The organism is Bradyrhizobium sp. th-b2, assembly GCF_000426785.1.
Taxonomy (GTDB): Bacteria; Pseudomonadota; Alphaproteobacteria; order Rhizobiales; family Xanthobacteraceae; genus Bradyrhizobium; species Bradyrhizobium septentrionale.
Genome location: NZ_KE384569.1, coordinates 128136 through 181999, shown reverse-complemented (window position 1 = coordinate 181999; position 53864 = coordinate 128136). Strand labels below are relative to the sequence as shown.

At 65.0% G+C, this 53864-nt stretch carries 61 protein-coding genes (2 of these 61 cut by a window edge); 24 read left to right on the top strand and 37 right to left on the bottom strand.

Features of this window, described 5'->3' with window-relative positions; translation table 11 throughout:
* The 4 genes from K359_RS0149215 to K359_RS66085 form a co-directional block, all read right to left on the bottom strand.
* Positions 1-1889 carry the 5' portion of a type I secretion system permease/ATPase gene (locus K359_RS0149215; protein ID WP_051346872.1) on the bottom strand. Its footprint begins 289 nt before the window's first position, so 1889 of the gene's 2178 nt are visible here — the first part of the coding sequence; it begins with the start codon at positions 1887-1889; its stop codon lies off the left edge, out of view.
* Positions 1861-3192 (bottom strand): glycosyltransferase, encoded by a 1332-nt coding sequence (locus K359_RS56835; protein ID WP_063619012.1) that lies wholly within the window; start codon positions 3190-3192, stop codon positions 1861-1863. The genes K359_RS0149215 and K359_RS56835 overlap by 29 nt, the downstream gene beginning before the upstream one ends.
* 30 nt (positions 3193-3222) lie before the next feature.
* Entirely contained in the window at positions 3223-4065 is an 843-nt protein-coding gene (locus K359_RS0149205) for a hypothetical protein (RefSeq protein WP_245284977.1), read from the bottom strand.
* A gap of 155 nt (positions 4066-4220) precedes the next feature.
* Positions 4221-5345, bottom strand: coding sequence for a calcium-binding protein (locus tag K359_RS66085; protein WP_051346871.1), 1125 nt, complete (start codon positions 5343-5345; stop codon positions 4221-4223).
* A 1045-nt stretch (positions 5346-6390) separates the two neighbouring features.
* On the opposite strand from K359_RS66085, the gene K359_RS56825 reads away from it, so the two are divergent.
* The gene (locus tag K359_RS56825) at positions 6391-7698 is read left to right on the top strand and encodes a glycosyltransferase family 4 protein (protein ID WP_198031306.1); all 1308 of its coding nucleotides are present in this window, start codon (positions 6391-6393) and stop codon (positions 7696-7698) included.
* A gap of 262 nt (positions 7699-7960) precedes the next feature.
* Here the strand turns inward: K359_RS56825 and K359_RS0149190 are convergent, their stop codons facing one another.
* The 3 genes from K359_RS0149190 to K359_RS0149180 form a co-directional block, all read right to left on the bottom strand.
* Complete coding sequence (locus K359_RS0149190; RefSeq protein ID WP_029085446.1) at positions 7961-8599, bottom strand: NIPSNAP family protein; 639 nt, start codon at positions 8597-8599, stop codon at positions 7961-7963.
* 100 nt (positions 8600-8699) lie between these two features.
* On the bottom strand, positions 8700-9365 hold the full coding sequence (locus K359_RS0149185) for a DsbA family oxidoreductase (protein ID WP_029085445.1): 666 nt from the start codon (positions 9363-9365) through the stop codon (positions 8700-8702).
* A 62-nt stretch (positions 9366-9427) separates the two neighbouring features.
* Positions 9428-10252 (bottom strand): helix-turn-helix domain-containing protein, encoded by an 825-nt coding sequence (locus K359_RS0149180; protein ID WP_029085444.1) that lies wholly within the window; start codon positions 10250-10252, stop codon positions 9428-9430.
* Positions 10253-10346: 94 nt separating this feature from the next.
* On the opposite strand from K359_RS0149180, the gene K359_RS0149175 reads away from it, so the two are divergent.
* The gene (locus K359_RS0149175; protein ID WP_029085443.1) at positions 10347-10571 is read left to right on the top strand and encodes a hypothetical protein; all 225 of its coding nucleotides are present in this window, start codon (positions 10347-10349) and stop codon (positions 10569-10571) included.
* 34 nt (positions 10572-10605) lie between these two features.
* Positions 10606-11004: a hypothetical protein gene (locus tag K359_RS0149170; RefSeq protein ID WP_029085442.1), complete on the top strand. Its 399-nt coding sequence runs from the start codon at positions 10606-10608 to the stop codon at positions 11002-11004.
* A gap of 59 nt (positions 11005-11063) precedes the next feature.
* Here K359_RS0149170 and K359_RS63980 read toward each other — a convergent pair whose 3' ends face one another.
* Together K359_RS63980 and K359_RS0149160 are read right to left on the bottom strand one after the other, a co-directional pair.
* A complete protein-coding gene (locus K359_RS63980; RefSeq protein ID WP_165124514.1) occupies positions 11064-11222 on the bottom strand; it encodes a hypothetical protein in 159 nt (52 codons plus the stop codon).
* Positions 11219-11680, bottom strand: coding sequence for a group III truncated hemoglobin (locus K359_RS0149160; protein WP_029085441.1), 462 nt, complete (start codon positions 11678-11680; stop codon positions 11219-11221). Before K359_RS0149160 ends, K359_RS63980 begins: the two co-directional genes overlap by 4 nt.
* 84 nt (positions 11681-11764) lie before the next feature.
* On the opposite strand from K359_RS0149160, the gene K359_RS0149155 reads away from it, so the two are divergent.
* Positions 11765-12190 (top strand): Rrf2 family transcriptional regulator, encoded by a 426-nt coding sequence (locus K359_RS0149155; RefSeq protein WP_029085440.1) that lies wholly within the window; start codon positions 11765-11767, stop codon positions 12188-12190.
* Complete coding sequence (locus K359_RS0149150; RefSeq protein WP_029085439.1) at positions 12187-12477, top strand: DUF6522 family protein; 291 nt, start codon at positions 12187-12189, stop codon at positions 12475-12477. Before K359_RS0149155 ends, K359_RS0149150 begins: the two co-directional genes overlap by 4 nt.
* Positions 12478-12568: 91 nt before the next feature.
* Here K359_RS0149150 and K359_RS56820 read toward each other — a convergent pair whose 3' ends face one another.
* Entirely contained in the window at positions 12569-13240 is a 672-nt protein-coding gene (locus K359_RS56820) for an SET domain-containing protein (protein ID WP_035978651.1), read from the bottom strand.
* 164 nt (positions 13241-13404) lie between these two features.
* Between K359_RS56820 and K359_RS0149140 the strand changes: the two genes are divergently transcribed.
* Complete coding sequence (locus tag K359_RS0149140; RefSeq protein WP_029085438.1) at positions 13405-14007, top strand: hypothetical protein; 603 nt, start codon at positions 13405-13407, stop codon at positions 14005-14007.
* 22 nt (positions 14008-14029) lie between these two features.
* Here K359_RS0149140 and K359_RS0149135 read toward each other — a convergent pair whose 3' ends face one another.
* Positions 14030-14752: a TetR/AcrR family transcriptional regulator gene (locus tag K359_RS0149135; RefSeq protein WP_029085437.1), complete on the bottom strand. Its 723-nt coding sequence runs from the start codon at positions 14750-14752 to the stop codon at positions 14030-14032.
* 112 nt (positions 14753-14864) lie between these two features.
* On the opposite strand from K359_RS0149135, the gene K359_RS0149130 reads away from it, so the two are divergent.
* From K359_RS0149130 to K359_RS0149110, 4 genes are all read left to right on the top strand, one after another.
* A complete protein-coding gene (locus tag K359_RS0149130; protein ID WP_029085436.1) occupies positions 14865-16268 on the top strand; it encodes a carotenoid oxygenase family protein in 1404 nt (467 codons plus the stop codon).
* 323 nt (positions 16269-16591) lie between these two features.
* Positions 16592-17167 (top strand): hypothetical protein, encoded by a 576-nt coding sequence (locus tag K359_RS0149120; protein ID WP_029085434.1) that lies wholly within the window; start codon positions 16592-16594, stop codon positions 17165-17167.
* Positions 17168-17224: 57 nt separating this feature from the next.
* On the top strand, positions 17225-17779 hold the full coding sequence (locus tag K359_RS0149115) for an inner membrane-spanning protein YciB (protein WP_029085433.1): 555 nt from the start codon (positions 17225-17227) through the stop codon (positions 17777-17779).
* A 179-nt stretch (positions 17780-17958) separates the two neighbouring features.
* Positions 17959-18255, top strand: coding sequence for a hypothetical protein (locus tag K359_RS0149110; protein WP_029085432.1), 297 nt, complete (start codon positions 17959-17961; stop codon positions 18253-18255).
* 82 nt (positions 18256-18337) lie between these two features.
* Here K359_RS0149110 and K359_RS0149105 read toward each other — a convergent pair whose 3' ends face one another.
* The 4 genes from K359_RS0149105 to K359_RS0149090 form a co-directional block, all read right to left on the bottom strand.
* A complete protein-coding gene (locus K359_RS0149105) occupies positions 18338-18919 on the bottom strand; it encodes a hypothetical protein (protein ID WP_029085431.1) in 582 nt (193 codons plus the stop codon).
* Between the two features lie 25 nt (positions 18920-18944).
* A complete protein-coding gene (locus K359_RS0149100; RefSeq protein WP_156929166.1) occupies positions 18945-19487 on the bottom strand; it encodes a hypothetical protein in 543 nt (180 codons plus the stop codon).
* Between the two features lie 158 nt (positions 19488-19645).
* Positions 19646-20320 carry a DUF429 domain-containing protein gene (locus K359_RS56815; RefSeq protein WP_029085429.1) on the bottom strand — a complete coding sequence of 225 codons (675 nt, stop codon included), beginning with the start codon at positions 20318-20320 and terminating at the stop codon, positions 19646-19648.
* A gap of 9 nt (positions 20321-20329) precedes the next feature.
* The gene (locus K359_RS0149090; RefSeq protein WP_029085428.1) at positions 20330-21985 is read right to left on the bottom strand and encodes a fumarate hydratase; all 1656 of its coding nucleotides are present in this window, start codon (positions 21983-21985) and stop codon (positions 20330-20332) included.
* Between the two features lie 232 nt (positions 21986-22217).
* Between K359_RS0149090 and K359_RS0149085 the strand changes: the two genes are divergently transcribed.
* Positions 22218-22532 (top strand): Kazal-type serine protease inhibitor family protein, encoded by a 315-nt coding sequence (locus K359_RS0149085; protein ID WP_029085427.1) that lies wholly within the window; start codon positions 22218-22220, stop codon positions 22530-22532.
* A gap of 263 nt (positions 22533-22795) precedes the next feature.
* Positions 22796-23257, top strand: a complete 462-nt coding sequence (locus K359_RS0149080; RefSeq protein WP_029085426.1) for a hypothetical protein — start codon at positions 22796-22798, stop codon at positions 23255-23257.
* Positions 23258-23261: 4 nt separating this feature from the next.
* On the opposite strand, the gene K359_RS0149075 is transcribed toward K359_RS0149080, so the two are convergent.
* Together K359_RS0149075 and K359_RS0149070 are read right to left on the bottom strand one after the other, a co-directional pair.
* A complete protein-coding gene (locus K359_RS0149075; RefSeq protein WP_029085425.1) occupies positions 23262-23702 on the bottom strand; it encodes an SRPBCC domain-containing protein in 441 nt (146 codons plus the stop codon).
* A complete protein-coding gene (locus K359_RS0149070; RefSeq protein WP_029085424.1) occupies positions 23702-24028 on the bottom strand; it encodes a helix-turn-helix transcriptional regulator in 327 nt (108 codons plus the stop codon). The genes K359_RS0149075 and K359_RS0149070 overlap by 1 nt, the downstream gene beginning before the upstream one ends.
* A 169-nt stretch (positions 24029-24197) precedes the next feature.
* Here K359_RS0149070 and K359_RS0149065 point away from each other — a divergent pair, with 169 nt between their 5' ends.
* Together K359_RS0149065 and K359_RS0149060 are read left to right on the top strand one after the other, a co-directional pair.
* Positions 24198-24872, top strand: a complete 675-nt coding sequence (locus K359_RS0149065; protein WP_029085423.1) for an isoprenylcysteine carboxylmethyltransferase family protein — start codon at positions 24198-24200, stop codon at positions 24870-24872.
* A 9-nt stretch (positions 24873-24881) separates the two neighbouring features.
* Complete coding sequence (locus tag K359_RS0149060; RefSeq protein ID WP_029085422.1) at positions 24882-25241, top strand: GFA family protein; 360 nt, start codon at positions 24882-24884, stop codon at positions 25239-25241.
* 6 nt (positions 25242-25247) lie between these two features.
* On the opposite strand, the gene K359_RS0149055 is transcribed toward K359_RS0149060, so the two are convergent.
* A complete protein-coding gene (locus K359_RS0149055) occupies positions 25248-25955 on the bottom strand; it encodes a glutathione S-transferase (RefSeq protein WP_029085421.1) in 708 nt (235 codons plus the stop codon).
* 154 nt (positions 25956-26109) lie between these two features.
* Between K359_RS0149055 and K359_RS0149050 the strand changes: the two genes are divergently transcribed.
* Positions 26110-26505 carry a DUF3606 domain-containing protein gene (locus K359_RS0149050; protein WP_029085420.1) on the top strand — a complete coding sequence of 132 codons (396 nt, stop codon included), beginning with the start codon at positions 26110-26112 and terminating at the stop codon, positions 26503-26505.
* A gap of 65 nt (positions 26506-26570) precedes the next feature.
* Here K359_RS0149050 and K359_RS0149045 read toward each other — a convergent pair whose 3' ends face one another.
* The 9 genes from K359_RS0149045 to flgB form a co-directional block, all read right to left on the bottom strand.
* Positions 26571-27248: a lectin gene (locus K359_RS0149045; protein WP_029085419.1), complete on the bottom strand. Its 678-nt coding sequence runs from the start codon at positions 27246-27248 to the stop codon at positions 26571-26573.
* 151 nt (positions 27249-27399) lie between these two features.
* Positions 27400-28362 (bottom strand): Tim44-like domain-containing protein, encoded by a 963-nt coding sequence (locus tag K359_RS0149040; protein ID WP_029085418.1) that lies wholly within the window; start codon positions 28360-28362, stop codon positions 27400-27402.
* 310 nt (positions 28363-28672) lie between these two features.
* Positions 28673-31249, bottom strand: a complete 2577-nt coding sequence (cckA, locus tag K359_RS0149035; RefSeq protein ID WP_029085417.1) for a cell cycle histidine kinase CckA — start codon at positions 31247-31249, stop codon at positions 28673-28675.
* 141 nt (positions 31250-31390) lie between these two features.
* Positions 31391-32464: a flagellar biosynthesis protein FlhB gene (flhB, locus tag K359_RS0149030; RefSeq protein WP_029085416.1), complete on the bottom strand. Its 1074-nt coding sequence runs from the start codon at positions 32462-32464 to the stop codon at positions 31391-31393.
* Between the two features lie 9 nt (positions 32465-32473).
* Positions 32474-33244, bottom strand: coding sequence for a flagellar biosynthetic protein FliR (gene fliR / locus K359_RS0149025; RefSeq protein ID WP_029085415.1), 771 nt, complete (start codon positions 33242-33244; stop codon positions 32474-32476).
* Positions 33245-33262: 18 nt separating this feature from the next.
* Positions 33263-33526 (bottom strand): flagellar biosynthesis protein FliQ, encoded by a 264-nt coding sequence (gene fliQ, locus K359_RS0149020; protein WP_024580945.1) that lies wholly within the window; start codon positions 33524-33526, stop codon positions 33263-33265.
* A gap of 140 nt (positions 33527-33666) precedes the next feature.
* Entirely contained in the window at positions 33667-33987 is a 321-nt protein-coding gene (gene fliE / locus K359_RS0149015) for a flagellar hook-basal body complex protein FliE (RefSeq protein ID WP_029085414.1), read from the bottom strand.
* 26 nt (positions 33988-34013) lie between these two features.
* Positions 34014-34439 carry a flagellar basal body rod protein FlgC gene (gene flgC, locus K359_RS0149010; protein WP_029085413.1) on the bottom strand — a complete coding sequence of 142 codons (426 nt, stop codon included), beginning with the start codon at positions 34437-34439 and terminating at the stop codon, positions 34014-34016.
* Positions 34440-34548: 109 nt separating this feature from the next.
* Complete coding sequence (gene flgB / locus K359_RS0149005) at positions 34549-34959, bottom strand: flagellar basal body rod protein FlgB (protein ID WP_029085412.1); 411 nt, start codon at positions 34957-34959, stop codon at positions 34549-34551.
* Between the two features lie 351 nt (positions 34960-35310).
* Here flgB and K359_RS0149000 point away from each other — a divergent pair, with 351 nt between their 5' ends.
* The 4 genes from K359_RS0149000 to K359_RS0148985 all read left to right on the top strand — a co-directional run bounded on the left by K359_RS0149000 (position 35311) and on the right by K359_RS0148985 (position 39202).
* Positions 35311-36276, top strand: coding sequence for a flagellar biosynthetic protein FliO (locus K359_RS0149000; RefSeq protein ID WP_156929165.1), 966 nt, complete (start codon positions 35311-35313; stop codon positions 36274-36276).
* On the top strand, positions 36273-37025 hold the full coding sequence (gene fliP / locus K359_RS0148995; RefSeq protein WP_029085410.1) for a flagellar type III secretion system pore protein FliP: 753 nt from the start codon (positions 36273-36275) through the stop codon (positions 37023-37025). The genes K359_RS0149000 and fliP overlap by 4 nt, the downstream gene beginning before the upstream one ends.
* 86 nt (positions 37026-37111) lie before the next feature.
* On the top strand, positions 37112-37999 hold the full coding sequence (locus tag K359_RS0148990) for a hypothetical protein (RefSeq protein ID WP_029085409.1): 888 nt from the start codon (positions 37112-37114) through the stop codon (positions 37997-37999).
* 51 nt (positions 38000-38050) lie between these two features.
* The gene (locus K359_RS0148985) at positions 38051-39202 is read left to right on the top strand and encodes an aminotransferase class V-fold PLP-dependent enzyme (protein ID WP_029085408.1); all 1152 of its coding nucleotides are present in this window, start codon (positions 38051-38053) and stop codon (positions 39200-39202) included.
* Here the strand turns inward: K359_RS0148985 and K359_RS0148980 are convergent.
* From K359_RS0148980 to K359_RS0148960, 5 genes are all read right to left on the bottom strand, one after another.
* Positions 39199-40440 carry a YbfB/YjiJ family MFS transporter gene (locus K359_RS0148980; protein WP_245284975.1) on the bottom strand — a complete coding sequence of 414 codons (1242 nt, stop codon included), beginning with the start codon at positions 40438-40440 and terminating at the stop codon, positions 39199-39201. The two genes, K359_RS0148985 and K359_RS0148980, sit on opposite strands and share 4 nt — an antisense overlap.
* Before the next feature lie 120 nt (positions 40441-40560).
* Entirely contained in the window at positions 40561-40806 is a 246-nt protein-coding gene (locus K359_RS0148975) for a 4-oxalocrotonate tautomerase family protein (protein WP_029085406.1), read from the bottom strand.
* A 14-nt stretch (positions 40807-40820) separates the two neighbouring features.
* Positions 40821-41531 carry an SDR family NAD(P)-dependent oxidoreductase gene (locus K359_RS0148970; RefSeq protein ID WP_029085405.1) on the bottom strand — a complete coding sequence of 237 codons (711 nt, stop codon included), beginning with the start codon at positions 41529-41531 and terminating at the stop codon, positions 40821-40823.
* 88 nt (positions 41532-41619) lie between these two features.
* Positions 41620-42585, bottom strand: a complete 966-nt coding sequence (locus K359_RS0148965; protein ID WP_029085404.1) for a LysR family transcriptional regulator — start codon at positions 42583-42585, stop codon at positions 41620-41622.
* A gap of 26 nt (positions 42586-42611) precedes the next feature.
* A complete protein-coding gene (locus K359_RS0148960) occupies positions 42612-42848 on the bottom strand; it encodes a hypothetical protein (RefSeq protein ID WP_029085403.1) in 237 nt (78 codons plus the stop codon).
* Positions 42849-43121: 273 nt separating this feature from the next.
* Between K359_RS0148960 and K359_RS0148955 the strand changes: the two genes are divergently transcribed.
* A complete protein-coding gene (locus tag K359_RS0148955) occupies positions 43122-43949 on the top strand; it encodes a glyoxalase superfamily protein (protein ID WP_029085402.1) in 828 nt (275 codons plus the stop codon).
* Positions 43950-43961: 12 nt separating this feature from the next.
* On the opposite strand, the gene K359_RS0148950 is transcribed toward K359_RS0148955, so the two are convergent.
* Positions 43962-47768 (bottom strand): hypothetical protein, encoded by a 3807-nt coding sequence (locus K359_RS0148950; RefSeq protein ID WP_029085401.1) that lies wholly within the window; start codon positions 47766-47768, stop codon positions 43962-43964.
* A 291-nt stretch (positions 47769-48059) separates the two neighbouring features.
* Here K359_RS0148950 and K359_RS62995 point away from each other — a divergent pair, with 291 nt between their 5' ends.
* Positions 48060-48233, top strand: a complete 174-nt coding sequence (locus tag K359_RS62995; RefSeq protein ID WP_156929164.1) for a hypothetical protein — start codon at positions 48060-48062, stop codon at positions 48231-48233.
* Positions 48234-48241: 8 nt separating this feature from the next.
* Here the strand turns inward: K359_RS62995 and K359_RS0148940 are convergent, their stop codons facing one another.
* The 4 genes from K359_RS0148940 to fliL are packed head-to-tail and all read right to left on the bottom strand — an operon-like array spanning position 48242 to position 51227.
* Complete coding sequence (locus tag K359_RS0148940) at positions 48242-49054, bottom strand: MotE family protein (protein WP_029085400.1); 813 nt, start codon at positions 49052-49054, stop codon at positions 48242-48244.
* Entirely contained in the window at positions 49051-49524 is a 474-nt protein-coding gene (locus K359_RS0148935) for a DUF6468 domain-containing protein (RefSeq protein WP_029085399.1), read from the bottom strand. Before K359_RS0148935 ends, K359_RS0148940 begins: the two co-directional genes overlap by 4 nt.
* Positions 49521-50720, bottom strand: a complete 1200-nt coding sequence (fliM, locus tag K359_RS0148930) for a flagellar motor switch protein FliM (protein ID WP_029085398.1) — start codon at positions 50718-50720, stop codon at positions 49521-49523. The genes K359_RS0148935 and fliM overlap by 4 nt, the downstream gene beginning before the upstream one ends.
* A gap of 18 nt (positions 50721-50738) precedes the next feature.
* Positions 50739-51227: a flagellar basal body-associated protein FliL gene (gene fliL / locus K359_RS0148925; protein ID WP_029085397.1), complete on the bottom strand. Its 489-nt coding sequence runs from the start codon at positions 51225-51227 to the stop codon at positions 50739-50741.
* A 382-nt stretch (positions 51228-51609) separates the two neighbouring features.
* Between fliL and flgF the strand changes: the two genes are divergently transcribed.
* The 3 genes in view from flgF to flgA are tightly spaced (at most 16 nt apart) and all read left to right on the top strand, a layout consistent with a single transcriptional unit that may run on beyond the window.
* Entirely contained in the window at positions 51610-52374 is a 765-nt protein-coding gene (gene flgF / locus K359_RS0148920; RefSeq protein WP_029085396.1) for a flagellar basal-body rod protein FlgF, read from the top strand.
* Between the two features lie 16 nt (positions 52375-52390).
* Positions 52391-53179: a flagellar basal-body rod protein FlgG gene (gene flgG, locus K359_RS0148915; protein WP_029085395.1), complete on the top strand. Its 789-nt coding sequence runs from the start codon at positions 52391-52393 to the stop codon at positions 53177-53179.
* A 2-nt stretch (positions 53180-53181) separates the two neighbouring features.
* Positions 53182-53864 carry the 5' portion of a flagellar basal body P-ring formation chaperone FlgA gene (flgA, locus tag K359_RS0148910; RefSeq protein ID WP_029085394.1) on the top strand. It continues 373 nt past the right edge of the window, so the window shows 683 of its 1056 coding nt (coding positions 1-683); it begins with the start codon at positions 53182-53184; its stop codon lies off the right edge, out of view.

The following is a 53864-nucleotide window of genomic DNA, read 5'->3' as shown; positions in this document are numbered from 1 at the left end:
GCGATGCGTTGACGCTGCCCGCCCGACAGGTTGCTGCCGCGCTCCTCGATCATCGTGTCGTAGCCTTGCGGCAGCGCTCCGATGAACTCGTCCGCGCCGCCCAGACGCGCGACGTGCATCACCTGCGCCCGCGTCATCGCCGGATTCGCCAACGCGATATTCTCGTGGATGGTGCGGTTGAACAGCAGGTTCTCCTGCAGCACGACACCGATCTGCCGGCGCAGCCAGCTTGGGTCGAGTTGCGCCACATCGACGCCATCGAGCAGCACCTGGCCGCGCTCCGGCAGGTAGAGCCGCTGAATCAGCTTGGTCAGCGTCGACTTGCCCGAGCCCGAAGGCCCGACGACCCCGATCACCTCACCGGCCTTCATCCGGAGCGAGATGTTGCGGAGCACCTCGGGACGGCCCGGCTGATAGCGGAACGACACGTCGCGCAACTCGATATCGCCTTTCGGCGGCGGCAGGGTCGGCAGGCTCGCCGGGATCGGCTCGACCGGCGTGTTGAGGATGTCGCCGAGCCGCTCGACCGACACCTGAACCTGCTGCAGATCCTGCCAGAGCTGCGACAGCCGCAGGATCGGCTGCAGCACCTGGCTCGAGATCATGTTGAAGGCGATCAGTTCGCCGACGGTCATCGTCCCCGCGATCACCGCCTGCGCCCCGAACAGCAGGATCATCGCCGTGGTGAGCCGACCGACATACTGGATCAGGTTCTGTCCGAGCGAGCCCAGCATCGACGCTTCGAAGGAGGTGCGGACATAGGCGGCCAGCCGGTCCTCCCACTCCGCCTGCATGATCGGCTCGACACTGGCTGCCTTGAGCGTCAGGGCGCCGACGATCGACTCGACCAGGAACTGCTGGCTGCGCGCGCCGCGATTGAATTTCTCCCGGATCTTCTCGCGCAGGAACGGACGGATCAGGCCCGCGATCAGCACGTAGAGCGGCAGCGTCGCCAGCACCACGAGCGTCAGGGGCACCGAATAGAGGAACAGAACGCCGACAAAGACGAAGGTGAAGAACAGGTCGAGAAGCGACGTCAGTCCCTGGCCGGTCAGGAAGTTCCGGATGGTCTCGAGCTCGCGCACGCGCGCGATCGTCTGGCCGGTTGCGCGGGTCTCGAAATAGGCGATCGGAAGCCGGAACAGATGATGGAACAGCCGCCGCCCGAGCTCGACATCGATGCGGTTGGTGGTGTGGCTCAGGGCATAGGTGCGCAGATATTGCAGCGTCGCCTCGAACAGGCCAAGCGACACCATCCCGACGACCAGCACGATCAGTGTCGACATCGCCTTGTGAACCAGCACCTTGTCGACCACGAGCTGGAAGAACAATGGCGTGATCAGGCCGAAGATCTGCACGAAGAACGATGCCAGCAGAACGTGCGAGAGCACGCGCCGGTAGCGCCAGATCGAGGGCAGGAACCAGTTGAAGCCGAATGTCTTCGGATTGACGCCGGCGCCGCCGGCCCGCCGCGTGATCAGGACGATGTTGCCGTCCCATTGCTGGGCCAACTGCTCGAGATCGACCTCGGCGCTGCTGCGGCGCACCGGATCGGCGAGACGGAACTGGCCGGCCTTGCCGCCCGGCGCGAGCACCAGGAAGCCGCCTTCCTTGAGCCCGATGATGGCAGGCAAGGGACAGTTGGTGAGGCGCTTCACCGTGGCGTTGGCGATCCAGCGCGCCTTCAACTCCAGGCGCTTTGCGGCCGCAACGAGGTCCGCGGACTCAGCGAGCCGTCCGGCTAGTCCCAACTCGTGGCCGAGTTGCCGGGGGTCGGCGGCGATGCGGAAATAGCCCGCCACCAAAGCCACGGAATACAGGCCGGTATCAACCTTCTCGACCGACGCCGGAGCGTCGTCGTTATCGGGGATTGCTGATTGCAACGTCATGACTATCCCTTGCTACAACCGCAATACCGCTCTCAACACCGAGGATGCGCTCGACGCCGTCCTTTGCCGGCTTGCCGCGTCTGGCCGGATCGAACTGCCGGACGAATTCCGCCCATTCCGGCAGGCAGCGCCGCTTCAGGTCGTACCGATCGACGATCGTGCGGCGCGCGGTCTCCCGCAGGCCCCGGAACTGCGACGGAGCGGCCAGCGCCTCGATCGTGAGTTCGGCCAGCCTTTCTGAATCGAAGAAATTGACCAGCAGACCGTTCTCACCGTCGACAATCACCTCTTCCACCGGCGCCGTCTTCGAGGCGATCACCAGCGCGCCGGCGCTCATCGCCTCCAGCATCGACCAGGACAGCACGAACGGATAGGTCAAATACAGGTGCGCGCTCGATATCTGCATTAGCGCAACGAACCTGTCGTACGGTATCGATCCGACAAAATGCACCCGATCGAGCGGCAGCGAATCCCGCACCTCTTCCAGGAAGATGTTCTTCCAGCTGCGGCCGTCCCTCGGCTTCGGTCCATACGAGGCGCCGTCGCCTCCCACGATCACGACCTGGGCGTTCTTCCGCTCTTCGAGGATCGCCGGCAGCGATCGCATGAAGATATGATAGCCCCGATAGGGCTCGAGATTGCGGTTGACGAAGGTGATGACTTCGTCCTGCGGGCCGAGCGACCGGCCGTTCGGCAGGACAAAGGTCGCCGCGGGATCGGGCGCCACCATGTCGGTGTCGATGCCCTCGTGCAGCACCTGGATCTTGGATTGCAGATGCGAGGGGTATCGCATCTTTTGCCAGTGCGTCGGAGCAACCGCGGCGTCGGCGTCCGTCATCGCGAGCAGGATCGGCGCATTGTTCAGGCGCGCGGCAAAGCGCTCGTTGAATGATAATGTCGAGTGAAACTCGGGATCGAAACCGATATTCGCCCCGTCGGCCGAATAGTAGAACTCGGCATGGACGGCGAGCCTTGCAGACGGCCAGACATCGCGCACCGCCAGCGTTTCGCCCCAGCCGACGTGGCCGAAAACGAGATCCGGAACGAACCCTTGCTCTCTTAACTTCAGCATCTCATCGGCGGCGTGCCGCGCCCGCACCACGTGCTGCGAGAAGGAAGCCGCCAGCGGCGAGGGTTTGCCGACATTCGCGTCGTTGAAACGGTAGCGCCGGACCGGCACGATTTCCGGCTTCGTGTTGCGGCTGTCGCAAAGCGCCAGGACCTGGTCGCCGGAGCGCTTCAGGAGCTGAGCAATGTGCCTGAACTGCGCTGGAAAATTCTGGTGGATGAAAAGAATGCGCATGACAATCGGGGTTCGGGTTGAGGTGCTTTCCTAGCGCTGTTTCTCGACAAGCAAGGTTTTCGGCCGTCGCGATTTGGCGGTTTCGAACAATGAATAGGTCCGGCTGACGTAGTTGGTCACGGCCGACACGCCCTGCATGTATTCTCGCAGCTGCGGCGTCATATCCGCCTCGACCATGCGGACCGGCCGGGTTGGATCCTGGAATTCGAAGCGGACGTAGAACCAAGGATCGCCGCGCTTCAGCACCAGTTCCTTGCTGATGTCATGCCATTCGAAGGCCCACATCATCGGGCGCGGCCAGATATGAATCGGCAGCCGGCCGCCGATCATCACGCCCGGCAACGGCGTCGTGTAGTAGTGATTGAAGGCCGGTAACTGCATCATGTAGACGAGTTCGTCGGCCAGGAAGACGTACGGGCTCCCAATTTGCAGAATTGGCCGCTTCGGATGACGCCATTCCTTGGGGGAGTTGAGCTTGACCAGTTCCGCGAGTGCCTTCGGCCGGATCGAGGACATGTCACCGGCCGTGCTGCTGAGCTTTGGCTCGTTGGTTTTCGGATCGATCGCGATCCGAAGCTGAATGTCGACCGGGCAGTTGACCTGGAAGATGCGCGCTTCGTGATCGATCACGGCGGGGCAATATGTCACGGCCTTGGCGTGCGCGGTGCGCTTCTCTTCCCGGCTGAGCCGGCTCGGGGCCTCCCACATGAAGGTGGCCTTGTTGGTGTCAAGCGTCCAACCAACCTCGACGGCCCTGTTGAGAGACACCTTTCGCTTCAAGAAATCAAACATTCCCCTAACCTCAATACCGGCCATCATAGTTGCTTCGGCCGGTTCATGCACTTCCAACTTCGTCGCGTCGAGATCCCGCAAAACCACGGGCTAACCAATTTGAAACGCTCCGCGCCCGACCGCGGTCAAAGCGGACGGGCGCTTTCGATCTGGGAAACTGGGGGTTTTCGAACCATCCAGTCCGGATTGGCGGCGGCGGAAAGGGGGCCCGGGAGAAAGCTCCCGGGCCCCTCTCGTTAACTGACAATCGAGAAATTCGCCGCCGTGACCGTGGCTGCGGAAGCGCCGTTCAGCCAGACCGCAGTGTCGCCATCGACCTGGACGACGAAGTAGGCGCCGTTCTGGTAGGAGTGCGACAGCACGTCAGCGAACGAACTGAAGCCGGTGCCATTCAGCTGCACGGTATCCGTGGCTGCGTTGAAGTCCTGAACCACCTCGACGCCCGGCACGTCGTTGGAGACGAACGTATTGTTGCCGCCGCCGCCGAAGTAGTAGTTCACGCCGGTGCCGCCATCGAAATAGTCGTTGCCGGCGCCGCCGAGCAGAACGTCAACCCCGGCACCGCCGTACATGGTGTCGTCGCCGTTGCCGCCGTAGAGATAGTCGTTGCCCTGGTCGCCGAACATGACGTCGTTGCCGTCGTCGCCATTCTCGACCGCCGAGCCCTGGGTGGCGATGATGACGTCGTTGCCCGTTCCGCCGTAGGCATTGCTGAGGTTGCCACTGCTCATGTAGAGCCAGTCGTCGCCGGCGTCGCCTTCGAGCAGATCGGTGCCGGCATCTCCGCTGATGGTGTCGTTGCCGTTGCCGCCATACGACGTATCGTTGCCGGTGCCGCCATACATCAAATCGTTGCCGTCACCGCCGAACAGGAGGTCATCGCCGCCGCCGCCTGCAAGGACATCGTTGCCGAGGCCGCCGTACAGACCCGGCGTCACGGAACCGAAAGCGCCAGTGATGGCGGCGCCGCTGTCGCTACCGTCGCCACCGTAGATCGTGTCGTTGCCGTTTGAGCCATCCAAGCGGTCGCGGCCAGCACCGCCATCGATGATGTGGAGCTGCGTGGTCAGACCGCTCGAATCTTCCTGGATATAGTCGTCGCCGCTGCCGCCGTACTCGAACTGGCTAGCGGTGCTATTGCCACCCTGGATGAAATCATTGCCGTCACCGCCGTAGAAATTGCCGAATGCCGTGCTGCTCCAAAGCGCATAGATATAGTCGTTGCCCTGGCCGCCCTCCCAGTAGTCGAAGCCGACAATGCTGCTTCCCATCGTGTCGTTGCCCTGGCCGCCATAGAGTGAATCGAAGTTATCTGAGGGCAAGACGCTGTTGTTGGTGCTGTCGCCGTAAAACACGGGCATGGAATATCTCCGTCAATATTGGCTCTTCGTCGAGCCGGCCAAAAACTTAGAGGCGGCCAAATATGGGGAACCGCCGGGGGACGAAATGGCCTCGAAAGGCCGGTCTTCAAACAAGGCGTTGACCTAGCATCCAACTGTTTTGGTATCGGCGATGGTTGCAAGGTTCAATGCAATCGAAAATCACCTGCTTTAATTTCCAAGGCCGGCCGTAGAGATAGGCGACCGGCGCTTGGCACCAGAAGCCGGAGTTGCGAGGCCGCCTGCCCCGGCTCAAAACACCAAATAGAGGCTCGGAAGAAGGGTCCCGGACCCCGCCTCGCCGACTAACAATAGGGGAATTCGCCGCCGGGCACTGTGGTCGCGCTCACATTTGCGCTGATCAACAAACTGCCGTGTCGCGGCCGACCATGAAAAATCTCCGTCAATATGCAGGCTCTTCGTCGAGCCGCTAAAAAAAGCGAGGGCGGCCACAAATCGAAGCCAACCCAAACGATGCCGGCCACGGGGGCCGAACCTCTCAAATACGCCGTTACGCTAACACGGCGTTCGCCGGGCGCGCTATCGCCCTCAGGTTGCAGGTTCAAGGTGACGGAAAAAAGAAATCAGGTTCCACTGCAACCGCCCCACCTGCTATCAATCTCCGGTATTGTTGATTTTGGATGCTCCGATGTCGTTTCCCCCAGCCGCGATTTTCTATCTCCCCGAAGCCTACTCGCTTGGCGACAAGCGCATCATGGGACGTCAGGCTGCCGGAGCGGGATTTCTCAAGGCGCTGGCGCGCGAGAAACCGGAACGGCTGTTCTGCTACACACCAAAGCGGGAATTTGTCGATCAGTTCGCGACCGATATAAGGCGTTCCGGATCGGATACCACCACCATCGAATGGCTGCCGCCGCCGGCGCATCGACGTCTTGGCGAACCAGGGCTGCTGTATCTACCCGACCCCGGCCTCGGCCCGTACGCCTGGCGGCGGGCGCGGCATTCGCCTCGCGCCTATAGCCTGTGCGGCATCACGCACACGACGATGACCCATGTTGCGATGGGGATGCTGTCGTCGATGCCGCTCAGTCCGCTCGAGCATTGGGATGCGGTTATTTGCACCTCTCTTGCAGTGCACAAGAGCGTCGACCAGTTGCTTAAGGCGCAGGCCGCATTCCTGAAGGCGAGGCTGGGCGCGCGCCGAATGCCGATACCGCAGCTTCCGGTGATCCCGCTCGGGGTCAATTGCGCCGACTTCACCTTTCGCGAAGGCGAACGGCAACGCGCCAGGCAGATGTTGGGAATCGACGACGATGAGATCGTCCTGCTTTACGTCGGACGCCTGTCTTTCCATGCCAAGGCCCACCACGTTCCCATGCTGCTGGCGGCGGAACAGGCCAGCAAGGGACATAAGGTCGTGCTGGTGCTGGCCGGCTGGTTCAGCCGCGACGCCACCGAGGAGCTCTATGTCCGCGAGTGCGCCCAATTTGGCCCGTCTCTGCGGCGCATCTTCGTCGACGGGCGCAAGGCCAAGGATCTGAAGGCCGCATGGGCGGCGGCCGACATCTTCACCTCGCTCGCCGACAATTTTCAGGAGACGTTCGGCCTCACGCCGGTCGAGGCGATGGCCTCGGGCCTGCCGGTCGTGGTGTCGGACTGGAACGGCTACAAGGAGACCATTCGTCACGGTACCGACGGCTTCCGGGTGCCAACCCTCACTTTGCCGCCAGGTTCGGCCGAGTTCCTCGTCGAGCGGGCAGACTTCGGCTTCGACAATTACGATACCTATACCGCCCTCACGAGCCAGATGATCGCAGTCGACATCCCCGCCGCCGCGACCGCCTATTCGACGCTGTTTGCCAATCCCGACCTGCGGCGGCAGATGGGAGCAGCCGGGCAGAAGCGAGCGCGCGATCACTATGACTGGTCGCAGATCATGAAGCTGTACGCACAGCTTTGGACCGAACTCGGAGCGCGCAGGCGAAGCAAGGTCGAAGGCACCGTGCCGGCAGGAGCAATCCGGCCGGACCGGCTCAATCCGTTCACGATGTTCAACTCCTATCCGACGCGAACGCTCGACGGCGCATGCGTATTCGCGCTGGGCGAAGGCGTGGACCGCAAGGAAGTGCAACGCAGGCTTTCCGCCGAAAGTATCGCGCGGGCCGCTCAGGTAGTTGCCAGGCCGCAGGTTGTGGACGAGATCGTCGGCACCTTTGAAAAGCATGGCCCGTCGTTGTCGATGTCGGACCTGATCCGACACATGCCCAACGTACCCGGTGAATCTGTGGAACGAACGGTGATGGTTCTGACCAAATGCGGTGTCCTCACCCTGCAGTCAAAACCGAAAGCGACGCCTTCCGCGAGCAAATCGTAATCCGGCGGCTGGCTCGAGCAATGGCGCATCGCGGTGGCCGCATTCGCGACCGCGAACGGTTTACCCTTTCCTAGCCATCCGGACACACCGGGAAACAATTGGCTCCCGCTGTCAGGTTGGTGTCAGCTGGCCCGACTAGCGTTGCAGCGCGCTGTTTCTCAGGCGGCGCGCGCCCTTGCTTGGAAGGCCTCATCCGATGGAAACATCGGGTGGGGCCTTCTGCCTGCGTGCCCGGCAGGACGACCGCGGATGATCGCGGCCCTCACTGCAACGGCGAGTGCGGCGCCGGCAGCATGATGGTCGAGTGCATCTCTTCCAGCAGCAGCGTGCCCTTGCTGAGGAATTCCAGCCAGGCCGGATCCTTCATCGCCCCGCCGCGCGCCGCAGCGCGGGCGTTGAGATCGGGATAGGCCCAGATATGGCAGACCTCGTTGGGCTGCCCGGAATCGGTGTGCCAGAGGCCGACGATCTTGGAATATTTCTCGCGCTCCGGCAGCACGCCGGTGATCAGATCGAGCCATTGCTTGACGCCGCCGAGCGGCTTGGCGCGATAGTTGCGGAATTCGTAGATGTTGCCTGTCGTCGCCGGCGTCACCGGCGGGATGATCGCATTCAGCAGCCGCACCTCCTGGCGCACCAGCAGCGGACGGATCGCCGGGATGTACTCGCCGGTCCAGCGCGGATTTTTCGCGAGCTCTCCGCGCAGCCGGCTCCGCTCGTTGAGATCGGCGTAGCTCCACATGTGCATGACCTGATTGAGCGGACCGATCTCGGTGATCCAGTAGCCCTCGAGCTTGCCGAAATTGTCGCCGCGGATATCGCGCGAGATCGTGCTCGCCGCCTTCACCATCTCGCCGACAGTCCCTGGACGTACCGTGTAGGTGCGCAGCTCATAGATCATGGTTGTCTCCCTGATTGTTCCCGATCGATCGTGCGGGCAAGATGAAATGGGCAAGACGAAAAAGCCCGGCGTGAGCCAGGCTTTCGAAAGGGATTGCGGACTACTCGGCCGCCTGTGCGTTGATCTCGGCCGAGACCTCGCGGATGGCGCGGGCGAGCTGCTCGGCCGGCTGGGCGCCGGAGACCGCGTATTTCTGCGCGAACACGAAGGTCGGCACGCCGGAAATGCCCTTCTCGGCGGCCTCCTGGGCCTGCGCAGAGACCAGGGCCGTGTCCTCGTCGGTGGCAAGGCGCTTGCGGACGTCGTCGGCGTCGAGCCCGACATCGGCTGCCGCCTGCACCAGCACGTTGATGTCGGTGAGATCGCCGCCGTCGCGGAAATAGAGCTCCATCAGCCGCTGCTTCATCTCGGCCGCCTTGCCCTCGGCCTCGGCCCAGTGGATCAGGCGGTGGCAGTCGATCGTGTTGGGCTGCCGCTTGACGAGCTCGGGATGGTAGGTCAGCCCCTCCTCATTGGCGGCGGCGACCACGCGGCCGGCGATGCCCTTGTAGGCCTCGACCGAGCCGAACTTGGCGGTGAGATATTCGTCGCGGCTGATGCCCTCGCGCGGCACCCAGTTGTTGAGGAAGAACGGCCGCCAGTGCACCTCGACCGGCACATCCGGCACCAGCTTGAGCGCATCCTCGATCCGATGTTTGCCGATATAGCACCAGGGGCAAACGACGTCGGAGACGATATCGAGGCGAAGCGGCTTCAGGTCGCTCATGGCGGGGTTCCCGGCGGAGATGGAACCGCAAAGGTAGGCCGAAAGTGCCCCGAGACAAGCCGCTATTTCATACTGGCTGCCATCTGCCGCATCCGCTCGGCGGTCAGCTCATCGGCCGGAAAGAAGGTCTCCAGCGCCAGTTCCTGCAGCGTGATATCGACGGGTGTGCCGAACACCATGGTGGTCGAGATGAAGCTCAGGATCTCGCCATTGAGGCGCAGCTTGAACGGGAGCGCGACATTGTTGTCGGGAGCGATCGGGGCCGAGCGCGCCGGGATCGGGTAGGACCTCAGGTCCTGATAGAGCTTCAGCAGCTCCGGATCGGCGGTGGCCTCGCACTGGCGGTGCAGCCGCTCGAGCAGATGCGCGGCCCATTCCGGCAGGTTGACGGTACGCGGCGCCAGCCCTTCCGGATGGAAGGCGAGCCGCAGGATGTTGAAGGGCTGGCCGAGCAGCCGCTGCGGCACGCCCTCGAGCAACGGCGCCACCATGCGGTTGGCCGAGACCAGATTGTAGTGCCGGTCATAGGCCAGCGCCGGATGCGGCTCATGCGCCTTCAAGACCAGGTTGATCGCCTCGCGCGCCGATCTCAGCGCGGGATCGTCCAGCGGGCGTTGCGGGAATGCGGGGGCGAAACCCGCGGCGACCAGCAGCACGTTGCGTTCGCGTAGGGGCACGTCGAGGCGCTCCGCCAGCTTGAGGACCATGTCGCGCGACGGCGCCGAGCGTCCGGTCTCGACGAAGCTCAGATGCCGCGCCGAGATCTCGGCATCGACGGCAAGGTCGAGCTGGCTGAGATGACGGCGCTGCCGCCACTCGCGCAGGTGCTCGCCGATCAGGACGGGTTTTGCGGGCTCGGCTCGCGCCAAGGATGCATGTGCGTTCATGGTGCAAAACCTACCATACGAAATTCGGTCGTTCCATTACGTCCGGGGTAATCGAATTGGCGCGCGGGCCGGCTCATCTTCCACGGCACAGGAGATGACCATGCTGATGCTGTCCCTTATCCGCGCCTTCGCCGTCCTGATCCCGTGGCTGATCCATCTGGCCACCTGGCTCGTCGCGCGCTCGCTCAACATGCCGCAGCCGCTCGTGCACGCGACCGGCCTGTTCATGTTCGCGCAGGTCTATGCGGTCGAGATGAGGGTCGGCAAGGCACTCTGCCCGTTCCGCCTGTGGCGCCAGCTGCAGTCCCTGTTCCGCTGACCAACCCGATCCCCAACCAGAGAAAGAACCTGCCATGATCCATTCGTCCCAGCTGTTGCGCCGCGCCCTGCTCGCCGACGCCATCTTCAGCGGCGTATCCGCCGTCGCGATGGTGCTCGATGCCGGCGCGCTGGCGTCGTTCTTCGGTCTGCCCGAAGCGCTGCTGCGCGAGACCGGGCTGTTCCTGGTCGCTTACACCGCGCTGGTCGGCTGGCTCGGCACGCGCACTTCAGTGCCGAAAGCGGTGGTGATGCTGGTGGTCATGGGCAACGCAGCCTGGACGCTCGCCAGCATCGCGCTGCTGCTCTCGGGCGCGGTGTCGCCGAACCTGCTCGGGACGATCATGATCCTCGCCCAGGCGATCGCCACCGGCGTGTTCGCCGAGCTGCAATACGTCGGGCTGCGCCGCAGTGGCGAGACTGTCGCGGCGTAAGCCGAATGGAAGACGTGACGAGCGGCCGTCGCGGCAAACGCGGCGGCCGCTCCCGGTCGTCAGCTCAGAGCTACTGCGGCAATCATGCCCGCAAAGGTCAGCGCCAGGCCAATGATCAGCATCGGCACGAGGCTGCTGCCTGAAAACGGATTGGGCTGATCCTGTTGAAACTCCGTCCTGTCGATTGCACGCGCGATCGCTTTCGCCCTGTTCCTCATTGCACTGCTCCTGCTTCGTTTCGCCTGTATCGCTCTCCCACCCCGAGCATGACGCCTTGCCCGCTGGCGACGCCCATCTCCAGGTTGGCGGCGATGCGCCGCGCGCGGTCGATGAAATGCTCCGCCGCCACGGACGGGCACAGCTCGGCTGCCGTTGCCTCAAACAGTTGGAGCCAGCGGTCGAAATGCGCGGCATCGACCGGCAGCGGCACATGCTTGACCATCGGCGTGCCGTGATAGCGCCCGGTCATCAGCGCGACCGAGGACCAGAACGCGCACATCTGCTCCAGATGCGGGTCCCAATCGCGGATCCTGGTGTCGAACACCGGCGCCAGCATCGGGTCGCGGCGCACCTTGGCGTAGAAGCCGTGCACGAGGCACTCGATCATCGCCTCAGTGATCCCGGTCCGCTCGACGATCTGGGCCGTGATCTGCTCGCGCCGTTCTGCCCCTGTCATGGCGGGCCTCCATAAATAGGTATTTCAAATACCCATTTAGCGGGCTATATCAGCCCTGCCAAGTTCTGTTTTCGAGGGCCTCCCATGCGCCTGACGTCGTTCACGGATTTTGCCCTGCGCGCGCTGATGCGGCTGGCCGGCGAGCCGGACCGGTCGTTCGCCACCAGCGAGATCGCGGCCGAATTCGGCATTTCCCGCAATCACCTCGCCAAGGTGGTGCGCGACCTCGCCGAGGCCGGCTTCATCACCACCCAGCGCGGCGTCGGGGGCGGGTTTGCGCTGGCGCGGCCGCCGCAGGCGATCACCCTCGGCGAGGTGGTGCGCGCGCTGGAGGGCGACAGCGCACTGGTCGAATGTTTCAGGGATGATGGCGGCGATTGCGTGCTGCTGCCGCGCTGCCGGCTGAAGGCGAGGCTTGCGGCGGCGCGCGAGGCCTTCATGCGCGAGCTCGATGGCAGCACGTTGGCGGATTGCACCTACTTTCCGCGACAGCCCGCGAGGGCGTCATGACAGGAATCGCATTCGCTGACGGCACGTTCGAGGTCGATGCCAACGTCGTCGCCGAGGGGCTTGGCATCGCCGTGCCGTTGCTGCAAGCCAAGATGCAATCCGGAAAGATCACGACGCTGTCGGAACGCGGGGTCGACGCCGATGCGGGCCGGCATCGGCTGACCTTCTTTTCGGAACACCGCCGCTTGCGCCTTGTCATCGACGAGCGCGGCACGATCGTCCAACGCTCAACACTCGATTTCGGCGACGCCCCGCTGCCGGCATCGGCGCGCAAGCCCGGCGGCTAAGAATTGTTGCACTCCTACGGACAAGCGGACATCGCGCGTGCCAAAAGAGACCACGCCATTTGGGCACACGGTCTCATTCCGGAGACCGGTGTCAGGCGGAGAGCGCCCGCGCGTCACCACGCTTCGAAGCGACGCCCTTCTTGCCGGCAGCCTTCATATAGGAATGGCCGTTCAGGTGCTTGCCATTCAGCTTGCCGTTCGCCTTGGCGCCGTTTGGCTTGACCTTTGGCGCGGCTTTTTTCTTGGCCTTCGCCCTCTCCGCCGCAAGCTTCTCGGCCTTGCGCTGGGCCTTGCGCTCGGTCTTTTCCTTCAGCCGCAGCCGCTCCGCCCTCGCCTCCGCGCGCTTCTTCTTGCGCTTCTTCTCGCAGGCGTCGCACTTGCAGCCGATCGGCTTCAGATAGGCTTTGAAATAGTCGGTTCCGTAATCGTAGTTGATCTCGTCGCCCGGCTCGATGTTCTTGATGGCGCGGATGAACACCTTGCGCTTGCGTGGGCGGACGTCGGATTCCGCGTTCGGCCGGCAGGCGTGGTTGATGTAGCGGGCGAGGTTCTCGCGGATCGAGCCGTCGATGGTCCAGCGGTTGGTGAGCTCGAACAGATATTTGTTCTCGATCGCGTCCTCATCCTTTTTCTTCGAGTCGAGCAACGGCCCGAAATAGCGGATGATCTTGTCGCCTTTCTTGATCGGCTTGGTGGCGAAAAGGCCGAGGCCGGTACGGGAACGGCCGACGCGATAAGGCTTGTTGGATGATATCGTGGGCATGACGATCGAGGTTACGGCACGCTGGGGCGCACGTGACAAAAGTTGCGAAGCCGCCCTTCTAGGACGATTCCGCGCGTCTGTCAGGTGTTTCCCGCGTGTCTGTTGAACCTTCCCCAGATTGCGTATGTCAGACACAAAGTAACGTGGATCGTAAGTCTCCCCTGATGAAATACCTTGCTTTTGCAACAGCCATTATGGCGCTTGCCAGCGCAAATCCTGGTCAGGCTGGCTCTGAGGCGATCAGCAGCAGCTACACCTCGACCGCGCCGAAGGCCTGCCGGATGATCGGCAAGCCCAGCGAGGAGGACGGCAGCACCACGAGGGTCTGCCCGGGGAAATCCGGCCTTGTGGTGCTGATCAGCGAGGGCGATCTGCGCGAAGTGGTCTCGGTCGGCCGAAATCGCGAGGCGGCAGCCAGGGAACCGGCGGCGCAGGCCTGGTTCGGCCCATTCAGCTCGAGCGGCGACACCGTCGAATGGCGTGCAGCCGGCAGCAAGCCTTTTGCCATCATCCAGCGCTGGCTGATTGCCGACAACAGCGAGCAGGACAAGCGAGGCGGTCCCGTCTCACGGGCGATGCTCGCCGTGACGCGGCTCCCGCCTGGCGAGATCTGTCACGTCGCCTATGTCGACGTCGCGGCCAATCCCAACGCCAACGAGCTGGCGCGCCAGGCCGCCGACGACTTCGCCCGCGATTTCAAATGCGGCGCGGATCAGGTGAAGACGATCGGCCAGAGCGGCCGCAGCACGTCGCTCACCAAGCGCTAGCACGCTACCGGGGCGACATCGGTTACGGCCGCGGCGGACGGCTTGAGGCCAACCGCAGCATCGCGATCAGCAACGTCTCCGGGGTCGTTCCTTCGGGCGACAGGTTCAGAATCTTGGAGAGCCGTCCGTCGAGCAGCAGCATGGTGAAGCCATGCACCAGCGACCAAGCGGAAGCGATCGCGGCAGCCTGCTCGAGCGAAAGCGAATCCCTGGAAATCTCCTCATGCCGGCTGGCACCGACGCCGCGGGCCAATCCTGCGAACGAGGCTTCGGACGATTCATGCAGCGATGGTCGCGAGTAATCCAGCCGTTCGCTGCGGAACATCAGCCCATACATTCCTGGATGCGCCTGCGCATAGGCGACGTAAGCCTTGGCGCTCGCCATTCCCTTCTCCGGCGGCGTCGCTGCGGACGCGTTCGCCGCCGCCATCGCTTCGCCGAACTGCCGGAAGCCGATCGCAGCGAGTTCACTGAGCAAACCGGTGAGATCGCCGAAATGATGCGTGGGCGCGGCATGCGACACGCCGGCCTCGCGCGCCACCGCGCGCAATGTCAGCCCCGGGAGCCCGTCACGCTCGAGCACGCGCTCGGCCGCCTTGAGCAGCGCCTCGTGCAGATCGCCGTGATGATACGGCGCGTCATTGGCCCGGCGCCGCGCCGGCCGGTCAGCGGTTGCACGCGCAACCCTGCGGGTGCGCGTCGGTGTCGGACGAGCGGCCTTGTTTTCCTTGGATAATCTTGTCATGCGGCTCTTATATGTCGCAATTTTTACACTGTAAAGATTTTGCTTGACGATCGGCCACATCACCCGTACTGATATCTTTACGATGTAAAGATCATGAAGGAAGGAGATGCGGATGCTCGATCAAGTGACATCAAATGCCGTGCGGACCAATCTGGCGCCGATCCCATTCGAGGCCGATGCGCCGTTCCTGAAGATCACCGGTGAACTGCCGCGCGAGCTGAACGGCACGCTGTATCGCAACGGCCCCAATCCGCAGTTCGACGCGCCGGGCGCGCACTGGTTCGTCGGCGACGGCATGCTGCACGCCTTCCATCTCGAGAACGGCCGCGCCAGCTACCGCAACCGTTGGGTCCGCACCCCGAAATGGCAGGCGGAGCACGACGCTGGCCGCGCCCTGTACGGCGGCTTCGGCCGCAAGCTGCCGGATGCGCCGGCGTCCGCACCGACCGATGGCGGCGTCGCCAACACCAACATCATCTTCCATGGCGGCCGCCTGCTCGCGCTCGAGGAAGGCCATCTGCCGACCGAGATCGAGCCGGACACGCTGAAGCGCACCGGCTATTGCGACTACAAGGGCGCGATCTCCGGCCCCTTCACCGCGCATCCCAAGATCGATCCGGTCACCGGTGAGCTGGTGTTCTTCGGCTACAACGCCGCTGGCCCCCTGACGCCCGCGCTGTCGTTCGGCTCGGTCAGTTCAGCCGGCGTGGTGACGCGGTTCGAGCGCTTCGAGGCGCCCTATGCCAGCATGGTGCACGACTTCATCGTCACCGAGAACCATGTGCTGTTTCCGATCCTCCCCATCACCGGCAGCATGCAGCGCGCGATGCGCGGACAGGCGCCCTACGCCTGGGAGCCGGAGAAAGGCGCCTATGTCGGCGTGATGAAGCGCAGCGGCGCATCCAAGGACATCATCTGGTTCCGCGCCGAGAGCTGCTACGTCTTCCACGTCATGAACGCCTGGGAGGACGGCAACCGCATCATTGCCGACGTGATGCAGTTCGAGGAGGCGCCGCTGTTCAACCATCCCGACGGCTCGCCGACCGACCCGAAAAAGAACCGCGCGCGTTATTGCCGCTGGACCTTCGATCTCTCGGGCAATACCGACCGCTTCACGCAGACCTATCTCGACGACCTCACCGGCGAATTCCCCCGCGTCGACGATCGCCGCGCGGGACTTATCAGCAATCACGGCTGGTACGCCTGCGCCAATCCCGACCTGCCGATGTTCGGTGCGCTGTCGGGCGTCGTACATGTCGACGGCCATGGCAAGCGGCTCGGCCACTATCTCCTGCCCGCCGGCGACACGATCTCCGAGCCTGTCTTTGTCGAGCGCCACTCTGGCGCCGCCGAGGGCGACGGCTGGCTGCTCGCCGCGGTCTGGCGTGCCCGCGAAAATCGCAGCGACCTCGCCGTGTTCAACGCGCAAAATGTCGAGGCGGGCCCGACGGCGCTGGTCCATCTTGGTCACCGGGTGCCGGACGGATTCCACGGCAATTGGGTGGGTGCGGAGTAAGCCGCGCGTCCGAGAGCCTCCATTCCTCCACGCGTCATGCCCGGGCTTGTCCCGGGCATCCACGTCTTTTTCAGCTCCTTAATGAAAGACGTGGATGGCCGGGACATAGGCGAGCGGAAGCGACGCCGTCCTTCGGACAGCTATGCCCGGCCACGACGGCAGAAAGCGTGCGCCAAGCGGCACCACCAGCACATCAAATTGAAAATACTCAAGTTTTCTCTACGATCTCACGATTTTGACACTGTAAAGATTTCGCTTGACGCCTCCCTCGCCCACCTCTAGGGTATCTTTACGATGTAAAGATTAGCCGGATGAGGCCGACCATGACGATCTTCCTGATCCTCGCTCCCTACGGCGCCTTCGCCACGCTGATGCTGGTGGCCTCGGCCAATTTGAGCCTGCTCTGTGCCGCGCTGATCTGCCTTGTCGTCATCGCCTCCGATATCGCGCGCGGCCGCAGCATCAAGATCCTCGGCGTCGGCTCGGTGATCGTGTTCACCGCGGTCGGCTGCTACCTCACCTTCATCGACGCGACGCCGAGCAGCATCGCCGTGAAGATTGCCGTCGATGCCGGCATGCTGCTGGTGACGCTGTTCTCGATCCTGATCGGCCATCCCTTCACGCGGCAATACGCGCTCGAACAGGTCGCGGCCGAGATCGCGAAGCTGCCCGGCTTCACCCAAGCCAACTACCTGATCACCGGTGCCTGGGCTGCCGCGACGCTGCTGATGCTGATCGGCAACATCGCGGTGCTCTACGTGCCGGCCCTGCCGCTGTGGACGGGTCTGCTGATCGCCTTCGCCGCACGCAACGCCGCGGTGTGCTTCACCCGCTGGTATCCGCAATATCGCGCGGCCAAGTACGGCGCACCGCCGGCTCGCGCGCTGCCGTCGCACTGAACGCTGCTATAACAACACCAGAACAATCACCCGCCCGAGGAAACGGAAACCACGACGATGAAGAGCGTATTTGCCAGGCTTGCGAGCGACTTTCTCTCCACCATCGTGTTCCTGGTGGTCTATCTCGCCACCGACAACGTCCTGATCGCCACCGGCGTTGCGATCGCGGGCGCGATTGCGCAAGTGGTCTATGCGCGCGTGAAGGGACAGGCGCTCGGCTACATGACCTGGGCAAGCCTCGCGCTGGTGATCGTGCTCGGCAGCGCGACGCTGCTGACCAACGATCCGCGCTTCGTGCTGGCGAAGCCCGCGATCGGCCACATCGCGATCGGCGCGATCATGCTCAAGCGCGGCTGGATGCTGCGCTATCTGCCGCCGATCGTGACCGAGACCATTCCGGAATACGCCACCCTCGCCGGCTATGCCTGGGCCGTGCTGATGTTCGTGCTCGCCGCCGGCACCATCGCGATCGCAGCGACCGGCGACATGAAGCTGTGGGCGTTCTACGTGTCGGTGGTGCTGCTCGGCGCCAAGATCGTTGCCTTCGCGATCCAGTACGTCGCCTTCCGCTTCCTGGTCGGAAGCCGGCTGCGCGCCGCCGCCCGCGCCTGATCGCCGCAGCCGCGAACTAGGCGCGCGCGGCAAGATGAGCTATACCCGCGCACGCCCTGGAGCACCGGCTCTGACTGCGTCAGAGCCAATGCTCCAGGTTCTTGTTTGACGCGTTTTCTTCACGCGAACCGGTACCCACTTCGCTTGAAAACGCTTTTACCATGAGGGGAGACATATCAATGGCGGTGGACGGAAACTGGAATCTGACGATGACGACGCCGATGGGCGAGCGCAAGGCGACGCTGTCGCTGGCGAGCTCGGGCGGCACGCTCACCGGCACGCAGGGCGCCGAGGGCAATTCCACCGAGATCTTCGACGGCTCCGTGAACGGCGACAACGTCACCTGGAAGGTTTCCATCACCAACCCGATGCCGCTGACGCTCGAATTCACCGGCAAGGTTTCCGGCGACGGCATCGCCGGCGAGATGGGCATCGGCCCGATGGGCAGCTTCCCCTTCACTGGCACCCGGGCGTAGCGCCAGGTCCACACGCCGACCAGCTCAAACAAGAAGCCGAAGCGCACTGACGATTCAACCTGATCTCAGCGCGCTTCGGCTCTCAGCGGCGGACGCTGGCGGGCTCGTTACGATAGGCCCTTTGAATGGTGCTGCGCTCGATCTCCGCGGCTGCGGCGGCTGCCTCGTCCGCCGATTTCCGTATATTGCCCATGTTCGCCACTGCCGCGGCCGCCATTGCGGGATGGATGCGCGACATCTCGAACTGCCGGCGCTCGAGCGTGGAAGCGACACGCTCCTGCATCGCGACGAGATACAGGTCCCGGATCTTGGGGTTATCCGCGAGGTTCTTGGCATAGTCCTCGGTGCGCCCCTTGGCGCCGTCCAGCCTCAGCTTGACGCGGGTCGCAGCGCCCTTCTCCTCAGCCGAGAGCTCAGCAGTGTAGCGGAACAACTCCTCGCTCTTCCTGCGGACGATCCAGACAACCTGCGCGTCGCCGATGTTGCGGACCACGTCCAGCGACTGGCTGCCGAAAACAAAGGGCGGCAGCTCGGCCTTCGCGAGGTCCTGCCGCGCCTGGGTGATCGGCACGGGATAGACCGTGCCATCCGCGGGGTTTGGAAAGATGTAGTACAGATAGCCCACGACGCAGGCCACGAGAAATGCACCGAAAGCAAACTTCATCGTCAACTCCCTTTATTGATTTCCATTAATCGTCGACGCGGAACACCAGGCCCGTCTCGAGCCCGGCGCGCTGCACCTGGCAAATCTTGTCCTTCCCGGGCCCGACGCGTTGGACGTCGAATTTGCGGCCTTCGAGGATCGCGGCGACCTGCTCCTGCACGGCCGGACGAAGCGGCTGCTGGAAGGCCGGCCGCCTGTAGGATTGCGACCCGTCATACGCCTCGCCGTTGCCGGCCGAAGGCATACGTATCTCGACCTTGGTCTGGTTCTCGCTGAAGGCCGTCAGCACTGCGGTGAATCGCACGACCTCGCGGCCGCTGCTGTGAACCCGCCAGGTGACCTCGTAACCCGGGATGCCTGACGGCGTCACATGGACCAGAATTCCGCACTGCTTGGCGTAGACCATGTCGGCAAGCTTGTCGTTGAACAGGCGCCGATAGGCTTCGCTGACGCTCACATCGTACACGCCGGGCGGCCGCTCCTTGTTGCAGCCGGCGAGGCCGAGCGCCGCGAGCACAAGCGCCGCGCGTCCAATCCGCTGTATCGCCGAATGTGTCATGTCATCCACGCCCACTACCCTTGGATGAGCGCGGAGGGTCGACGACAAACGTTAAGGGTCCTTGGCCGAAATCGGTTGCTTTGCTCGCGCCCCACAACCCCGCGCGTGGCAGAACGTCGCAGTCGCCGCAGCGTGGTTAACAGCAGCGATACGGCGCGGGCTTGACGCTAGAACCAGATCTGCATCGGCACTCTGTGCGCATCCAATGGCGGCGTCCCTTCCGGAACGCTTCCGCAAGGCTCGCACGCGGCGAGCGCCACCGCGCAGGCGTCCAGCACATCGTCGCGCTTAGCCCCGGTGCCGATCCGCGCCTCAGTGAGCCAGCGATCGATGTCGCGAAAGCCAACGCGCTTAAGCAGCCTGCAACGGAGTGCATCGCCCTCCTCCGACTTCTTGCGGGGCAGCGGCGTGCCGCCGTTCAGCCGCAGGAACACCAGTTCGGGATGCACCTCGCGGATGTCGCGCGCGGCGTTCGCGCGCACGAACGCGTCGACCTCCATGATCTTGTTGCCGAGATGCCAGAGCTGCCGCGAGACGCGGGTCTGGCCGCGCCGCAACGCCTCCTGGTTCGCAACGTCGGGATCGCGAAACTCCTCCCACAGCCAGCGCCGTGCCCCGGTGAAGACGCGCGAGGTGTGCGGACGCAGGCGCTCGCGGGCGAGACGGTCACACGCGCGCTCGCCGTCATCAGTCATGCCGATCGGGATGTCGATCCCGGCACGATCGAACGGACGCGCCAGCGCGTCCGCAATATCAGTGTGAAAGGAAATCGTGCGCCGGTCGCCGTCGATGCTGACGGCGACCCAGCCCCTGGAGAATCCGTCGAGGCCTGTTGCCCTCAACCCGGATCCTCAACCGAGGTTCAGTTCCTTGAAGAAGTCGTTGCCCTTGTCATCGATGATGATGAAGGCCGGGAAGTCGACCACTTCGATGCGCCAGATCGCTTCCATGCCGAGCTCGGGATACTCGACCACCTCGACCTTCTTGATGCAGTGCTCGGCGAGGTTCGCCGCGGCACCGCCGATCGAACCGAGATAGAAGCCGCCGTGCTTCTTGCAGGCCTCGCGCACCGCGACGGCGCGGTTGCCCTTGGCGACCATCACCATCGAGCCTCCAGCGGCCTGGAACTGATCGACGAAAGAGTCCATGCGTCCCGCCGTGGTCGGGCCGAACGCACCGGAGGCGTAGCCCTCGGGCGTCTTGGCCGGGCCCGCGTAGTAGACCGGGTGGTTCTTGAAATAATCCGGCAGCGGCCCGCCCTTCTCCAGCCGCTCGCGCAGCTTGGCGTGGGCGGAGTCGCGCGCCACGATCATGGTGCCGGTCATCGAGACGCGGGTCTTGGTCGGATATTGCGACAGCGTCGCGAGAATGTCCTTCATCGGCTTGTTGAGGTCGATCTTGACGACCTCGCCGCCGAGCGACTGCTCGACCGCGGGCAGATACTGCGCCGGGTTGTGCTCGAGCTCCTCGAGATAGACGCCGTCCTTGGTGATCTTGCCGAGCACCTGACGGTCCGCCGAGCAGGACACGCCAAGCCCGATCGGCAGCGAGGCGCCGTGGCGCGGCATACGGATCACGCGGACGTCGTGGCAGAAATATTTGCCGCCGAACTGCGCTCCGACCCCCAAGCTTTGCGTCATCTTGAGGATTTCCTGCTCCATCTCGAGATCGCGGAACGCATTGCCGTCGGCCGAGCCGTGGGTCGGCAGCGCATCGAGATAGCGCGCCGAGGCGAGCTTCACCGTCTTCATGCAGAGCTCGGCGGAGGTGCCGCCGATCACGATCGCAAGGTGGTACGGAGGACAGGCCGCGGTGCCGAGCGTCAGCACCTTCTCCTTCAGGAAGGCCAGCAGCCGGTCCTTGGTCAGCACCGAGGGCGTCGCCTGGAACAGGAAGCTCTTGTTGGCGCTTCCGCCGCCCTTGGCCATGAACATGAACTTGTAGGCGTCATCGCCCTCGGCGTAGATCTCGCACTGCGCCGGCATGTTGTTTGCGGTGTTCTTCTCCTCATACATCGACAGCGGCGCCACCTGCGAATAGCGCAGATTGCGGCGCAGATAAGCGTCGCGCGCGCCTTCGGACAGCGCCGCCTCGTCGTCGCCGTCGCTGATGACGTTAAAACCCTTCTTGCCCATGATGATCGCGGTGCCGGTGTCCTGGCACATCGGCAGCACGCCGCCGGCCGCGATGTTGGCGTTCTTGAGGAAGTCGAAGGCGACGAACTTGTCGTTGTCGCTGGCTTCCTTGTCCTCGAGGATCGAGCGCAGCTGCTTCAGATGGCCCGGCCGCAGATAGTGATTGATCTCGCCGAACGCGGCCTCGGAAAGCGCCCGCAGCGCCTCGCGTGACACCACCAGCATGTCCTTGCCCAGGACCTTCTCGACCCGAACGCCTTCGCTCGTCACCTTCTTGTAGGGCGTGGTGTCCGTACCGAGCGGGAACAGCGGGGTGTGCTTGTAGGGCGGAACGGGCTTCTGCTGGTCGGGAAAGGCGGTGGGGGCGTTCATGAGCTGCTCGTTTGGGCTGCGCGTCGGTTCGAAAAGCCGGTCGGGCCGCAGGGCCGCCGGCAATGTAGAGCCGTTCTAAGCCTTTTTCGGACAAAGGAAAGGGAAGCCGGCCGCCGTCCAGCCATGCGCTGAAACGGCAATCCGCGTGCTATGTTTCATCGCGCCGTAATCTCAGGTTGCGACAACGCCGAGCAAATACCGAGACGGCCAACGAGGCCGCAAGGAGGCCATCATGAAGACAGCGCTTTTCGTCTGGTTCACGGCGCTGGCCTTGTTGATGGCGGTTCCGACCGGCGCCGATGCAGCCCGCCTCGGCAAGACGTGCGGCGGCATCGCCGGGCTGCAATGCGGCACCGGCAAGTTCTGCCAGTTCAAGCCGGGGACCTGCGGCCGCTTCGATCAGACCGGCACCTGCGCCTTCCGCCCGACGATCTGCAACAAGATTTTCCGGCCGGTCTGCGGCTGCGACGGCAAGACCTACGGCAATGATTGCGAGCGCCGGGCCGCCTGGGCGTCCAAGGCGCGGGATGGGAAGTGCGCGTCCTAAGGCAGGTGGCTAGCCGCCGGTCTTTTCGGGGAACGGAAAGGCACTGCCAACGGCAATTGATTGCAGGCGCGAGGCCGCCGGAGTGTCCAAGCACAACGGCAAGTACAAGGCGCCTGGCTAGGCGGACGGCGCCAGACGGTCCTGCGTGACCGCTCCCGCGGTCACCGCACATATTGACGCGCTCCGCGGGAGCCTGCATGTCTCCACGTATTTTTGCATCGCGGGGGTATTTCGTGACAGCACCGTTGCGCCGACGCTTGCCTTTGAGCATCCGCTCCATTCTGCCGGCCGCGCTGTTGGCGCTGGCGACAGCCTTCGCCGCGGCGCCAGCTCATGCCGATCCCTGCCAAGACATCGCCAAGCAGCTCGCCGGCCAGATCGACGGGCTGAAGGTCAATTTCACGGCCGCCAACATCACCTACCTCACACATCCGGCGGCCAAGGAATTGTCGCTCGGCTGCCGCGGCAAGGACTATTCGATCGAGCTCTATGCCAAGACCGATCGCAGGATGAAGCCGGAGTTCTTCAACCTGGTCGGCTCGGCCACGGCGCTAGTTTTCACCGTGCCGAAGGACGACGCGGTGACCGGCACCTCGCGCTGCCTGAAGCGCATGGGAATCCTCCGCGGCAACACCATCACGATGCGCTATCGCCGCCTCAATCTGGAATGCACGCGCAACCGGACCGACGCCTCGATCACCGTCCGCCGCGGCAACAACGAGTGAGCCGTCAGGCTTCGGCGGCGATGCGTCCGATCGCATCGACGATCTTGCCCCAGCCCGGGCTCATCATGTCGAAGGCGTAGCGGTTGCCGGGGAACACGAAGCCGTCATGCACCATGCGGACCTGCGTGCCGCCCTCGACCGGCGTCAACGTCCAGGTGACGACCGAGTCGAGCTTCGAGCCGTATTCCGGATTGGTGTCGGCGCCGCCCTTCCAGGAATAGCGCAGCAGGCGTGGCGAATCGCAATCCAGCACCTCGCAATGCACGACGCCATCCCAGTCGCCGATCGGCCTGGTGCGGAAATTGAACCGGTGTCCGACCACGGCAACGAAATCGTTCGGCATCAGCCATTTCACCAGCAAGTCGCTCGTGGTCAGGGTGCGCCAGATCTTGTCGGCAGCGTAAGGCAGCACCTTCTCGACCGTGATCGCGTGCGTCTCAGCCATCACTCACTCTCCTTCAACAATTTCTCCAGATTTGCGAAGCGCTCCGCCCAGAACGTCTCGTAGTGCCCGAGCCAGTCGATCAGCGGGCCGAGCCCCTTCGGCGCGACGCGATAATGGATGTGCCGGCCCTCGCGCCGCTCGGCGACGAGGCCGGCATCGCGCAGCGCGCGCAGATGCTGCGACACCGCCGGCTGCGACACCTTTGAGCCCTGCACCAGTCCGGTCGCGGCCACCTCGCCTTCCCGTGCGATCCGCTCGAACACCGCCCGCCGCGTCGGATCCGCGAGGGTCTTGAGCACATTGGTCAGCTGCATGGCGGCGGTCATGGAAATATATAAGCAATTGCTTATATAAATGTCAACCTTGAGCCAATGCAGAGGCAACACGGTCACGACGCAGGAACGCCTCGCCTGCTCTGAAAGTTGATCGCTGCGGTCGCATGTCGGCCGCGAAAACAGTGCGATAATCGCGATCGGAATCGCCGCGGAGCCGCCCATGATCGCAAAGCTCCTCCTGCAGAACACATTCTTCGTCATCGCCATGGCCGCGCTGCTGTTTTGCTTCGCGGGCACGCTGCACTGGCCCGGCGCGTGGAGCTATCTGATCGCCTCGGCGCTGATCGGGCCCGCCTGCGGGCTGTGGCTCGCCAGGGTCGATCCCGGGCTGCTGGCCGAGCGCATGCGTCTCACCGCGCGTGAGGGCCAGCCCACCGAGGACAAGCGCTTCATGCTGGTGTTCGTCGCCGTCGCGGTGCTTTGGTTCGTGGCTATGGGCCTCGACCGGCGCTTTGGCGGCGCCAATGCCGGCGCGCCGCTGATCGTGCTCGGCCTTGTGCTGTATCTGGTCTCGACCGTGCTGATCCTCTGGGTGTTCCGCACCAATTCGTTCGCCGCGCCGGTCGTGAAGGTGCAGACCGAGCGCCACCATCAGGTGATCTCGACCGGTCCCTACGCGCTGGTCCGCCATCCCATGTATACGAGCGTGATGCTGTTCTTCATCGGCGTGCCGCTGATGCTCGGCTCCTGGTGGGGTCTTGCCTTCGTGCCGGTGTTCTTCGCGATGTTCGCGATCCGCACCGGGATCGAGGAGCGCACGCTGGTGGCGGGTTTGTCAGGCTATGCCGATTATGCGGCACGGGTGCGCTATCGCCTCGTGCCCGGGCTGTGGTGAGGAACGATCATGGCGGAGAGCAAGACCTATACCGGCGGCTGCCATTGCGGCCAGGTCCGCTTCGAATGCACCACCGACATGGCGATGGTGACGGCCTGCAACTGTTCGATCTGTACCAAGAAGGGCCTGCACTTCGTGTTCATGCCGCCAACGAGCTTCCAGCTTCGCGCCGGCGCCGAGAATTTGAAGGAATATCTGTTCAACCGCCATGCGATCCGCCACCAGCTCTGCGTCGATTGCGGCGTCGACGTGTTTGCACGCGGCAACAAGCCTGACGGCGCCGACATCGTGGCGCTCAATGTCAGCTGCATCGACGGCATCGATTTGTCGAAGATCACGATGACGCCGGTGGATGGAAGGAACCGGTGACGGCACCTACAAATCCAGCGCCTTGTAACGCCGGAAGATCCCCTCCTCATTGAACGGAATCCGCCGCTCGCTGGCCAGATACGCCTTGATGTTCGGCCGCTCGGCGACGCGATCGCGCAGCGCGATCAGTCGCGGGACCTTCTTTTCAAACGCCGCCATCCGCTTCGGAAAAGCGTAGCGCAGGCCTTCCACGATCTGAAACAGCGAGAGGTCGACATAGGTCACCCGGCGGCCGGTGACGAAGGCGCCGCCGTTCGCCTGCACGAGGTCCTCGAAATAGCCGAGATATTTTGGCACCCGCGACGCCCAGAATTCCTCGGTGCGCTTCTTGGCCGGCGCCTTCTGGTCCTCGTAGTACAGCGACGGGCCGAGCGGATGATGGGTGTCGTGGATCTCCAGCACGAAGTCCGCGATCGTGAGCTGCAACTCGTGCACCCAGAGCTTGCCGCCTTCCGCCTTCGGGGCGAGGCCGTGGCGCGCGCCGAGATAGAGCAGGATGTTGGCGGTCTGCCCGATCACGAGGCTGCCGGCCTTGAGGAACGGCGGCGCAAACGGCGGCGTGCCCTTGTGCGCGTCCATCATCTTCATCATGGCACCCGTGCCGCCCTTGCCGCGCGCGACATCGGTGTAACCGGCGCCTGCATCCTCGAGCGCGAGGCGGACATATTCGCCGCGGCCCTGGATCATCGGCCAGTAGTAAAGCTGATAGTGCATGCACTTACCTCCAAAAACTTTCACCGCGTCGCTTCTCGTCAGCTCGATCGTAGCCGTGCAGAGCTCGGATCGTCCACCGCGGACAGGCTGCCTGTCCGAACCACGCAGAGACTGCTAAGGTTCCGACGTCGAATCTTCGATGAAGGATCATCTGATGGCGGACAACAAGAAGAAGCGGGGCGGCGCAGATCGCGCCCTGATCGCGTTGAGCGAATCCTACGAAGTTGCGTACTGGTCCAAGAAGTTCAAGGTCACGCCGGCGAAGCTCAAAGCCGCCGTCAAGAAGGTCGGCCATTCCGCCAAGAAGGTGGAAGCCTACTTCAAGGAGCAGCGGCACAAGGCCGCCGACCGCGCGCGGATCGCGATCAGCCAGCCCTACGAGGTCCGTTACTGGTCGAAGAAGTTCAAGGTGACGCCTGCCCGGCTCAAGACCGCGGTGGCCGCAGTTGGACACTCCTCGAAGAAGGTCGAAGCCTATTTCGCGGCCAAGAAGAAAACCGTGAAGAAAAAGAAGACTGCAAAGAAGGCGGTCAAGCGCAAGAAGGCTTAGGCGCTCTCCCAGATTCAATGAGCGGCGGCGCGAGGCGACCGCCGCTCAAGTCTCCTTGTATTCCCTCAGTTCGCCGCGAAGCAGTACAGCAGGCCGTCGCCGCCGGTGCTCTTCAGGTCGGCCTGCGAGCAGCCGCCGTCGGGACCGCGCGAGGGATGCGACGTGTTCCAGGATTTTGACGGTTCGTCGTCGCGCAGGCCCTTGCGGTCGAAATGTCCGAGCATGGCGGCGCCTTGCGTGCTGCTCGTCCAGTTCTTGCAGGTGCGGTCCTCACCGGCCGCAAACGCAGTGCCGTCCGCCTGCGATCCTGTCAGCACGTCGTGGCGGTTCGGCGTGTCGCCGGCACCGTTGATGACGTCGCCCTTCTCGGACAGGGCGGTCTGCTTGGTGAGATTGTTGCCGGCGCTGTGCAGGTCGGCGACGTCCTTGGCGACCACGACGCCCTTCACATTCTTCCACGGTCCCTTGCCGATGCGATCGCGCGCGTTCACCGCGACCTGGCCGTCGGCGGCCTGGGTCGAGAGATAGGCGCGCCATGTCTTCGGCGCGCCGAAGCCCGCGGCCTGCGCCAGCGTCTGGCAATGGTTGTCGGCACCGGCGAGGCCGCCGAGATTGGCGCCGTTGCCGATGCCGTTGCTGGTCACGAAGAAGCTGGTGTCGGCAGTCTGCGCCTGTGCCGGCGGCGCAGCCGTGACGACAAATGCAAGACAGGCCGGAACCGCGATGCACGCAATGACCTTCATCTTAATCCTCCCGATGGTTGTTATGGTCCGCTGACATCAACCCGCAGCCCGTGCGGATATTCCGGCGCCGCGACGCGCCAATGAAGCGCGCAAAATAAAAGCGCCGCGGGCTGAGCCGCGGCGCCTTGCAATTGTCATATCGGGCGATCGATCAGTTGGTCTGCTGGATCGCCGAGAGTTCCCAGTTGCCGCCGCGCTGGCGCACGAAGGTCCAGACTTCGGTGATCTCCTCCGGCTGCCCATTGCCGCCGACCATCCGGCCGGTGCCGCGCTCGAGCATGGTGTCGACCAGCGTGTAGCGCATCGCGACGGTGGCGTATTCGCTGTCGCCTTCGCGCCAGGCTTCCGCAAGATCGCCCTGCAACAGCTTCACGTTGGAAGTCTTGTTGGTGACGTTGCGCGCCTTGTTCTCCTCGAGATCCTTCGAGAAGTACGACACCATCTCCGGCGTCGCGAGCGTATGCAGCTTCGCAATGTCCTCGTTTGACCAAGCGGCCTGGATATCGCCGAGCAGCCGCTCGAACGTCTCATAGTCCGCCGGCGTGATCTCGACCGGTGTGTTCGATCCGCCGCCGAGGCCAAAGCCGAAGCCCGAACGGGCGTTGCCCTGCGGGCCGGGGCCGACGTCGGGGCCGCCCGCGTACGCGGAGGCCGGCGTATTGCGGCGCTGCCACCACGACATCGCGAGCCGGACCACGAGCACGATCAGACCGACCTGCAGCAGGAGGCCGAGGATCGACGACAGGCCGCCGAGACCCGAGAACAGGCCGCCGCCGAACAGCATGCCGAACAGGCCGGCGCCAAGGAAGCCCGCGGCCAGGCCGCCGAGCAGGCCACGGCCCATTCCGCCGCGGCCGAACAGGCCGCCGGACGTCGCCGCCGCCGGCGATCCCATGTTCGGGCTGCCAGGCTGGCTGAAGGTACGGTTCATCGGCGCAACCGAGCCGGGCGCCGTCGAGGTGCTGGGCGGCGCGGAGAATGTCCGCGAGCCGCGCGAGCCGCCGCCGCCGACGCGGGCGTCGGCCGCCGAAATGGTCATCATCACGGGCAGCGCCAGCGCCATCGCGACGGCGATCGCCCGGACAATTCCACGCGTGCGGTGCGAGAAATTCATGTTGGTTTCCTCAAAGGATTCCCCGGCATGGGGAAACGCCCCTAAGATGGGCAGGGCCTGATAAAAGTGAAGCGGGAAACGGGAACCGCGGCTGCGGCCCTCGGTCGCGGAGATGTGACACTATGGTCCTTGTGGACGCGACGGCGCGTCCTACCGCGAGATGGGGCTCGGCTTCAACCGCGACCGCATCGCAACATAACTATTCCCATGCGAGAAGGTAAGGCGCATCGAAGCTCGTCGCCCGGGCTGGCGCTCCTTATTTGACGCGTTTTCTATACGCGAGCGGGTGTCCGCTTCGCTCGAAAACGCTCTAATTCGCCGTCATGGTTTCCTTCACCGCGGCGACCAGCTGCGTCAGCGTGAACGGCTTGGGCAGGAACGCGAACTGCTGGTTCTCGGGCAGGCTCTTCTCGAAGGCGTCCTCCGCATAGCCTGAGACGAAGATGATCTTGAGCTCGGCATTGCGGCTGCGCATTTCCTTCAGCAGCGTCGGGCCGTCCATCTCCGGCATCACGACGTCGGAGACGACGAGATCGACGGCGCCGTTGTTCTCCTCGAACGCCTCCAGCGCCTCAACGCCGTTGGCCGCCTCGATCACGCTGTAGCCGCGCGAGCGGAGACCGCGCGCATTCAGCGAGCGCAGGCCGTCCTCGTCCTCGACCAGCAGGATGGTGCCCTGCCCGGTGAGATCGGGCTTCGGCTTGGCGGCTTCGGCGGCGGCGTCCTTGGTCGCGGCATTGCCGGCCTGCGCCTCCGGGGCGGCCTCCTGCTCCTGGCGATGCCGCGGCAAATAGATCCGGAAAGTGGTGCCCCCGCCGGGCACGGAATCGACATAGACGAAGCCGCCGGTCTGCTTGACGATGCCGTAGACCGTCGACAGGCCGAGGCCGGTGCCCTTGCCGACTTCCTTGGTCGAGAAGAACGGCTCGAAGATCTTGTCGATGATCTCGTGCGGAATGCCGGTGCCGGTGTCCGAAATCTCGATCTTCACATAGTCCGCCGCCGGCATGCCCTTGTTGGCGAGTTGGGCTGCTTCCTCGGTCGGCAGATTGGCGGTGCGGATGATCAGCTTGCCGCCGTCGGGCATCGCGTCGCGCGCGTTGACCGCGAGGTTGACCACCACCTGCTCGAATTGCGAAACGTCGACCTTCACCGGCCACAGATCGCGGCCATGCACCAGGTCGAGCTTGACCTTCTCGCCGATCAGCCGGCGCAGCAGCATGGTGAGGTCGGACAGCGCATCGCCGAGATCGAGCACCTGTGGCCGCAGCGTCTGGCGGCGCGAGAACGCAAGCAACTGCCGCACCAGCGTCGCGGCGCGGGTCGCGTTCTGCTTGATCTGCATGATATCCTGGAACGACGGGTCGGTCGGCTTGTGCGCGTTCAGCAGGAAGTCGTTCGCCATCATGATGGCCGACAGCACGTTGTTGAAGTCGTGCGCGATGCCGCCGGCGAGCTGGCCCACCATCTCCATCTTTTGCGACTGGTTGATCTGGTTCTCCAGCGCGCGGCGCTCGGTGGTCTCCAGCATGTAGACGATCGCGGTCTCGGCGTCGCGCTCGTCCTTCTCGACGGTCGTCACGAAGAACTGGGCAAAGCGCTCCTTGGCGCCGTCCAGCATCACCTCGACCGGCGCGATATCGCCCTGGCCCTCGGCGGCCTGGTTGATCGCGGCGATCAGGAGACCCCGGTCGCGCGGATTGACCGCGCGGAAGATCGACTTGGCCGCACCGCCCTCGCCGTTCAGCCCCTGCGCCAGCTTGGCGAAGCGCGCATTGGCACCGACCACGTTGCCGCCGCGGTCGACAGTCGCGATCGCCATCGGCGTATGGTCGAAGAAGCGCATGAAGCGCACCTCGGCGGCGCGCTCCGGATCGGAACGCTCGTCGCGGGCGCGGCTGATCACCAGCGTGCGCGAGGCGCCCGCAGCGCCGTCGGCGCCGAAGGCGAGCTTGTGATAGAGCCGCACCGGCACGGTCTTGCCGCCGCGCATCCGCAGGTCGATGTCGAACACCTCGGTCTTGACCTCGCCCGGCACCGCCGCAATCGAGGTCAACAGCGCCGCACCGTCGCCCGAGACGATGTCGGTCAGCTTCAGGCCGCCCGAACCGATCTCGGCCAGATCGTAGTCCAGCCAGTTGGCCAGCGTGGCGTTGACATAGGCGATCTCGCCGGCCGGATTGACTGAGAAGAAGCCGCACGGCGCGTGATCGAGATATTCGATCGCGTGCCGCAACTCCTGGAACACATCCTCCTGGTCTTCGCGGTCACGGGTGACGTCGGCGATCGACCACACCGCATATCTCGCGTCGCGTTTGCCCTCGCCGAGCGGGCGCACCCTGAGCCGCAGCCAACGGCCTTGTTCGCCACCTTGCCCGGCCTCGTGGCCGGCGACGCGGACCTCCTCCTGCTGCCGCTTGCCCTCGCGTGCCGCCTTCAAGAGGCGGAACACCGCCTCGGAGACGTCGGGGTTGCCGATGAAGACGCGCTCGACGGGACGGACGTCCTGCGGCCCGGCCGCGCCGGTCAGCCTCAGATAGGCGGCGTTGGAATAGACCACATGGCCGCGGGAGTCGGTGACCACGAGCCCTTCCTGGGCCTGGTCGGCGATCCGCGCCATCACGGGGTCGTCGGTGGCGCGGTCGGAGAAGCGGATGATGCCTGCAGCAAGCGCGAACAGGGTGAACAGGCCGACGGTGGCGAGCAGCGCCAGCACGCCGAGGATATAGGGCTGCGCCTGGGTGCGGCCGATGGTCATCAGCCAGACCGCCACCGCGACGATGCCGACAGCGATCAGGACCACCAGCAGGATGCTGCCGCTGCGCCGCGCTGGCGCGTGAGCCACGAACGGCTCAGTCGCGGGAGGATCGTTGCTATCGGCGGTCATCTGGAGAGACATGGCTCGTCTGCATCACGAAGGCGCCCGGCCGGCCGCCTCGCCCCTGAGTGCCTGAATCGGACCCGAAAACGCAAGTCCATCAGGCGGCAATTTCGCAAGTTACGCGCATTTCAAGCGGTTTTCCGCCCTTTACTGTCGCAGGCCGGACAGGCCGCGCTTCAGCCGCATCACATAGCCGATGATTTCGGCGACCGCATGATAGTGCTCGACCGGGATCTCCCGGTCGATCTCGACGGTCGCATAGAGCGCCCGGGCCAGCGGCACGTTCTCCACGATCGGAATATCGTGCTCCTTGGCGATCTCCCTGATCTTGAAGGCAAGGTTGTCGACGCCCTTGGCGACGCAGAGCGGCGCCGACATGCTGCGGTCGTAGGCCAGCGCCACCGAATAGTGGGTCGGGTTGGTGATGATCACCGAGGCCTTGGGAACCTGGGCCATCATGCGCTTCCTGGCGCGCTGGACCCGCAACTGCTTGATCCTGCCCTTGACGTGCGGGTCGCCTTCCGACTGCTTGAACTCCTCCTTCATCTCCTGCAGCGACATCTTGTGACGCTCGTACCAGGTCCGGTACTGGAAGAAGTAGTCGGCGATCGCGACCGCAGCGAGCATGGCGACCACCGCCGCCATCAAATGCACCGTCATGCTGGTGATGGCGGGCAGAAGCTCGGCCGGATCGACCCGCAGGAATGCTTCCATCCGCAGCCGTTCGGGCCACAGCACCACGACCATCACGGCGCCGAGCGCGATCAGCTTGAACAGGCCCTTCAGGAAATTCGCCACCGCCTGCTTGCCGAACAGCCGCTTGAAGCCGGCTGCCGGCGAGATCTTGGAGAATTTCGGCTCCAGCTGCTCGCCCGACCACACCAGCTGGTGCTGCACCATGTTGCCGGCGACCGCGGCCAGCGCCAGCATCAGAAACGGTACGCCGATCGCGGCAACCACAGCATAGCCCAGCGTCTGGGTCAGTTGAAGCAGACCGGCGCCGTCGGTGCGGATCATCCATGAATTGGCGATCAGGTTGCGCAGCGGCATCAAGATGCCGCCGCCGATCGAGCCCGAGAAGGTCGACAGCACCAGCGTGGCGCCGGCGATGATGAACCAGGTGTTGACCTCCTGGCTCTTGACGACGTCGCCTTTTTCGAGCGCATCGTCGAGACGTTTTTGCGTAGGGTCTTCTGTTTTGTCTTCGGTATCGTCGGCCATCGCTCTCCCCTAGTTCATCGGAGCAAGCTGGCGCATGACGCCGTTGAAGTAGTCGAAATAGGTATTCATCATCGCCGCGAGCACCACGCCGAAGATCAGGAAGCCGACCATGATCGAGAGCGGCACGCCGACGAAATAGACCTGCATCTGCGGCATCAGCCGCGCCAGCACGCCGAGCCCGATGTTGAAGACCAGGCCGAACACCAGGAACGGCGCCGACAGCTGCAGGCCGATCTTGAAGGCGGCGGAGAACGCCGAGGTCGCAAGCGCGGCGACGTCGCCGGTCGGCATGATCTCGCCGGGCGAGAAGATGCGGTAGCTCTCGCTCAGCGCCGCGATCACGAGATAGTGGCTGTCGGTGGCAAACAGCAGCGTCAGGCCGAGGATGGTGAGGAAATTGCCGACGATCTGGCCCTGCTGACCCTGGGTCGGGTCGATCGCGGTAACGAAGCCGAGGCCGAGTTGCTGTGCGATCACGGAGCCCGCAACATTGAGCGCCGACAGCGTCACCCGCGCGGTCGCTCCGAGCACGATGCCGATGATGAGTTCATGCACCATCAGGACGCCGAGCGAGGAGATCGACGTCAGGTCGACATGATAGGCGTTGCGATGCAGCGGAAGGATGATCAGCGTCAGCAGCAGCGCGATCGACAGCTTGACGCGCGCCGGGATGTTGCTCTCGCCGAAACCGGGCAGCAGCATCACCATCGCGCCCACGCGCGCAAAGACCAGCACGAAGATTGCGGCCAGCGCCGGCAGCAGGGAGACATCGATGCGCATGACCGCGGCATTAGTGCATCAACCGCCGATGATTCGCGACGAAATCCGCATCATGTGGCTGGCGAGCGAGTCGGCCATGAACGGTAGCGCCAGCAGCAATGTGACGAAGATGGCGAGGATCTTCGGCACGAAGACCAGCGTCTGTTCCTGGATCTGGGTCAGCGCCTGGAACAGCGACACCACGACGCCGACCACGAGGCCGACCACCATGAGGGGCGACGACACGATCACGATGGTCCAGATCGCATCACGCGCGACGTCGAGGGTTTCAGGGCCGGTCATTGTTGTTCTCGCTGTTGTTGTTTTGCGCCAGTCGTTCCGGGGCGATGCAAAGCATCGAACCCGGAACCTCGAGATTCCCCAGTGCGCAATTGCGCACCTGCGGTCTGGTCCTTCGGACCATCCCGGAATGACGCCATTCGTCAGATCGGCATCTTCATGATGTCTTCGTAGGCCTGGATCACGCGGTCGCGGACCGAGACCAGTGTCGACACCGCAACGTCGGTGTCGGCGACCGCCGTCACCACGTCCATCACATTCGCCTTGCCCGAGGCCATTGCCATGGTCTGTGCGTCGGATTTCTTGCCCGCTTCCAGCACGCTGCCGACGGAGTCCTTCAGCAGCGCGCTGAACGACGGGCCGGCGACTGCCTGCCCGCCCAGTCCGGCCTTCTCGGCGCCGCCGCGCTCCATCAGTTTCGCGAGGCTGGCGTAGGCGTTGGCGGCGACTGTCGGTGTGGCCATGATTTACGTTCCCTGTTCTTGTTGCGTCAGGACTTGAGGATGTCGAGCGTGCGCTGGATCATTCGCCGCGTCGCGCTGATGATGTTGAGGTTGGCCTCGTAGGAGCGCTGGGCGTCGCGCATGTCGGTCATTTCGACCATCGGATTGACGTTCGGATATTTGACGTTGCCGGAGGCATCCGCCGCCGGATTGCCCGGTTCCTGCTTGACGCGGAACGACGACCGGTCCGGCCGGATCCGTCCGAGGGTCACGACCTGGGCGTCGAGCGAGCGGTCGAGCGCGGACGAGAAGGTCGGCACCTTGCGACGGTAGGGATCGCCGCCCGCGGTCTGCGCCGTCGAATCGGCGTTGGCGATATTTTCCGAGATCACCCGCATCCGCCCGGCCTGCGCGCGCAGGCCTGATGTCGCGATGCTCATCGAGCGGGCGAAATCGCTTGTTCCATCTGCCATGGGATCCTCCTGCCGCCGTCAGGTGTCAGCTTGTTTTGAGCATGATCTCCGCGCAAACGCCTTGCGTTCGCGCGAGGGAAAACCGCTCCACACTTTTCCGGATCATGCTCTAGCCCTTGCCGATCGCGGTCTTCAGCAGATGCAGGCTTTTGCTGTAGAGCGAGGTGACCGCCGCGTAGTCCATCTGGTTGGCGGACACTTTCAGCATCTGGTCCTCGAGATTGACCGCGTTGCCGGCCGGACGGGTCTGAAAGCCGCTCTTGCCGCGGTCGTTGTCGAAGGCATCAGGCGCGCCGGACGCCGTCAGATGGGTGCCGCTGGTCTGCATCATCGGCAGCGTCCCCATGCCGCCGCCGACGGTGGCGCCGGCGCGGTCGAACTTCGGCTCGACCAGGTCGCGCGGCCGGAAGTTCGGCGTGTCGGAATTGGAAATGTTCTCGGCAAGGACGCGCTGGCGCTCCTGGTGCCACTGCATCTTGCTGCGCAGCGCCGACAGGATCGGGAGATCGTTCATGGACATCGCCGCGGCTCCGTTAACCTCTTGGACAACCCTTGGGCTCCCGAGGTAGGCAGAATTTGCCCGGTGTATGGTTAACGGGTGGTTAAAATGTCGGACTGATCCGTGGAGAACGCCGCAACGGAGGCCCGAGAGCGCATTTTCGCCACGAATGCTGCGTTAACCAGCACGGACCAAGACAGCGTGGGGCGCTGAGAAGTCGTTTTGGGACAAGCGATTCTTGGTTTATTAATAGAACAGCCGGCTGCAAGCCGCTCGGAATTAAGAAATAAGGCGAATCTCGGGCGCGATTCGCTGTGCAAACCGCACTTGTCAATCCGCGCTCGTTGATGGCGAAAGCTGAGGAAGGCCACGATGGCCGGGGACTCCAATATGCAGGTCGTTACATTCGTCTTGGCATTCGTGGTCGTGCTGGCGCTGATCGGCGTCACCGCATGGCTCGTCCGCCGCTTCGCCGGAAACCGCCTCGGGGCCAACGCCAATCGCGGGCGGATGCCGCGGCTGGCGGTGATCGACGCCGCCGCGGTCGACGGCCGGCGCCGGCTGGTGCTGGTCCGCCGCGACAATATCGAACATCTGCTGATGATCGGCGGCCCCACCGATATCGTCGTCGAGCCGAACATCGTCCGCGCCATGCCCGGGCGTGATCAGATGTCGGCCCGCCCCGCGGTCGGCCCAGAAGCCGCGCTGCCGCGTGCCGCACCGCTTCCGGACGCGGCCTGGAACGAGAGCGAGGCTGCCCGCTCCGACAGTTTCGAACTTCCCGAGCCCGAGCCGCCGCCACGTCAGGCGCGCCCCTCCTTCGCCGACGAGTTGCGCCGGCCCCCGTCGCCGGTCGCCGAGCGTCGCAGCGATCCGCTCACGGGCTTCACGCCCGAGCGTAGCGAGCCGCGGCCCGATCCGATGCCGCCGCGCCTGCCGCCGCGCTCCGAACCCGTGATCCCGCGTGTGCCGCGCGCGGCCGAACCGCCGAAGGCGCCGCCGCCGCTGCGCGCGCCCGCGGCCGAGCGTTCTGTCACGCCGCCGCCACCGCCTCCCCCCGCTCCGCCACCGGTCGCGACGCAGGCACCCCCGGCCCAGCCGCCCGCATCGAACGCCGACGCCAATCTCGCCGAGATGGCGCAGCGGCTCGAAGCTGCGCTGCGCCGCCCGACCGGCCCAGGCGAGACCGTCGCGCCGCCAGTTGCGCCCGAGGCGCCGCCGGTGCGTGCGCCGCGCAGCGAGCCGCCCGCCGCGCCTGCCCAGCAGAAGAGCGGGTTCGAGAATCTCGAGGACGAGATGGCCTCGCTGCTCGGCCGACCACCGAAGTCTCCTTCGTGAGATCAGGGTCCGTCCCGCGTAGAGTTTTTTTCATCGCTGTCCTGATCGCCGCCGGATCCTTCGCTGATCCGGCGATGGCGCAGGATATCAGCATCAATCTCGGCGGCGGCAATGGCGGTGTGACCGAGCGCGCGATCCAGCTGATCGCACTGCTCACGGTGCTGTCGATCGCGCCGTCGATCCTGGTCATGATGACGTCGTTCACGCGCATCGTGGTCGTGCTCTCGCTGCTGCGCACCGCGCTCGGCACCGCCACCGCGCCGCCGAACTCGGTGATGATCGCGCTCGCGATGTTCCTCACCGCCTTCGTGATGGGACCGGTGCTGCAGAAATCCTATGACGACGGCATCAAGCCGCTGGTCGCCAACCAGATCGGCGTCGAGGAGGCCTTGCAGCGCGCCTCGGTGCCGTTGCGCGGCTTCATGCAGAAGAACGTCCGCGAGAAGGATCTGAAGCTGTTCATGGACCTCTCCGGCGAGCCGCCGCCGGCGACGCCCGATGAGATGTCGCTGCGCATCCTGGTGCCGGCCTTCATGATCTCCGAGCTGAAGCGCGCCTTCGAGATCGGCTTCCTGTTGTTCCTGCCGTTCCTGATCATCGACCTCGTGGTCGCCTCGGTCTTGATGTCGATGGGCATGATGATGCTGCCGCCGGTGGTGGTGTCGCTGCCGTTCAAGCTGATCTTCTTCGTGCTGGTCGACGGCTGGGCCCTGGTCGCCGGCAGCCTGGTGCAGAGTTACGGGGGGTAGCCCCGCGAAACATTCATGGCCCGTCAGCTGGATCGGCCGTGCCGTTGCACTATCATGCGCGGCACCGCATCCAGGGAGCCGTGCCCGTGCAGCAGCCATTCGACCGCGCCGCAGAAGATATCGGCAATTCCATCCATCTCGAGCATGTCAACGTGCAGGTGCCGGACCAGCGCCTCGCCACGCTGTTCTATGTCGCCGGCATCGGGCTGACCCGCGATCCCTATCTGATGGTCTCCGACAGCAACATGTGGGTGAACGCCGGCCGCAGCCAGTTTCATCTGCCGACCGGCCGGCCACAGGTGCTGCGCGGCCATACCGGTATCGTGATCGCCGGACGGCAGGCCCTGCTGGCGCGGCTTGCAGCCGTTGCGCCCAAGCTCGAAGGCACCGCGTTCAGCTATCGCGAACGCAACGATCACGTCGAGGCCACCTGCCCCTGGGGCAACCGCCTGCGCTGCTTTGAGCCGGACGCCGCGCGGTTCGGGCGCATCGCGCTCGGCATGCCCTATGTCGAGTTCGAGGTGCCGCGCGGCACCGCCGAAGCGATCAGCCGGTTCTATCCCGAGATCATGGGCATCCCGGCGAGCGTCGTGAACGGAGACGGCGTCGTCGCGCGCGCCAAGGTCGGCAAGGACCAGTATCTGCAATTCCGCGAGACCGATCAGGCGCAGGGCGAGTTCGACGGCCATCACGTCCAGATCTACATCACGGACTTCTCGGGTCCCTACAAGCGGCTGTGGGAGCGCAATCTGGTCTCCCGCGAGGACAATCAATACCAGTACCGCTTCTGCGACATCGTCGATCCCGCCAATGGCCGGCATCTGTTCGCCGTCGAGCACGAGGTGCGCAGCGCCACCCATCCGATGTATCTGCGGCCGCTGATCAACCGCAATCCGGCGCAGACGAACCGCACCTTCGCCAACGGCTACGACCAGGCACCTTGGGCGATGGGACCGGACCAGTATGACGGGTGAGCGCACGCCTCCGCATCACGCCATCCTCCGCAATGCCAGCCACGAGACCACATGCTTCCCTCCCAGCGCCATTTGTTCGAGATTCCACGCGAGATCTGCTACCTGAATTCGGCGTCCTACAGCCCGCTGCCGCAGAAGACGCTGCACGCCGGCCGCGCCGCGGTGGGACGCAAGGGCCAACCTTGGACCATCGATGCCGGTTTCGCCGGCCGCCAGCATGAGCGCGCCCGCGCCGCGGCGGCGCGCCTGATCAATGCCGATGCGAATGACGTCGCGCTGATCCCGGCGATCAGCTACGGCGTCGCGACGGTGGCGAAGGCGCTGAGCATTCCGCGCGGCACCCGCGTCATCGTGCTGGAAAACGATCACTCCTCGCCGGTGCTGGAATGGCACGCCCGCGCCGAGGCGCAGGGCTTTGTCGTCGACACCGTCCGCCAGCCCGCCGACGGCGACTGGACGTCCGCCGTGCTGGCAACGATCGACCGCGCTGGCGCGCCGCCGGTCGGCCTCGCCTCGATCTCGTCGGTGCACTGGTCGGACGGCGGCCTGATCGATGTCGACAAGGTGCAGGCGGCGCTGCGGCGGCACGGTGCAATGTTCGTGATCGACGCGACGCAGAGCGCCGGTGTCGTGGCGATGGATGTGACAAAGCTCGATCCCGGCGCCGTGATCTTTCCGACCTACAAATGGCTGATCGGCCCCTACGGCCGCGCCTTCCTCTACGTTGCAAAACGCCACCAGAACGGCGTGCCGCTGGAGCAGACCTCCGCCGGCCGCCGCAACGTGAATTCCGAGAACCCGGACTATTTCGGCGATCTCACCTATGTCGACGACGCCCGCCGCTACGACATGGGCGAACGCGATCATTTCATCACACTGGAGATGGCCTCGATCGGCATGGAGATGATGGCGGACTGGAGCGCCACTGCCGTCAGCGCGCGGCTCGCGATGCTCACCGAGCGGATCGCCGACGGTGTGCGTGACCTCGGGCTCGACGTGCCGGCACGCAGCGTGCGCGCGCCGCACATCCTGAGCCTCGGCATGGCCGGCGGCATTCCGAAGGAGTTGATCGCGCGCCTCGCGGCCGAGGACATCCACGTCGCGTTGCGGCTCGGCCGGATGCGGATCTCGCCGCACGTCTTCAACGACGAGGCCGATGTCGACCGCCTGGTCGCTGTGTTGACGAAGGCGCTGCGCGGTTAACTCTGCTTGCGCCCCAGCGCAACGACGCTGAACAACTCAATCGCCAGCGCGACGGCGACGCCGGCCGCGCCGATCACGAACAGCAGCGCATAATCGCCGCCGCTGTGCGCGAACAAATAGGACAGGCCGTAGGCGCCGGCCGCCTGGAACAGCGCGAAGGTCGTCGTCGCCTGCGCCCAGGCGGAGCGCTGGCTCGCGGCCGAATGCGGGATCAGCTCGTGGATGCGGCCGATCACCAGCGGCACGATGCCGGGCGTGAAGCCGCCCACGATGAGGCTCGACACAATCATTGCGGCCGGTGACGTCGTCACGGCAGGCAGCGCGACCGCGACGGCCTCGATCAGGAACGCCACGCGGAGCGCCGCGGCAAAGCCTGCGCGATCGGCGAGATGTCCTGACAGCAGCGGACCGACCACGGCACCGATGCCGTACAGCACCCAGTAATAGGAACCTGCCGCGATCCCCTGCGCGAGTCCGCGGGCCACGAAGTCGACCAGGAACACCATATGCGGCACCAGCGCCAGCGCGTTGAGGCCGTACTCCAGGCATAGCGCGATCAACAGCGGTGAGCGCACGCCATGCGACGCTGCGTGCGGCTCCGCCGCAGCATGCGCAGCGGGCGCTTCGGCCGGCCACGCCTTCCAGCTGATGAGTGTCAGCACCGCCGACAAGATTCCAAGGCCGTACCAGGCCTGCTTGAGGCCCTGCTGCAGCAGCAGCGGCACCAGCGTGCCCGAGGCGGCGACACCCAATCCGACGCCGGCAAAGATTACGCCGCCGATCAGGCCGCGCTTGCTGGGCGCCGTGTGAGGAAGAATCACGGTCGCCGCCAGCACCATGATCACGCCGCCGCTGACGCCGGCGAGGAAGCGGAAGCCGAAGAACCAGATGAAGGAGATCGGCACCGCGCAGGCAAAGCAGGTGATCGCAGCCAGTGTCATCATACTGCGCAGCGCCCACACCGAGCCGATCCGCGCGCCGAGATCGCGGGCGATCAGCGCGCCGGCGAGATAGCCGGCAAGATTGGCGGCACCGAGATAGACCGCTTCCGCCGGCGTGAACCATTTCGCCGCGATCAGCGCCGGGATCAGCGGCGTGTAGGCAAAGCGCGCCAGCCCGAGCCCGACCAGCGAGGCACACAGCCCTGCGGCCGCGGACAGCCACAGCGGTCCGCCCGCATCGCGATGTGGTTCGGCGTGATGGCGCCTGGCATGATCGACATTGGCTGACATGGACATGGCAGTAGGCCCTCCGGCCGTTCGTGAAAAATGATTAGTTGCGATCGCAGCAATCGTTGACAGCGATCACGCTCGCCTCTCCCGATCGGGAGAGGCGCCGGGTTCGATTTGCACGAGGGGTCAGCGGGAAGATGTCGGCGCAGCCGCGAGCTTCTTGCGATAGTCCAGCGCGGGTAGCCCGCCCCAGCCCCAATTGTCGGTGTCGACTTCCTCGATGACGACGAAGGTCGATTCCATGGGCTTGCCGAGCACGTCGCGGAGCAGCTCGCTGGCGCCCTTGATCAGCGCGGCCTTCTGCTCCGGTGTGGTGGACGACGCCCCCGGCGCCGTCCCCTCACGCGTGACCTGGATGGTGACGATAGGCATGACGTCCTCCGGTCCTAGTGACCGGCGCTCTGGCCGCCGTCGACATGCAGGATCTCGCCGGTAACGAAGCCCGCGCCTTCGAGGAACAGCACGGCGTCGACGATGTCCTTCATTTCGCCCATCCGTCCGACCGGATGCAGCTTGGCAAGGAAATCGTGGGTCTCAGGCGCGTGCATCGGGGTCTTGATGACGCCCAGCGCGACGGCGTTCACACGGATGCCCTTGGCGGCATATTCGATCGCCAGCGACTTGGTCGCCGCGTTCAACCCGCCCTTGGTCAGCGAGGCCAGCACCGAGGGAACGTTGCTGTTGGCGTGATCGATCAGGCTGGTCGTGATCTGCACGATGTGCCCGGAGCCCTGCTTCGCCATCTCCTTCGCAACGCGCCGGGTGATGTAGAAGAAGCCGTTGAGGTTGGTCGCGAGCACCGACGCATAGTCCTGGTCGGTGTAATCGGTGAACGGTTTTGCGACGAAGATGCCGGCATTGTTGACCAGCGTGTCGACGCGGCCGAAGCGCGCCAGCGCCTGCTTGATGACGCGGTCGGCAACCTCGGGATCGCCGATGTCGCCCGGGACCGCCAGCACATCGGCATCGGAGGACGGCTTGATGCTGCGGGAATTGGCGACGACGCGGTAGTTGCGGTCGCGATAGCCCCTGACGAGCGCCTCACCGATTCCCTGCGACGCGCCGGTGATAATGGCAACCTTCTGCTCTGCACCCATGGTCTCTCTCCATCTGTTGGTGAGGCTGCAACAGCGCCGCCTCGATGGGGAGCAACCTAGATACATCCGCTTTCCGCGCGAATGCCCGCTATTCGGCGGACACTCTTCCGCGGCGCGAACGAATGGCCCCGGCCTTGCTGGCTTCGCGCGACAGCCGCTCGAAATAGCGTTTCAGCCGCGGCGTCGCGAAGTCGACGAAGGCGCGCACCTTCGGCACGTCGAAGCGGCCCTGCGGCGCCAGGAGATGTACCGGCAGCGGCGGATGCTCGTCGCTTGCGAGCAGTATCTGCAGCCGCCCCTCGCGGATTTCCTCGGCGATGTGATAGGAGAACAGCCGGGTGATGCCGTGCCCTTCGCTGGCCGAGGCGACCGCCGCCCGCACGGTGTTGACGACCAGCCGCGGCGTGAACTGCACCGCGCGCGCGACCTTCGACTTCGCGGCCGGCGGAAAGCTCCAGGAGTCGAGCCCGAAATGCGTCATCGCGATGATCTGATGCTTCGCGAGATCGGCCGGCTCGCCGATCACGGGGTGCTGCGCGAGATAGCCCGGTGACGCCGCGACCACGCGGCGCACCTCGCCGAGCTTGATCGCGACGAAATTGGAATCGGCGAGATGGGCGATGCGCAGCGCAACGTCGATGCCCTCGTCGATCAGATTGACGGTGCGATCGAGCATCACGAGCCGGGCGACCACCGCCGGATGCTCGGTCATGAACGCATCAAGCACCGGCCGCAGCAAATCCTCGCCGACCACGACCGGCGCCGTTATCGTCAGCGTGCCGCGCGGCGCGGAACGCTCGCCGCCGGCCGAGATGTCGGCCTCCTCGAGCTCGCTGAGGATGCGCCGGCACGCCGCCGCGTAACGCTGGCCGGCATCGCTCAGCTTCAGCGACCGCGTGGTGCGATGAAGCAGCTCGGCGCCGACATGATGCTCAAGGAACGCGATGGCACGGCTGACCGCCGCCGGCGAGCGCCGCAACTTCCGTCCGGCGCCCGCAAGGCTGCCCTCGTCGACCGCCGCGACGAAGACCTTCATGGCGTCGATGCGGTCCATAAGCTTTCCTCGGCTCGCCGCTGCCGCTACCCCTTCACATCATACTGCTTGCTGAGGTGATCGCCGATCTGCACCAGCATCGCGACGCATTCGGGATAGCCGGGCCTCGCCACCGTGGCCTCGTCGGCGCTGGCGCGGAATTCCCAGCTGTCGCCGTCGCGCAGCACGGAGATGTCGATGCCATCAGGGCAATCGGCATGCACCTTCAGCTCGGCGCGCGCCATCGCGATGAGTTCGGCTTCGGTCTTGATCGGCTTGCTCATGTAAACGAAGTCCTCCCGGCGCTTGCGATTGGCGCCATGGTTGCCGATTTGGCGGCGGAATGTCGAGAGCACGGACGCGATCACGCCCTCTTGCAATTGACAAATCGCATCTCCCCGGCGAACATTCGGCCGGTTCGATACCACCCGCCGCTTGCACCCCGCCCGGGGACGGTGAACGTATCAAGCCAGGTTTCAAGCTTCCTTTGCCCGCACGAACGGGTCAGCAACGCAAGCCCCTGACGCTTTCCGTTCGTCGATGCAGAGGACCATCCCATGCGCGATTTCCGCGATGCCAAGGCCATGGCGCAGACGCTGCGCGAAGCGCTCGGTGCCAAGTCGATCCCCCTCACCCACAGCGACAGCCTGGAGCTGATTGCCAGACTGTTCGGTCAGCGTGACTGGAACACGCTGGCGGCGCGGATACAGGCCGCCGGCGGAGTGCCGGCTCCCACTCCGCAATCGGCGCCCGACGCCGTGCGGCAAGAGATCGCAGTCGATACAGCGGTGCTCGATCGCTATACCGGCTTCTACCAGCTCAGCGAGCAAGCGGTCTTCTCGGTGACGCGCGAAGGCAGCCACCTCGTCGGCCAACTCACCGGGCAGCGTGCCGTGCCCTTCTTCGCCGAGAGACCGACCGATTTCTTCGCCCGCGATGTCGATGCGCAGATCAGCTTCGTTGTGGCCGCTGACGGAGGCGTCACCTCGCTGGTCCTGCACCAGAACGGCGATCTGCCGATGTCACGCATCGACGCCGCAGCCGCGAGGGAGATCGCGGCGCGCACCGCGGAGCGGGTCAAGAACCAGTCGCCGGCTCCCGGCACAGAGGCGGCGCTCCGCCGCCTGTGCGAGGGGATCACCTCTGGCAACCCCGATTACAACGATATGAGCCTAGGGCTCGCCGCGGCGACCCGTGAACAGTTGCCGCGTCTGCAGCCCGGCCTTGCCGACCTCGGCGCAATCGAATCCATGCGCTTTCTCGGCGTTGGCGCCCAAGGCGAGGATGTCTACAGCGTGAAGCACGAGAACGGCGCGTCGCATTGGCGCATCGCGCTTGACGCGAAGGGCATCATTTCAACCGCGTGGGTGACACCCGGGCCGTGAGGCCCCGCATTGCTAGGGCGACGCGCTGGCGCGGCGCTCGCCCTTGATCGCCGGCAGCGTGCTTACCGGCGCGGCCTTCGCACTGTCAGGCACCGATCCGGTCGCCACCGGATCGGGCAGCGGCGCGCGGGCGGTGGCATCGGGGAAGCGGACCTTCATCTCGCGGATGAAGCCGTCGAGCGTGTCGACGCTGGCGGCCATCCGCGCGATCTGCGCGAACTCGGCGCTCGAGGTCGCAACGGGTTTGCTGGCGGCGTCGAACGCCAGCCTGTCGGCATCGCCCGACATCAGCGGCGCGTATTTCTCGCGGAACCGGGACAGCCCGATGGCGTCCTCGGCGAGCGCGTAACCGACCACGGCGCGGATGATGTCGGCCTTCTCGCCCGGGTTGAGCGGGGTAAAGTCACGCCAGCGATCGCCATAGTAGAGCTCGATCTGCTCGGACGCCTCGCGCCAGTGCCGCGATGCCCAATAGATGTCCGAGCGCAGCCGGATCGCCTCGCGGCCGGTGATGTTCGAGATGATGTCGAGCGCGAGGTCGTGCCGGCCGACGTCGCTCTGCGCGCGCGCCTCGAGCAGCAGCCGCTGCTGGCGCAATTCGCCGGAGAGGTCCGCAATCCGGGTCGAGCGCAGCGCGCCGATGGCGTGGTCGGGCTTGCGGTTCATCAGATAGACCATCGCAAGGCGCGCGGCGACCTGGGCGCGCGCCGCGCCTTCGAGACGCTTGTCGACCTGGTACTGCAGGAGGTCGGCGGCCTGGTCGAGCAGATCGACACCCACGAGACGGTCGGCGAGACGGCGGATCATCTCGTCGCCGCGGCGGCCGATCGGCGTCAATTCGCGGTATTCGTAGAAGGTGCCGAGCGCATCGATCGGCGCCATCTCGTCGCCCTTGGGGCCGAGATAGAGCTGCACGAACAAGGCCGACGCGGCATCCTGCGCCAGCCGCGATTCCGGCGCGTTCGGCTGCAGCCGGGTCGCGGCACGCGTCACCGCGAAGGCGTCGGCATAGCGCGCGGTCTCGGCGTAGATCTTCGACAACACGTAGAGCGTCTTCAGCTCGATGGAGTCGCCGCGCCACAGCATCGACAACAGCTCGAGCTCCTTCAGCACATCGTCGCGTCCGATCTCGCCGCGCTTCTGCTTGAGCAGCGTCTCGAGCAGCCTGCCCTCGGCGGCGGCCTGGCGATCGGCCGAATTGGCGGCGAAGCGGTAGGCGTCGAGCGCGTCCTTCTCCTGGCCGAGCGCTTCGGCGAGCCGGCCGCGCAGCACCGCAACCGCGGGCTTCAGCTCATCGGGAACGCCGACCACGTCGAGGTCGCTCTTGCGCCGCGCGGCGCCGGCATAGTCCTTGACCTCGAGCGAGGCCTTCATCGAGTCCAGGGTGACGATGCGCTGCAGGTCGGGGGGCAGCGTCGCGACCGCGAATTCGGCGTTCTTGAACTTCTCGCGCGCCTCGGCCCATTTGCCTTCGCGGGCAAAGGCGAGCCCCTTCCACAATTGGGAATCGTAACCATTGCCGATCACCGGATTGGCCAGGTCCTTCAAGCCCTGCGCCGGGTGTCCGATCAGGATGCTGGCGACCGCATGCACCATCACCACGGGCGCCGTCTCACTGCCGCGCTTGCTCTCGGACAGGATCAGATTGGCGACGCCATGCGCTTCGTAGTACATGCCGCGCGCCATGTAGAAATCGGCGAGATCGAGCCGCGCCTGCGGCAGCTGCTCGGCATTGGCCGCGCCGGCCGCCACGATCAGAGCGTCGAGCTGCTTGAGGAAGCTCTCCGACCGGTTCTTGCGCCACTCGTTCGGATCGAACAGCGGCTTCACCGCCGCAGTCGCGCGCTCGGCGGCGACATCGGCCGACGACAGCGTCAGCCCGCCGGGACGGCCCAGCATCACCTTGTCGGCGCCGACCTCCGCCTTGACGTCGTCGGCGTTGGGATGGACCACGACGCCGTGGATCGATTCCAGCAGCGAGAGCTCGACGAAATCCTGCCGCTTGATGATGCCGCGGGTCGGCGGCGGCGCGGTCACCACCCAGAGCGTATCGCCGGCGTCGGGATCGACCAGTTTATGGAGCTGGCCGGGATTGGCGAGCGGCACGCTGACATTGGCGAGCGCGGGCTCCGAGATGTTGCGCACCACGCTGAGCGGCAGCGGCGGCTTCTGCACCCGGTCGGCAAAGGTCAGCGTCCAGCTCACGCCGCGCGAGCGATCGTCGCTCTCGAGCGACGGCATCTGCGGCCGGTTGAGGCGGAAGCGCACCGCCTGCCCCTTCTCGAGTGGGATCCGGCTGACGTCTGATATCAGCGAGCCGGCCTTGGCGCGGATCGGATCGACATCGATCGCATCTAGCGTGTCGAACACCATCCACACCGTGTCGGCGCGGCGGAACAGCGCCGCCGGCGTCGCGCCGGGGAATGCAAAGGTCACCCGCAGCCCGTCGCTGTCGCGCTGGGCGTCGACCGCGGACTTGCCGCCGGCACGGGCATCAGTGGGCGGCGATGGTGCCGCGGCCGGCTTCGGCGCTTCCGTTGCCGGCGCGGCCGCGACGACAGGCGCGGGCTTCGGCGCATCGCTCACCGGTGCCATGTTCGGTTCGGCGGCGGAAGCGGCGCTGCCTTCGCGCGGGGCCGGCGCAGCAGCGTTCTCGACGCCAACAGCCGGAGCAGCTGCGATCTTCGGCAGCTCCGAATTGGGCAATTCCGATCTCGGCTGTTCCGTTTTGGCGGGCGCGGCTGCCGGCTGTTCGGTCCTGGCTTGCTCGGGCTTGACCGGCTCGGATTGCGGCGGTTCGGATTTGACCGGCTCCGCCTTGGACTGCTCAGGCTTGGGCTGCTCAGGCTTGATCTCGATCTTGGCCTCTCGCGCGATGCTTTCCGACGTCACCGGCGCGATCGCCGCAGCACCTTTGGCTCTGCCGCGCGGCGTCGGCAGCAGCGCGCTCAGCGCGGGCTTTGCCGCCTGCTGCTCGTTCTGCTGGAAGGCGACATCGACGATGTAGTTCTTCTCGTCGCGGAACGAATGCACGTCGACATCGCCAATCAACGTCACGTCGACCGCAGAGGTATCCGTGTCGGCGCGCGCGCTGATCGACGCGACGTTCGGGGGTGCCGCGACCTTGGCATCGGCAAGGTCGAAGCTCAGCACCGAGTTGAAGGCCAGCGTCAGCTTCTGCTCGTTCAGCACCGAGGAGACGCTGACACCGTCGGGAACCTCGAACACAAAGCGGACGAAGGTGGGCTGCACCAGCGCGCGAACCCGCACCGGCGGCTTTTTCTTGGCGGCGTCGGCGGCACGCTGCGCGCGCAGCAACCGCTCGGCGGCGCGGGCGCGCTCGGCAAGCTCGCGGATCACCTCCTGCGGCAGCGACGGCGGCGGCCCGGTCCAGCTGTCGGGCAGGAAATCGATGAAGATGCGCTCGCCCGCGGTCATGGTGTTGATGGTGACGCGGCGCGCCAGCGACAGGCGGATCGCCGAACCGTCCGGATCGCGGCGCGCGGCGCCGACATAATCGGGCACCGCATCCGACAATTTCTCGACCGGGATATCGACCGGACGCTTGAAGCGGATCACGATGATCGTGCCGGCGGCGGTGACCTCGGACTCGACGTCCTCCTTCAGCTTCAGCACCAGCCGAGCAAAGCCGTTCGCGGCCGAGAAGGCCGCCTCACCCGGCACCGCGTCTTCGGCGCGCGCAGCAGGCGAATATGTGAGGATTGTGAGAGCAAGGCCGGTGGCAAGCAGGCACAGACGCGCAGTCCGCGCCCAGGCGCGGCCTAGCGACCATGTTCCAGCGGCAGCCGTTCGCGCCATCTCGAAACGTTTTCTCGGGACCCCAGCCATACCAGCGCGAAGCGGCCTCGCTCACGCGCCCCGATCTTGGATCGGGCGGCGTTAAGGAGCTGTTAACGTCAATGGATTGTTTCGGAGGGGGCTAGGAAGGAGCGAGCAAGTCTACAGGCGGTTTCCGAGCTGGCTCCGCCCTGCGTGCTCTGCCCCAAGGAGGCCGCGAGATATTTCAGACCATTCTCGAATGCGTTTGCGGTATGGTTAAAGAATGCTTGCCATCACATTGGCGCGGCTCACGGAAACTGACGACTTGAGATGCCGCTCGAGACAGCAAGGTTCGGCATCAAGGATCATCTGAAGATACTCGAGCAAGCCGCACCGGCGCTGGACGATGCCGATCCATCTTTCGTCGCAAGAGCCATCGCCGACCTCGCCGAAGCCCCGCCTGGCTCGCGGGTGCAAGCCTGCCGGAAGCAGGCCCGGCGCTAACGCTCCCCTCAATTCGTCTTCGGCGCGAGGATCTTGCCTTCGATCTTGGGGAGATCGTCGGTTGAGGCCGACTTGTCGCCGCCGGCGCGGCGGGCGAGTTCGACGGTGAGCCGCTCGGCGGCCTCGGGCTGCATGAGGCCCAGAATGTCGGACATCTTGCGCGGCTGGATCTGCGAGGCGATCTGGTAGAGCACGTTCATTTCCAGGCGATCGAACACCTTGGCGGCGTCCTTCGGCTTCATGTTCTCATACATGGTGACGATGCCCTTGAAGCGGGCGGCCTCGGCTTCCGCCTTTGCCGCCGCATCGGCATTCGATTTGGCATCATTGGCCTTGGCCTCCTCGACCTTGGCCTCGATGCGCTTTTCGGCGGCCTTCAGGAGGCCTTCGCGGATATCGACCTCACGCGCGCGCGTCTCGAGCTCCTGGCGGCGCGCCTGCAACCGTTCCAGGATCGCGCGCTCCGACGCCGACACCGGCGCGGGCGCATCCAGATTGACCACCACGCCGTCGGGCTTGGACGGCTCCGCGGCCGGGGCGGCCGGCTTCGGCGCCTCGTCCTTCTTCTCTTCCTTGCCGTGCACCGATCCCGTGATGTCGCCGGGATCGCCTTTGATCTTGCTGTCAGCCACCGCCTTGCCGGCGCCGGGGAAATTCAAGTTCTGCTGCGCCCAAGAGGGGCCAGCCGGGCCAGCCGGCCGCGCCTCGTCAGCGAACACGTAACCGCCATCGAGCACGAGGCCCGCGACCTTCAGCACCATCAGGCCGAAGATCGCGACCAGCACCACAGGCATCACTCTGATGTCACGAAGCAACTTCATGCAGCGAGGCCGCCGGCCCTCCTGCGCTCGGTGAAGGCTTCAGCCGCCGCGGCCACCGCGCGCGCGGCCGAGACCCTGGGTGCCGGCGCCACTGGTGCGGCCGGCGCAACGGCGTGAGCCGGGACATGCGCGGGCTCGGGCGGCCGCGCGGCCTGCGCGATCTTGGACAGGCGGCGCACCACGCCATCGCCTTCGGCCAGCTGGGTCTTAAGCAGCGCCGACATCTGCGTCGCCGCATCGAGCCGGTTGCCGAGGTTCTCGTTGACGTCGCGCACCGCGTGCTTCAGCCCGCCGATCGCCCGCTCGGCGATCTCGGTCGCGGTGATCAATTCCGCGATCGTCGCCTTCAGCGAATGCTCGTCCGCCTTCAGCCGCTGCAGGCGCTTGTTGAGCAGCCAGCAATAGCAGATGGTCAGCATCAGAAGCACGGCCACCAGACTCTCGATCGCTAGTCCAAGCACATGACTCATGGTGCCTCCATCAGTTTGGTCCGCTCATCCGCCTTTTCGAACATCGCGAAAGTGGTCTGGGGTTTGCGCAAATTCTTGGTGACGCGGATCGCGACGCGGTCGCCGACGCGGCCCATCCGCCCTTCCGTTAGCGTGACGTTGCCGCAGCGGACCGAGACCAGCGCGTCGGAGCGGATATCCAGCGGCAGCGTGTCGCCGACCTTGAGCTTCATCAGCTCCTTCAGCGGGATGTCGGCCTCATACAGCACCGCATCGACCGAAATCTCGGCCTGCGCCACCTCGGTCGCGAAATGCCCTTCCCAGATCGGGTCGCGGCCGAACTTCTCACCCATGAACATCTGCAACAGCACGTTGCGGATCGGTTCGATGGTGGCGTAGGGCAGCAGCAATTCGACGTTGCCGCCGCGGTCTTCCATGTCGATGCGCAGGCGCACCAGGATCGCGGCGTTGGCCGGGCGGCTGATCGCGGCAAAGCGCGGATTGGTCTCGAGCCGGTCAATCGTGAAGGTCACCGGCGACAGCGGCCGGAACGCCTGCTCGGCATCCGATAGCACCACCTCGACCAGCCGCTTGACCAGGTTGGTCTCGATCGTGGTGTAGGGCCGGCCCTCGATCTTGAGCTGGGTCTGGCCGCGGCGGCCGCCGAGCAGCACGTCGATCATCGAATAGATCAGGTTGGAGTCGACCATGGCGAGGCCGAAATTCTCCCACTCCTCGGCCTTGAACACCGACAGCACCGCCGGCAGCGGGATCGAGTTCATGTAGTCGCCGAAGCGCACCGAGGTGATGCGGTCGAGCGAGACCTCGACGTTGTCGGAGGTGAAATTGCGCAATGATGTCGTCATCAACCGCACCAGGCGGTCGAACACAATTTCGAGCATCGGCAGACGCTCGTAGGACACCATCGCGGAATCGATGATGGCGCGGATGCCGGAGTGGTCGTCGAGGCTGACGTCGCCGACCGTGAAGCCGAGGAGATTGTCGATCTCCTCCTGCGACAGCACGCGCTCGCCATTGGTCTTGCCGCCGAAGTCGCGGCTGCCGTCCTCGACCATGGCGGCCCATTGCAGCGCCATGTTCTCGGTGAGCTCGTTCTTGGCAGCTTCCGCCGCGGCGGCCGCGGGATCCTCGGAATCGAGCGAGGCTTCCCACTGGGCCGCAATGGCGTCCTGGTCCATCTGGTCGTTGCCGGCCATGGCTTTACATCCACCCCGTCACTGGATCACGACTTCCTTGAACAGCACCGCGTTCACCTGATTGGGGGTGAGTGCGAGATTGACCCGCTTGGTCAGCTCCTCCTTGAGGCGGAACAGGCCGGCCGAGCCGTTGAGATCGCTCGGGCGCAGCTCGCGCATATAGGTCTGGAACAGGTCGGTGACGCGCGGCAGCGCCGGCTTGATCGCCTCGGCCTGCTTCTCTTCCTTGACCTCGAGCACGAGCTTCAGCTTGAGATATTGCACGCGCTCGCCGGGCGCGCCGACCAGATTGACCAGCATGTCCGGCACGTCGATGAAGCTCGGCGGCTTCGGCGGCGGCGCCTCGGCGTGCTGCTCCTCGCCGTGGCCGCGCATGAAGACAAACCATCCGCCGGCGCCCGCGCCGAGCACGACGAGGAAGCCTGCGACGGCAATGATCAGCTTGAGCTTGCCCTTCTTCGGAGCGGCCGCGCCCTCGCCGCTATCCGTCTTTTCCTCGTCCGCCATCGTCCGCTCGCTTCACTCTGAAGGATGCGAACGCGATTTGCCCCAGCTTTGGCCTGAAGACGCGATACAAATGCCGCCAGCGCACACGCGCCCCAATGAAGGCGACGCTAGGGTCATAATGGTTAACGGAAGCTTAGGATTTACCATCCACTAGGAAAAAACTGCCGGGCAAACATGGTCAACAAGACCTTTCTGCCGCCCCGCGCGACCCCCGGCAAAACACCTAAGCTATTAAAATACCTGAATATTTCAAGTTGGCACGGCTTTCGCTGAGAGGACGTCGTAACGAGCGGGTTTGGGAGAACCCAATGGTTACCGACGGTCCGGCGTGAAGGTTTGGGAGAACCTCTGCATCGGATCACCTCACAGGGGAGAACCACCGATGCAGAATACGCTTCTGGTCGGACTATCGAAGCAGATGGTGCTGGAACGGCAGATGGATGTCGTTTCCAACAACATCGCGAACATGAACACCAACGGCTACAAGGCCGACCGGTCGCTGTTCCAGGAATATCTGTCCTCGAACGCGCATGAGGACAATTTCGCGTCCTCCGACCGCCGCGTCTCCTTCGTGCAGGACCGCGCGACCTTCCACGACTTCTCGCAGGGGCCGACCGAAGAGACCAAGAACCCGCTCGACGTCGCGATCGACGGCAACGCCTTCCTGGTGGTGCAGACCCCGGCCGGCGAGCGCTACACCCGCGAAGGCAATCTGCAGATCAACGGCCGCGGCCAGCTCGTCACCGCCTCGGGCTATCAGGTGCTCGGCAACGCCGGCCCGATCACGTTCCAGCAGACCGACCACGACGTCAACATCGGCGCCGACGGCAATATCACCGTGCAGGAGGGCACGTCCCGCCTCGACTCGGTGCGCGGCAAGCTGCGCCTGGTCTCGTTCGCGCAGGCCCAGCGCCTGCTCAAGGAAGGCTCCAACCTCTACGCGCCCGGCGAGGGCACGCAGCCGCTGCCCGACACCAAGGCGCAGCTCCGCCAGGGCTTCATCGAGAAGTCGAACGTCAATTCCGTCGTCGAGATGAGCCGCATGATCGAGATCACGCGGACCTACACCCAAATCGCCTCGCTGCTTCAACAGCAGAGCGACCTGCACAAGTCGGCGATCGAGAAGCTCGCCGACGTGCCGAACTGATCCGGGGGATTGACCGATGCGCGCACTTTATACAGCTGCGACCGGAATGGCGGCACAGGAACTCAGCGTTCAGGTGATCTCCAACAACATCGCGAACCTGCGCACCACCGGCTACAAGAAGCAGCGCGCCGCGTTCCAGGACCTGATCTACGACCATGTGCGCCGGGTCGGCGCGCAGGCCTCCGACCAGAACACCATCATGCCGATGGGCATCGACCTCGGCGGCGGCGTCAAGACCGTCGGCACGCCGCGGATGATGACCCAGGGCACGCTGTCGCCGACCGGCAACGATCTCGACATCGCGATCCGCGGCGAAGGCTTCTTCAAGATCCTGATGCCGGACGGCACCTTCACTTACACCCGCGACGGCTCGTTCCAGATGGACAACCAGGGCCGCATCGTCAACGCGCAGGGCAACCTGTTGCAGCCGACCATCACGATCCCGCAGAACGCCTCCGGCCTCACCATCAATGCGCAGGGCCAGGTCTCGGTGACGCTGCCGGGCCAGACCGCGTCGACCAATGTCGGCCAGATCGGCCTGACCCGCTTCATCAACAAGGCCGGGCTGATGCCGATCGGCGACAATTTGTTCCAGGAAACGCCGGCCTCCGGCCAGCCGCAGGACGGCATCGCCAACACCGACGGCTATGGCGACATGCAGCAGAGCAACCTCGAACAGGCCAATGTCGAGGTGGTCTCGGAAATCTCCGACCTGATCGCCGCGCAACGCGCCTATGAGATGAACTCGAAGGTGGTCTCCGCGGCCGACCAGATGATGCAGTCGACCTCCAACCTGTTCCGCTGAGGATGATGTCGATGATCGCCCGCTCACTTCTGATCGCAGCCGCGCTCCTCGCGCTCACCGTGGCACCATCAGCCGCGCAAGGCCGCAGCGAGACCATCGCGGTGCCGACGCTGCGCGCCAGCATCACGGTCGCGGACGACATCGTGCGGGTCGGCGACCTCATCGACAATGCCGGCAGCGCCGGCAGCATCGCGATCTACCGCGCACCTGACCTCGGCACGACAGGCACGCTGCCGGTCGCCCAGGTGCTGAACGTGCTGCGCAGCCACCAGGTGATCGGCGTCGACACCCGCGAGCTGAAGGAGATCACGGTCACGCGGCTGGCGCGCACCATCGACAACAAGGAAATCGAGCAGCAGGTCGCGCGCGTGCTCGAGGGCCGCCACGGCCTCGGCCGGGCCGGCAATATCGCGCTGACCTTCGACCGCGATCCCGGCGACATTCGCCTCGAGGCGACCAATACGGGCGCGATGCAGCCGATCGGCGTGCGCTACGACGCGCGCTCGACGCGTTTCGACGTGACCTTCGAGATCAGCAACGACGCCGGGACGGCGCCGTACAAGCTACGCCTCACCGGCACCGCGATCGAGACGATCGACGCCGCCGTGCTGGTGCGCAATGTCGAGCGCGGCGAGCTGCTGAAGGCCTCCGACGTGCTGATCGAGCGCCGTCCGAAGGCCGAAAT

What these genes read in the sequence shown, in the direction of transcription:
- K359_RS0149090 (WP_029085428.1), bottom strand. Translation starts at nt 21,985, where the DNA reads ATGAACGCCCCCACCGCCTTTCCCGACCAGCAGAAGCCCGTTCCGCCC.
- K359_RS0149170 (WP_029085442.1), top strand. Translation starts at nt 10,606, where the DNA reads ATGATCCATTCGTCCCAGCTGTTGCGCCGCGCCCTGCTCGCCGACGCC.
- K359_RS0149130 (WP_029085436.1), top strand. Translation starts at nt 14,865, where the DNA reads ATGCTCGATCAAGTGACATCAAATGCCGTGCGGACCAATCTGGCGCCG.
- K359_RS0149160 (WP_029085441.1), bottom strand. Translation starts at nt 11,680, where the DNA reads ATGACAGGGGCAGAACGGCGCGAGCAGATCACGGCCCAGATCGTCGAG.
- K359_RS0149000 (WP_156929165.1), top strand. Translation starts at nt 35,311, where the DNA reads ATGGCCGGGGACTCCAATATGCAGGTCGTTACATTCGTCTTGGCATTC.
- flgF (WP_029085396.1), top strand. Translation starts at nt 51,610, where the DNA reads ATGCAGAATACGCTTCTGGTCGGACTATCGAAGCAGATGGTGCTGGAA.
- fliE (WP_029085414.1), bottom strand. Translation starts at nt 33,987, where the DNA reads ATGGCCACACCGACAGTCGCCGCCAACGCCTACGCCAGCCTCGCGAAA.
- K359_RS0149115 (WP_029085433.1), top strand. Translation starts at nt 17,225, where the DNA reads ATGAAGAGCGTATTTGCCAGGCTTGCGAGCGACTTTCTCTCCACCATC.
- K359_RS0148985 (WP_029085408.1), top strand. Translation starts at nt 38,051, where the DNA reads ATGCTTCCCTCCCAGCGCCATTTGTTCGAGATTCCACGCGAGATCTGC.
- K359_RS0148960 (WP_029085403.1), bottom strand. Translation starts at nt 42,848, where the DNA reads ATGAGCAAGCCGATCAAGACCGAAGCCGAACTCATCGCGATGGCGCGC.
- fliM (WP_029085398.1), bottom strand. Translation starts at nt 50,720, where the DNA reads ATGGCCGGCAACGACCAGATGGACCAGGACGCCATTGCGGCCCAGTGG.
- flhB (WP_029085416.1), bottom strand. Translation starts at nt 32,464, where the DNA reads ATGGCCGACGATACCGAAGACAAAACAGAAGACCCTACGCAAAAACGT.
- K359_RS56835 (WP_063619012.1), bottom strand. Translation starts at nt 3,192, where the DNA reads ATGCGCATTCTTTTCATCCACCAGAATTTTCCAGCGCAGTTCAGGCAC.
- K359_RS0149055 (WP_029085421.1), bottom strand. Translation starts at nt 25,955, where the DNA reads ATGCACTATCAGCTTTACTACTGGCCGATGATCCAGGGCCGCGGCGAA.
- K359_RS0149070 (WP_029085424.1), bottom strand. Translation starts at nt 24,028, where the DNA reads ATGACCGCCGCCATGCAGCTGACCAATGTGCTCAAGACCCTCGCGGAT.
- K359_RS56820 (WP_035978651.1), bottom strand. Translation starts at nt 13,240, where the DNA reads ATGCCCACGATATCATCCAACAAGCCTTATCGCGTCGGCCGTTCCCGT.
- K359_RS0149085 (WP_029085427.1), top strand. Translation starts at nt 22,218, where the DNA reads ATGAAGACAGCGCTTTTCGTCTGGTTCACGGCGCTGGCCTTGTTGATG.
- K359_RS0149075 (WP_029085425.1), bottom strand. Translation starts at nt 23,702, where the DNA reads ATGGCTGAGACGCACGCGATCACGGTCGAGAAGGTGCTGCCTTACGCT.
- K359_RS66085 (WP_051346871.1), bottom strand. Translation starts at nt 5,345, where the DNA reads ATGCCCGTGTTTTACGGCGACAGCACCAACAACAGCGTCTTGCCCTCA.
- cckA (WP_029085417.1), bottom strand. Translation starts at nt 31,249, where the DNA reads ATGACCGCCGATAGCAACGATCCTCCCGCGACTGAGCCGTTCGTGGCT.
- K359_RS0149065 (WP_029085423.1), top strand. Translation starts at nt 24,198, where the DNA reads ATGATCGCAAAGCTCCTCCTGCAGAACACATTCTTCGTCATCGCCATG.
- K359_RS0149175 (WP_029085443.1), top strand. Translation starts at nt 10,347, where the DNA reads ATGACCATGCTGATGCTGTCCCTTATCCGCGCCTTCGCCGTCCTGATC.
- K359_RS0149110 (WP_029085432.1), top strand. Translation starts at nt 17,959, where the DNA reads ATGGCGGTGGACGGAAACTGGAATCTGACGATGACGACGCCGATGGGC.
- K359_RS0148955 (WP_029085402.1), top strand. Translation starts at nt 43,122, where the DNA reads ATGCGCGATTTCCGCGATGCCAAGGCCATGGCGCAGACGCTGCGCGAA.
- K359_RS0149050 (WP_029085420.1), top strand. Translation starts at nt 26,110, where the DNA reads ATGGCGGACAACAAGAAGAAGCGGGGCGGCGCAGATCGCGCCCTGATC.
- K359_RS0149060 (WP_029085422.1), top strand. Translation starts at nt 24,882, where the DNA reads ATGGCGGAGAGCAAGACCTATACCGGCGGCTGCCATTGCGGCCAGGTC.
- K359_RS0149105 (WP_029085431.1), bottom strand. Translation starts at nt 18,919, where the DNA reads ATGAAGTTTGCTTTCGGTGCATTTCTCGTGGCCTGCGTCGTGGGCTAT.
- flgB (WP_029085412.1), bottom strand. Translation starts at nt 34,959, where the DNA reads ATGTCCATGAACGATCTCCCGATCCTGTCGGCGCTGCGCAGCAAGATG.
- K359_RS0148965 (WP_029085404.1), bottom strand. Translation starts at nt 42,585, where the DNA reads ATGGACCGCATCGACGCCATGAAGGTCTTCGTCGCGGCGGTCGACGAG.
- K359_RS0149040 (WP_029085418.1), bottom strand. Translation starts at nt 28,362, where the DNA reads ATGAATTTCTCGCACCGCACGCGTGGAATTGTCCGGGCGATCGCCGTC.
- K359_RS62995 (WP_156929164.1), top strand. Translation starts at nt 48,060, where the DNA reads ATGCCGCTCGAGACAGCAAGGTTCGGCATCAAGGATCATCTGAAGATA.
- K359_RS63980 (WP_165124514.1), bottom strand. Translation starts at nt 11,222, where the DNA reads ATGAGGAACAGGGCGAAAGCGATCGCGCGTGCAATCGACAGGACGGAG.
- K359_RS0148950 (WP_029085401.1), bottom strand. Translation starts at nt 47,768, where the DNA reads ATGGCGCGAACGGCTGCCGCTGGAACATGGTCGCTAGGCCGCGCCTGG.
- fliQ (WP_024580945.1), bottom strand. Translation starts at nt 33,526, where the DNA reads ATGACCGGCCCTGAAACCCTCGACGTCGCGCGTGATGCGATCTGGACC.
- K359_RS0149185 (WP_029085445.1), bottom strand. Translation starts at nt 9,365, where the DNA reads ATGAGCGACCTGAAGCCGCTTCGCCTCGATATCGTCTCCGACGTCGTT.
- K359_RS0148970 (WP_029085405.1), bottom strand. Translation starts at nt 41,531, where the DNA reads ATGGGTGCAGAGCAGAAGGTTGCCATTATCACCGGCGCGTCGCAGGGA.
- K359_RS0148975 (WP_029085406.1), bottom strand. Translation starts at nt 40,806, where the DNA reads ATGCCTATCGTCACCATCCAGGTCACGCGTGAGGGGACGGCGCCGGGG.
- K359_RS56825 (WP_198031306.1), top strand. Translation starts at nt 6,391, where the DNA reads ATGCTGTCGTCGATGCCGCTCAGTCCGCTCGAGCATTGGGATGCGGTT.
- flgG (WP_029085395.1), top strand. Translation starts at nt 52,391, where the DNA reads ATGCGCGCACTTTATACAGCTGCGACCGGAATGGCGGCACAGGAACTC.
- K359_RS0149150 (WP_029085439.1), top strand. Translation starts at nt 12,187, where the DNA reads ATGACAGGAATCGCATTCGCTGACGGCACGTTCGAGGTCGATGCCAAC.
- K359_RS0149140 (WP_029085438.1), top strand. Translation starts at nt 13,405, where the DNA reads ATGAAATACCTTGCTTTTGCAACAGCCATTATGGCGCTTGCCAGCGCA.
- K359_RS0149190 (WP_029085446.1), bottom strand. Translation starts at nt 8,599, where the DNA reads ATGATCTATGAGCTGCGCACCTACACGGTACGTCCAGGGACTGTCGGC.
- flgC (WP_029085413.1), bottom strand. Translation starts at nt 34,439, where the DNA reads ATGGCAGATGGAACAAGCGATTTCGCCCGCTCGATGAGCATCGCGACA.
- fliL (WP_029085397.1), bottom strand. Translation starts at nt 51,227, where the DNA reads ATGGCGGACGAGGAAAAGACGGATAGCGGCGAGGGCGCGGCCGCTCCG.
- K359_RS0149180 (WP_029085444.1), bottom strand. Translation starts at nt 10,252, where the DNA reads ATGAACGCACATGCATCCTTGGCGCGAGCCGAGCCCGCAAAACCCGTC.
- fliR (WP_029085415.1), bottom strand. Translation starts at nt 33,244, where the DNA reads ATGCGCATCGATGTCTCCCTGCTGCCGGCGCTGGCCGCAATCTTCGTG.
- K359_RS0148935 (WP_029085399.1), bottom strand. Translation starts at nt 49,524, where the DNA reads ATGAGTCATGTGCTTGGACTAGCGATCGAGAGTCTGGTGGCCGTGCTT.
- K359_RS0149135 (WP_029085437.1), bottom strand. Translation starts at nt 14,752, where the DNA reads ATGACAAGATTATCCAAGGAAAACAAGGCCGCTCGTCCGACACCGACG.
- K359_RS0149120 (WP_029085434.1), top strand. Translation starts at nt 16,592, where the DNA reads ATGACGATCTTCCTGATCCTCGCTCCCTACGGCGCCTTCGCCACGCTG.
- K359_RS0148940 (WP_029085400.1), bottom strand. Translation starts at nt 49,054, where the DNA reads ATGAAGTTGCTTCGTGACATCAGAGTGATGCCTGTGGTGCTGGTCGCG.
- K359_RS0149155 (WP_029085440.1), top strand. Translation starts at nt 11,765, where the DNA reads ATGCGCCTGACGTCGTTCACGGATTTTGCCCTGCGCGCGCTGATGCGG.
- K359_RS0148980 (WP_245284975.1), bottom strand. Translation starts at nt 40,440, where the DNA reads ATGTCCATGTCAGCCAATGTCGATCATGCCAGGCGCCATCACGCCGAA.
- K359_RS0149045 (WP_029085419.1), bottom strand. Translation starts at nt 27,248, where the DNA reads ATGAAGGTCATTGCGTGCATCGCGGTTCCGGCCTGTCTTGCATTTGTC.